Origin of the sequence: Algoriphagus sp. AK58, assembly GCF_014324365.1 — a bacterium.
Classification (GTDB): Bacteria; Bacteroidota; Bacteroidia; order Cytophagales; family Cyclobacteriaceae; genus Algoriphagus.
Map to the genome: position 1 here is coordinate 1 of NZ_QEIG01000013.1, position 56,957 is coordinate 56,957.

Consider the following 56,957-nt stretch of genomic DNA (forward strand, 5'->3'; position numbering starts at 1 on the left):
GTCTCCATAATGTGACTCATATCATTCTTTATCACTAATCTCGTACTTATAAAATTCTCACTTTTTTTTGTTTAATCAGATCTTGCAAAATAAATCGATAGAAGTTAAAGTTTAACAACATATTATAATTAAAATCCTAAATCAAATTTGAAAATTTATAGAAAAAAATATTCATGTTTTTTGGATGTAAAAAAAATTTAAACTGTAGAGGTTTCTTCAACTAATAAAACTGATAGTCAAGGGATTCAAATCACCAAGGACTCCTTGGAGAAATCATAAAAATACCAAACAACTTAAATGATGGTTCAAAAAAAACATTGAATTAAAAATCAGAATCAATTCAACATTTATATAAAAACATCTTTACTCATTTACGCAAAACCCCGAACATGTGTGGAGTAAACTCGTAAAAAAGTATATTGACTAATAAAGTATTTTAACATGTGGCCAACCATCAAATTTTTAGGAACCCTTTTCATTAGCTTCATTGCAATGATTGGAGCATTGGGAGCAGAAAATCCTTTTCCGCTTTTTGCGGTTGCTTGGGGGATTTGGATACTTTATATCCTAAGCCTACGGACAAAAAGGAAAAAGCAACTGGACAGGGAGCGGCTGATTAGGGAAATTTTGGATAAGCTTTAAAAGCAGCCGAAATTTCAAATATTTATCCCCTTTTCTCTTAACTCCCTCATACAAGCCGCTAACGTGATTTCATCTCCATTGTCTATTGAAGCAATCGCCAACAAGCACAATTCCTTTAAGTGCCGACCCGCTGAGAGTCGCTCATAAGGCAATTTCAAATTGGTTGCACAGATCCTTCGAATCTTCATTCTGATACGCTCCTCCAAGGTCACAAATTCTTCCCGAAGACGTTCTTCTTCGAGTGTTAATTTTTTCGACAAATTCATGTCGACATTTTAAACACTCGAAATAAATCTTGCAAGGTCCATTCTCTTTTTATAGTTCATAGTTTTTCAAGATTGGAAGAATAGGAATTTCAGACAAAATCCGAAAGCCTGTCAGTTTTCCAGATTCCACATCCATCTGTCGGCTGCTTTCGTCCAATCTCCAATTAGATCCCCGGACTGCGAACGCCAATAAGTTGTCCGGTGAAAGAAAAAGAAAAGCTCCCCTTCTTCTGTTCCGAACCTGTTCGTTAGAAAATAATCCCTGACTAGATCCAAAGTAGGTATTCTGAAATCTGATTTCTTCCATTTTTTAGCTCCATCCTTCATAGTCTTTTTGATTTAGTGGAGCGATAAACTTCCTGCAAGGATTTCTCTGTTACTCAGAAGTACCACCGAAGGGGGTCATTTTTTTTGGCGGGAGGCAAGAAAAAATTGACAAAAAAAGGGGGATTATTCCTCCCCCTCCTGGTCAATTCCAAGAATATAATTCGCTGCTTGATGTGCCTTTTGGGCAGCATAGATCAACATTTTTGGATCTTCCTCTAATGGCTTAAACCATCCTTTCAGATAGGCCAAGGAGTTTTTGAAATTGGCATCCTTAATTCCGGCAAGAGCATTCAAAAAACTGGCTCCCATTTCGGCGATCAATTCCTCTTTTGAATATTCTACTGAACCAAAACCAACCAAAGCCGGTCTTTCTGCAAATCTTCCTAATCTGATCGTATGGCCTGTGCTATGGATCATTTCATGAAAAAGCACAGAATAATATTGCTCGTCACCTTTGAAGGATTCTTTATTCGGCATATTGATGAAATCTCTGGAAGGGCTGTAAAATGCCTCGTCTCCTTTATGAACAATATTCGGACAAGTGGTGTAGCCTGCAATGATGGATTCGCAATTTTCGATTGGGGAAAAAACCCTTTCATCGGCACCTTCAATGGAAAAATCGATTCCTTCTATCTGATCGATGTTGAAAACAGTCCAGATAAAGGGGGTAAACTTTCTTCCAAAAAGATCCTCGTTTTCTCCTTCTTCATTGGTAGCCTTTCCTTTTACAAACTTGGAAATCTTCCAGAATACGACTTTAGAACCTTTTTCATCCTTTTTGACATTTCCGCCAAGGTGTTTTGCCTGATTGTAGGTCAGAAAATAAGGACTTTTGAATTTCTTGGAGATGGTAACCCAAGCCAGCCAAAGTGCATTGAATCCCAAATAAGGACGGTTCGAAGCATAATTCTTCGGAGAGTTTTTAGGACTCCATACTTGTTCCCAAGTAAGGTTTTCATTTTGGATACCTTCGATGATTTCGTTGGTAACGGTTTCCGCTAATTGGTTGAAATTTTCCCAAGTCTTCATGGTTGCAGAGTTTTAGAGTGTGACAGAAAAGGATTGATAAAGAGATTATTTAGTTGTTCATCAGTCACATAAAGCCCGGTTATATCCAAGGATATTAGGAAGATCGACCCGACGCTTAAACTGAGATTTTTCCCGAGTACAAGGGGTAATTTTTTGGGAGTGAAGGGCGATATGTGGGCGTGAAGTGACATTTTTTTTATCCACTGGTATTGAGGTTCTGACCGACATGCAACCCATAGAGTGTGGTTCTGCATAGGGCAAAAGCCTGGGATAAAAAACTGGGAGGCAGTCCGTAGGAGACCCTGTTTTTTTAGATCAGGGCGGAGCGCACTTTTGACTGTTGCAGGTTCGCACTCAACCTTTGCATCGTCGTGTCATACACCGAAGACCGGGGGATTGAGAAGAAAAAAATGGAACGGAGCGCTCACCGACCGAAACGGACAAAAATCTCGATGTACTCGGAAGAAAAATCGGAAACAGGCTTGCCCCCTAAAGGAGGCTCGGGCTACGGCTTCACGAAACGGCCTTTCCGAGTCCCAGGCTTGCCAGGACTTAGAGAAGGGTAAGTGGAGTGAAGCGGTAGCCGTGGGGAGTGAAAGCCCTTTCCTAGAGTGGAGAGAAAGGAGCTGTCATTTGAAAAATGGCGCGAATGAATCGGAACGAAAGGAGTGGGCGAAACGGGGGAAATGACTTAGGGATGTTATTGGAAATCCATTTGAAAAGGAGTCTTTAACTTCAACCGATTGAAGGTAACCCAACCTTAGGAATGCTTATCTTCATCTAAAGAAAATAGAGGATCGTATCTACACCTGATTGAACTTTGAGTTAAGAGCGCTGTATCCTTACCGCATTCAAAATTGCCAGCAATGCCACTCCCACATCAGCAAAGACTGCTTCCCACATGGTGGCAAGGCCTCCGGCACCCAGTGCCAGTACAATGACCTTCACTCCAAAAGCCAGGCTGATATTTTGCCATACGATCCGTTTTGTCTGTTTGCCCAACTGAATGGCAGTTGCAATTTTTGAGGGCTGGTCAGTCTGAATGACAACATCAGCTGTCTCAATGGCTGCATCACTACCCAAACCACCCATTGCAATTCCCACATCGGCCAGAGCAAGGACAGGAGCATCGTTGATACCGTCCCCCACAAAAGCAATGACCCGGCTGGTATCCTTTTTCAATTCTTCTACTTTTTCCACCTTCTGCTCCGGTAACAAATCACCAAAGGCTTTATCTATTCCGAGAGATTTTGCCACTTGTTGAGTCACTGCATTCTTGTCTCCTGACAGCATGATCAGTTCCCGAACTCCTAATTTGTGTAGTTCATTGATGGCCTGAACAGCATCTTCTTTGAGTTCATCCGCGATCACTAGATATCCCGCATATTTTTGGTCTACTGCTACATGGATAACGGTATTGACCTCCCCGGCTGCATCAGTATGGGTAACAATCCCTTCCTTATCCAGCAGTTTTTGATTGCCTACCAGCACATGCTTGCCATTTACAATACCTTTAAGTCCGTGCCCGGCAATTTCCTCCTGTTGTTCGGGTTCTGAAATTTCTCCTCCTTGCTTTTTAGCATACTCTGTAATGGCTTTTGCGATGGGATGGGTGGATTTGCTTTCCATTGCTGCTGTCAGACTAAGCCAATCTAGTGTACTTCCCTCCATGGTCACGGCTTTCTGAACTTCAAACACACCCTTGGTAAGTGTGCCTGTTTTGTCCATCACCACGGTATTTACGCTGGTCATGAGGTCAAGAAAGTTGGAACCTTTGAACAGTATGCCTTTTCGGGAGGCTGCACCAATACCTCCGAAATAACCAAGTGGGATAGAAACAACCAACGCACAGGGGCATGAGATCACCAAAAAGATCAAGGCCCGGTAAAGCCATGCTTCAAACACATAGTCTTCCACAAAGAAATAAGGCAGGAAGGCAAGGCCGATGGCCAGAAAGGTGACAATGGGTGTATAGACCCGTGCAAACTTACGGATGAACTGTTCAGTTTTTGCCTTGCGTGAGGTGGCGTTCTGGACTAGTTCAAGGATTCGTGCAATTGAACTTTCATTGAACCGCCTGATAACTTTCAATTCAATCAGCCTATCGAGGTTCACCATTCCAGCCAGTACATTTTCTCCTTTGTTGTAGGTCGCAGGTTTGCTTTCGCCGGTCAAGGCGGAGGTATTGAAACTTCCTTTTTCACTGATCATTTCCCCATCGAGGGGTACTTTTTCTCCGGGTTTCACCTGTATGGTTTCCCCAATCTGTACTTCCTCCGGGTGTACGGACACCGTTTGTCCACCTCTAAAAACCGAAGCCGAATCGGGGCGGATGTCTAACAGGGCTTTGATGTTTCGCTTGGCCCGGTTCACAGCCGCATCCTGAAACAACTCACCGATGGCATAGAAAAGCATCACCGCCACCGCCTCGGGATATTCCCCTATGGCAAACGCCCCCAATGTGGCTATGCCCATGAGGAAAAATTCAGTGAACACATCACCTTTTACGATGGACTTCCAGCCTTTGACCAATACCGGCCATCCCACGGGCAAATAGGCCAGCACATACCAGCCAATGCGGATCCATCCCTGGAAAATTGAAGGCTGTCCCAACTGGTCAGCGGCAATTCCAGTAAGTAGTATGACAAAGCTCACCATACCACTTCCCCAAGTTTGCAGGAAAGTTGGAGAGGTTTTTTCCTCTTCCTTTTTTGGTTTGCCTGGATGCTGGTCAGTGCTGCAGCAGGCTTTATCGTCTAAGTGATTTGTATTAGTCATCGTCTAATCTGTTTTAATCAGTGAAAAAGGAAATGATGCCAGTGAGAATAAGTATGCCACCGGAAATCAGTCCTGCATTATGTTCCAATTTGTGCCAGTTGAATCGGTGTAGTCCTTTTTGGGCCAGGTAAACCCAAAAAGTAATCCCTAACACGGAAACGATAGTGTAGAGCAGTCCCACAGCTAGGATCATTGGAAAGCCATGAGTTCCTGCCATAAGGAAGTAGGCTTCAATTTCCAGGCAGGGCGAAAGAAACATGGTGAATACCAGCAAAGTCACAACCTGCGCTGCACCTGCTTTTTCCAGCTTTTGTTTTTCAGCAATGTGAAAGTGGTGGTGACGGTGGTGTTGAATGACAAAATATAAGCCGATGGCTATAAGCAATCCAGGAATGACCCAACGGGTGTAAGTGTGTAGGTTTTCAGAAAGTGACAAGCTGAACAAACCCAAAAACACTCCTAACAAAAAGGTACTCAGCGAGTGGGCCAAAGCTGCCATCGCCGCAATGCGAACCGTCTTGATTCCCTCCCAACCAAATTTTTCTTTCAGGGCCAGCACCGGCAGCCAATGGCTGGGAATCAGTCCATGAAGGAGACTGAGCATAATGGTACCGGTGAGTAGAGCGGTCATTGTTTAGGACTATTTTATTTTTTGAACTGATTTATTATTGCCTTCAAATCTGCTGGTATTTCCATAGGCAAGAGAGGCGGAACATTGGCGCCCCCAGTATTCCCTACAGGTATTTTCCCTACAAAGGATTTTACTCCACCTACAAAGAGCCTGAGAATCTGACCCCGTATTTCCTTCCAGTCTTTGATTTTAAAGCCAAACCGAAGCATGAACCAATGTACTTCAGAATGCTGGTAAGGATAGGGCTGACCAAGGATGTGGGCCCTTTCCAGATGCTGCCAAGCTTCCTTTAAAAACCACTTCCCCAGTTTATCCCGATATGCATCCAGTTCTTTTTGATAATGTGGCTTTAAGCCTTCTGGCATGGTGGTATTAAATTTCATATGCTCCTATTCATCCTAAGTTGTGAGGGTTTCCATGTTGCATGGTTTCATTTCATTGGATGTTTGACTTAAAATTACTAGTAAACCCAATGCATAGTACTTGCAATATTCATCCTGCACATTTCCCGCAAATCCCCTTAACTACCAAGTTGGCTTCTTCTCCTTTGAACATGCTTGGCAGTTCAATTTCGGGGATTTTATACTTTGGCAAGCAGAAGGTTTCGCTACATACCCGACAATGAAAATGCACATGCAGGTCCCTTTCGATATTACACTCGCATCCCTCTTCGCATAGGGCGTATTTAGGCGCTCCGGTACCGTCATCGATACTGTGTACCAGTCCATTTTCCTGAAAGGTTTTCAGGGTACGGAATAGCGTCACCCGGTCTGACTTTTCAAATGCCTTTTCCAAGTCGGAAAGGCTGATGGCCGTCTCTTGACCTGCCAGTGCTTCCAACACCAACAGCCTCATGGCTGTTGGTCGGATGTCTTTCTGATTGAGTCTATCTTCGAGTTCTTTGATCATAAGGATGATTCATTTTAATGTCCGTGTCCTTCTCCTTCTTCTTCGGTATTTTTGGCTTTAGCCAACAAGGTGAAAGCACCTTTGGTGACCACTTGAAGGGTACTTAGGTCCTTTTCTGCATCGGCCAAAGAAATCTGGGTATAGCCATCTTCGGTATATCCTTTGATGACTTCCATCATTTCAAAATCATGAACGGTTGCACCGTTTTCTGTTTTTTCTCCTGTATAGGCAAAGACATATTGTTTTCCACCAAACCGAACGATTCCTTCCTCTTGGATAGCCAATACTTCGTTGCTGTCGGTTTCGATCCTTGCAGCTATATACATTCCCGGTTTCAGATCTTCGTGCATCTTTTCTAAGTGGCCATGTACAGTCACCGACCGGTCTTCCCGCACTCCGCTACCTATCAGAAATACTTCTGCTTCCCGCCATTCTTCAGGAGAATTCGCCAATGCAAAGCGGATCCGTTGTCCTTCCTGCACTCTGGGGATGTCGTTTTCATACACGGTAAGTTCCACATGCAGGTCTTCGGCATTGGTAATGTCCATGATCACATCTTGTGGGTTGATGTATTTGCCCACATTGGTATAAATCTCCCGAACGGCTCCATTGACCGGAGCGAAAATATTTACTGAAGCCGAGATAGTACCCTCACGGATTTTTGCGGGATTGAAGCCAATGAGCTTCAATCGTTCTTCCATAGTTTTAATCCGGGCTTCATTAGCCAGAAAGTCACTTTTGGCTTGCTGAAATGTTTTACCAGAAGCTACTTTTTCATCAAAAAGCTCCTTCTGACGGTCAAATTCGGCTTTCAGAAATTCCTGTTTGGCCAGACTCTCCAGGTATTCCTGTTGAAACTGGATGAACTCCGGATTTTCAATTACCACCAATAGCTGACCTTTTTTAACCTTGGTGCCAGGCAGCATTTCAGTGTATTTCACAAAGCCTCCATAGGGCATATGGATGGAAATATTGCTTTGCGGGGGCACGTCAATCACACCGTTGACCCGGAGTTCCGAACCAATCACCCGCTTCTCAAGGCTTCCGAATTTGATACCTGCCTGCTCAAACTGCGCTTTGGTAAGTTCCACTGTATTCTCACTTTCTGTATGATTCACCTCAATGACTTCCTCATCTTGTGGTCCGCAGGAGGAAATGGTCAATCCCAGGAGAAGAGCCATTGAAGTTTTGCTGATGTATTTGAATATATTTTTCATTGTTGAATGTCTTTTTATTGAACGCCTGAAATGAACTCGATCTGGATAACAGTCTGATTGTACTGGTTGAGAATGTCCAGGTAATTAAACCGGACAGCCAATGCCCGGTTAAGTCCCTGAATGTATTCCACGTAGCCGATTTCCCCGTTTTCAAATCCTTTTTGAGCCTGTTTGAGAATTAGCTCTGCCTGAGGCAGGGCGTTTTGCTCGTAATATTCAAGGCTGGTCTGAAATTTTTGGTACTGCTGAATAAGTGAGTTTAGCCTGCCTTGCAGTTGGTTAGTCACTGCTTGCAGCCGTGCTTCGCTTTCCTGCTTTTTCAATTCGGCTGCTTTGATGGCCGATGCTTGGGACTTTGCCCCAAAAATGGGGATGGCCATACCCACCTGAAAACCGGTAAACCGGTCGCTGGAGTTGAAATTGACCGGGTTGCCATCCAAATCCTGATTGGGTCCATTGAGGGACTGGTTGAAATACCCTGCCGAAAGATCGGGCAAGAACTTTGCCTTCTCCACCGATTTCTCTTTTTCGGCTACCTCCATTTGTTGGCGAAACCAGGCAAGTGTAGGGTTGTTGGCGATTCCTTGTGTATCGAGAAGTACATTGCTCTCCCTTGCTTCCAGATAGCCCATAGCGATATCCCCAATACTATCCAGATTAAGCAAGGTTTGCAGCTGTGTCCGGTGGATTTCGATATCCGACTGGTTTTGCTGAAGCATGGCTTTGAGTTCTGCTACTTGGGACTCCGCAGTTGCTTTTTCCAGCAAGTTGGTTTCCCCGGTTTGATAGCGGAGGCTGGCCACTTGGACAAATCTGCTGTAAATTTCATCCTGCTCCTGCAGTAATTGTTGTTTGCTTTTTTCGAGCCACAACAAATACCAAGAAACCTTTACTTGCTGAACCAGTTCGTTTTGGGTAGCCGTACGCATCCATTCACTCGCTTCAATCCGTGCTTTGGCCAATTTCTTTTGATTGGCATAAACCGTGGGAAACTCCATGGATTGGGAGATGTTGAACTGATTGTCATTGTTGTAAATGCTGTTGTACTGTCCGTGAGTGAGGCTAAAATTGGTTTTAGCCATATTCCAGCTGGCCCCTTTCAGCTCCCTTTCCTGCTGGGTTTGCAAGTCTGCTGCTTTCAGGGTTGGATTGTTTTGGATCGCAACTTGTATGGCTTCATCCAATGACTGATAGCTGACCAGAGAGTCCTGCGCCTTGGCTTTAGGTATCTGAACACAAAGCAAGCCGATAGCCAAAAGAGGAACCACTGCCGCGGGTTTAATCTTTATCCCTCTTTCAAAATAATAGTACAGGATAGGCAGTACAACCAAGGTCAGGAAGGTAGCCGTAATCAAACCGCCGATCACCACTGTGGCCAGCGGACGCTGAACTTCTGCGCCACCGGACTGGGAAAGCGCCATTGGCAGAAAGCCCATGGAAGCCACGGCAGCCGTCATGATTACCGGGCGCAGACGTACACTCGTGCCTCTGTAGATCCGTTCGAAAATATCGGAGACACCTTCTTTTTTCAGGTGATTGAATTCGCCAATAAGGACAATGCCATTCAGCACTGCTACCCCAAATAAGGCAATGAAACCGACGCCTGCAGAAATACTGAATGGCATATCCCTGAGCCATAAAGCGAGGATTCCCCCGATGGCAGAAAGTGGGATGGCTGTAAAAATCAGGATGCCCTGCTTAATGGAACCGAAAGTGAAATAGAGTAAGACAAAGATCAATAGCAGGGCTAGAGGCACAGCTAAGGAGAGTCGTTCACGGGCTTCAACGAGGTTTTCAAACTGGCCTCCGTAAGACACAGTGTAACCGGGTGCAAATACGACCGTCTCCTCAATTTTCTGCTGAAGCTCTGTTACTATGCTTTCGACGTCCCTGTTACGCACATTGAATGCTACGATGATCCGTCTGCGGGTGTCGTCTCGCTGGATTTGGTAAGGACCTTCCTGGATTTCCACTTCAGCCACCTGATAGAGCGGTATTTGGTGTCCGTCCTTCCGGGCGATGTAAAGGTTCTGAACGGACTCTACATCCTCCCGATTGGTTTTATCCAATCGGACCACCAGATCAAAGCGCCTTTCGTTTTCGTAAACCAGCCCTGCAGACGCTCCGGCAAAGGCAGCCTGTACCGAGCGGTTTACGTCCCGGATGGTCAGGCCGTATTTAGCCAATTGATCCCGTTTGTAATTAATGACAATTTGCGGAACACCGGTTACCTCTTCAATGTACAAATCCTGAGCACCTTCCACGCCGGAAGCCAGCCGTCCTATCTGTTCGGCATATTCCGAAAGCTCATCGAGATCCTCTCCGTATATCTTAACCGCTACATCCTGTCGCACCCCCGTCATGAGTTCGTTAAAACGCATCTGGATGGGTTGCTGAAATCCGAAAGTAACTCCCGGAATGACCTCCAGAGCTTCGGCCATTTTGTTGGCCAGGTCTTCCCTGTTAGAGGCCGAGACCCATTCATCTTTGTTTTCCAGAATCACCATCATGTCAGCAGCTTCTACCGGCATGGGATCAGTTGGGATTTCTCCTGCACCAATTTTAGATACTACCTGCTTTACTTCCGGGAACTGTTCGAGTAGAATTTTTTCTGCCTGAGTCGTTGCCTGGATGGTGTTTTCAAGCGAGCTTCCCGTCATTACCCTCGTCTCTACAGCAAAGTCTCCTTCCTCAAGGGTTGGAATAAATTCCCCACCCATATTGGAAAAGACCCAAAAGGAAACCAGAAACAAGCCCGCAGTCAGGATTAAGATCAGCGGCCTTTTGTGCATTGACCAACGGATAGCAGGATCATACAATCTGTGAAAGAAAGCCATGAGCTTGTCCGAAATATTAGGCTTGTAATCAGTGTTCTTGCTCAGAACCAGTGCTGACATCATCGGCACATAGGTTAGCGAAAGGATAAATGCTCCCAAAATGGCAAAGCTCACCGTCTGTGCCATAGGGCCAAACATTTTCCCCTCAACACCCACAAGTGCCAGAATAGGTAGGTAAACAATAAGAATAATGATCTCCCCGAAGGCTGCTGAATTACGGATTTTGCTGGCCGATTGAAAAACCTCCTCGTCCATTTCATTCTGGGTCAGCTTCCTTCCCAGTTTCAATAAACCCAGGTGATGCAGCGTGGCCTCAACAATGATCACGGCCCCATCCACAATCAACCCAAAATCAATTGCTCCCAAGCTCATCAGGTTGCCCGACACGCCAAAGAAGTTCATCATTCCAAAGGCAAAAAGGAGCGCAAGGGGAATGACCGAGGCGACAATTAACCCTGCACGGAGATTTCCCAAGAGCAGCAACAGAACAAAGATCACGATCAAGGCACCTTCAGCCAGGTTTTTGCTCACCGTACCAATGGCAGTGTTTACCAATTTTGTTCTGTCCAGGAAGGGCTCTATGGTAACGCCCTCCGGCAATGTTTTTTGTATCTCTGCAATTCGACTCTTTACATTCTCAATTACTTCCGCGGAGTTTTCTCCCTTTAGCATCATCACAATGGCACTCACCACCTCACCCTCACCGTCTCGGGTAGTGGCTCCATACCGCACTGAATTACCAAGCTGTACCTCGGCCACATCCTTTATGAGAACCGGAATTCCATCCGGATTATTTTTGATGAGCATGTTTCGGATGTCGTCCATGTCGCTTACCAGGCCTTCACTTCGGATAAAATAAGCGCTGAGGTTTTTTTCAATATAAGCTCCTCCGGTATTCTCGTTGTTTTCTTCCAGTGACTGGAAAATATCGGCAATGGAAACATTCATGGCCTTGAGTCTATCCGGGTCTATGGCGATTTCATATTGTTTAAGGTAACCGCCAAAGCTGCTCACATCCGCAACCCCGGGAGTACCGAGCAACTGCCTTCGGACAATCCAGTCCTGAATCGTCCGAAGTTCACGGGCATCGTATTGATCTTCATAACCCTTCTCGGTTCCCACCACATATTGATAGATTTCTCCAAGTCCGGTAGAGATGGGAGACATGCCCGGCTGGCCTACTCCCGGAGGTATTTGTGTTTGTACATCGGTCAGCCGTTCACTTACCTGCTGACGAGCCCAATACACATCCACATCTTCTTTAAATACGATGGTCACTACAGACAACCCAAAGCGGGAAAAAGAACGAATCTCCTCCAACTCCGGGATGGTGGCCATGGTGATTTCGATGGGGAATGTAATTAAACGCTCTACCTCCTCAGCTGCCAGAGATGGGGAGGTGGTGATGACCTGAACCTGATTGTTAGTGATATCCGGTACGGCATCAATGGGAAGTCTCGAAAGGGAGTAGCCTCCCCAAATGACCAAACCAAGCGTAAGCAGGCCTATGATCAGTTTGTTTTTGACTGAAAATTGAATGATTTTATCCAGCATGTTTTAGGATTTATTAATCTGATTTTTGGATAGACAGGGCAGAAAATGCCCTTGGATTTGGAGCTGGGGAGTAAATTGAAAATGCAGAATCACCTCCAAGCAACAGCTTGGAAATAAAAACTACTTCAATTTAAGTGTCCGGAAAATCAGGCCTTAGGCGGCTGGAATGGAGATTCGGGGTGTTCAGAACAGAGCGAGAAGCTGTAAAAACCTGTCTGAGTAAGAGTGAAAAAGGATTGGGTGGGTATTTCCACTTTTTCCATTAAAGGAGTAATAAAAATGGAGCCATGGGAACACTGATGGTGGTCATGGAAGGGTAAATTCTTGTCGTGCTCGTCATCATGGTGGTGGTCTTCTTCTTTTTGACCGTCTCCATAATGGAAATCAAGAAATTCCAGAAATGAAGTTCCATCGTGTTCAGACTGCTCCTCGTAGTGTTCAAAAAGTACTGGAAGCTTTGGCAACTCACAGCATAAATCCATAGTTGGCCCCAATGCCTGCATCAGGAACAGAAAACCTAACGATATGGAAAGAATGAATTTCATTTGCCTACAAAGGAACACAAAAATAGGACGCAAGGGTATTGCAAATCGAACAAGATTTTAGCAGCAGCTACCGCCATTTTCCTGTACTGGCGGACATTTGACCGTTCCATAACTGCAATACACGCAACAATCTCCTTCTTTTGGTTTTAGAACCTTGTGGCAGTTTTCACATTCATAGAAATACTGACAGGCGTCAGTGGGCATGGTTTCTTCCTTTTGATGGCCACAATTAGGGCAGGCGATGGTTGATTCTAATTGTATTTCCATTTATTTCTCTGTTTTATTGGTCACGGAATATCCCGTTGAGTTGATGGCTTGTTGTATTTCCTGAATACCTGTTTTTGTATTGTCAAATTCTACAACGGCATTGCCCAATTCATAAGAAGCAGCTACTCTAAGGATACCATCTAGCTTATTTACTTCGTGCTCCACATGAGTTGCACAGCCCTGACATGTCATTCCTTTGATTTCAAAATTTACGGTCTGTATATCGGACTTCTCTACGATGACCAGTTGCTTGTCAGCTTTCGGGTAGAAAATGTGAGCAAAGAGCGGAAACGTCAACATCAGGGCTGCAAGAACCGTGATTATTGATAAGAACTTTTTTGTCTGCCAAAAGCTTGGTTTCTCATCATCTTCACATGCACATTCGATATCTTCTTCTTTCCTGGTTTTAAGCTTCTGGTACCAGGCAAACCCCAACACAATCACGGTGATACTGACAAAAAAAGGCCGTGCTGGATCCAGCCAGGAGAAAGTGGACGCAATCCCGCTCGCACCGGCCACTAAAGCAAGCACAGGGGTGATGCAGCAAAGGGAACTCACTAAAGCGGCTAAAAGGCCGCTGGTTAAAAGGGATTTTTTCATAACGCGGCAATTGAATTTGGGAGGTTAAACAAATCGAGCACCGACGAAATGATTGGCTGACTTTGCGCTTCTACTGAATAAAAAATGGTTTGTCCCGATTTTTTAGTAGTCACGACTCCTGCATCCTTCAGCTTTTTCAGATGCTGGGAGACGGCAGGAACGGTCATACCTAGGATGTCTGACAAGTCGCACGGACAAAGTTCATTTTCCTGATTCAGAAGGTACAGGATTTTGAGGCGAACCGCATTACCGGCAAGATTCAGTACCTCTGCCAGTTCTAAAAAACCTTCCCCCTTGCTTTTCAAGTCTTCCCTGCACCTATTGATCTGGTCGCTATCGGCAAAGACACGGATACATGTATTCATAACTTTGTATTTAAGCATTTGCTTAACAAAGGTATGGAGTGCAACTTATTTAAGCAATCTCTTAAATACTGAAATTGCCACTTTGGAATACAACGCGGTTAAAAGTAGCTTGACAACCCAATTTGTATTCCCCCGATTTTAGATGGTGGATTTCCCAAAATATCCTGTTGTTGCATGTACCGGTAGTTAAGTCGGATGACGGTTTGAGAAACCGGTCTGAAACTGATTGCCGGAACTACAGCCCACAAATCATCAGAAATATTTCCTCCGGTTTCCTCGAAATTTCCCACGTTCCAGTCCACATATTCCAGTCGGAAGGCCAGGCTGAAAACTGCTTTGTCAAAACCTGCCAGTTTTCCTCTCAGGATAGGTTGTACAATGTCTACGAACCCTCCCTTTTGCTGTTCCCCAAATTGCTGGCTGTAAGTCTCCGGTACATCAACCATTACCCAGGCCCATTCACCAACCAAATAGGTTTTTGTTGCCGAAATGGTAGTGTTGAAATCCACGGCTAATACATCCAGGCGTCTTTTGGCATCCAGAACGAGACCATCTGTCTCAAATCGGTTATAAATCCCGCCCATGTAGGAAAGTCCTAATTCTCCCACCTTGTTGTTTCTGACTGCTATTTTGCCCGTGAACAGGGGTTGTCCATTGCTGCTTTTTTCAAAGCGCAGGGCATTTTCTTTTGCTGCCGGAAGGAAAGTTTTGTTTTGATTATTACTGATGATGCTGTCGTCAAAGCCATTGGTCAGGTAGGCTTCATACCCAAAAGCCCAGGCCTTTGAATAATATTTGCCATACAGACCAAAACCTACATTGCTCCAGGTGGCAGGCAGCATTTCTGTCATGGCAATTGGCCGATCCACAAATTCCCATTTTGGGCCGTCATGATTTTGGTTGAATGCCCCGATGGGATTCATTACTACCCCACCTCGGAGGTTAAATAGTGGATGGAAGGTCAAATCCAACGCAGCAAATTCGATGGATATTTGTTTTCCGCCTTCTTCCAACTCAATCTCAGAGAGGAACTTGATTTTCCTGTGAATCGAAGAAGCTACAAAGAGCGTAAAGCGGGGGATACGAAAACTGTGGCCCTCAGTGATCCCATCTTGGCCCATGTATTGATAATCGGCCTCTACGTACCCGCCAATGGAAGCTGGCAAATTTCCTAATTGAAGAAAAGGACGGTTGTACACTGCATCCATGTTCATGGCTTTGGTATATGAAGTATCGACCGGCACTCTTTTTAACAGCGTACTGTCAATCTGGGCATTTGCAACCAGGGCAAACAAGAAAACTGGAAGGAATAAATATTTTTTCATTTCAAGTCGATCTTTAAGGTGTTTGCTTCAATCCGAACCGGAAAGGTTCGCAAGGGGTCGTCTGCCGGGCCGTTTTGCACCATACCGGTATTGGTGAATTCACTACCATGGGCAGGGCATTGGAGCCTGTCGCCAAAAACCTGAAGTTCTGTGCCTTGATGGGTGCACCGCATCCATAAGGCTTGGTATGTTGTCTCAGACAGCCGGAAAACCGCAATCGGGTATTGAAGGGATTCGTGATGCGCTATCACACTTGGCCGGAAGCTGGATTGATCATCCTTGGAATTCACGAATGCATCCAGTGGAACAATCATAAAATCTCCATCCAAGCTTGCCTGAAAGTATTTGGTGCCAGCACAGGAGGATAAGCCGGAAATTCCCGCCATTATGCCAAAACACCCCCATCCACAGCTTTTGATAAACTCATTTCTATTCATGGATTTTGAAGGTTATAGTGACTTAAGAAAACGGATCAAAGCAGTTTTATCTTCTGCGGATAGCGACTCAAACTTGGTACGGCTTGTACCAGCCTCTCCACCGTGCAGTAAAATTGCCTCCTCAATGCTGCTGGCCCGGCCATCGTGCATGAGAAAGTAGCTGCCGCCCTGAGAGTTTGGCGAAAGACCCAAACCCCAAAGGGGGGGTGTTCGCCATTCGAAAGTTTCAGCAGAGCCTTCGGTTACACCGTCGTCCAGTCCCGGCCCCATATCATGCAGCAACAGGTCTGTGTATGGGAAAAAGGTTTTATTGGACAATGCTACAATATCAGAGCTTAGGGTGGTCCATTCAGGAGTGTGACAATCCCCACATTGGATTTGGGAAAACAAAGTCTTACCCTGAATTATTTGTTGATCATTTTGCGAGCGCTGGATGGGAGCTTTAAGTGTCCTGAGGTAAAAAACCACATCCCTGATGGTCTGGTCGCTCACTTCCGGATCCACTTCCAATCCTGAAAAAGGGTCAACTGGTTCAAATGTGGAAGTGATGCCCATGTCCTGGTTGTACGCTGATACGGTCTGCTGGAGCAGGTCGATGGTAGCTGCCTTTTTACCAAAGCGCCCGATATAGCGCCCATTTGCATCTTGATGAAACCATTGAGGAACAAAATAAGACGGAGGATTTACATAGTTGGGCACCCCGGAAATTCCGTCTCCATCAAGATCGTAAGGGTCTGCATTAGTCAGGATCTGATCATCTGTAAGGGCTGACAGCAAACCCAAGCCAGTGACAGCAGGTGGGGTCAGCTTCATAAATGGTGTTCCTTCCGGAAGTATTTCCGGTGTGTATCCTGGTATAGCTCTGTTTTGCAGTTGAGGGCCTCCAATATGGAGGTTGGGAGGAGTATTTGGAGCCGTCTGACCAAAGCGTGTCAGTGTAGTAAACGGATGGCCTTTTCCATCACCGGCATGGCAGCTACCACAGGAAGTAGCCACAAATGTAGGCCCCAGACCTGTTCCGGAGGAAAATACCTCCTCATTGAAGGCAAAATCCCCGGCCAGAAATCGGGCTTGCTCGCTTGAGTTTAGCCCCTGCATTGGTCCGTCCAGAATTTCATCCTCTGCCGGTGGCTCGGGAATGATATTTTCACAGGCGAAAGCCAGACAGCCTAGTAGTATCAGAATCAGCTTCTTCACATTCTTATTATTAGAATGGTAAAAGTAATAAGTTAGACTGATCTAACACATATCTTTTACGATAAAAACTTTATTTTCTGAGTAGAATTTTTCGGGGGCTCTTGTGTGAGACCGTTAGTTGTTTTGAAGATGCGATGTTATCTGTCCGATAACTTGACGGCTTTTTTTGGTGATGTCTATGATAGTTTTTGGGATGGGGAAATTTCTTGGCAATCTTTCTCCTTAGACCTACCATCCACACAAAAACATCTTAAAAAACGAGATAATTAAGATTTTCAGACTATTTTGAACTTCTAATTTTATGCGGATATGAACCGAATAAAGGAAGTACTTGAGGAGAAAGGAATTAAGCAGGTCTGGCTGGCTGAGAAGCTTGGGAAGAGCTACAACATGGTCAATAGCTATGTCCAAAATCGTCAGCAGCCCAGATTGGAAGTACTTTTTGAAATCGCCCGAATTTTGGAAGTGAAACCCAAAGATTTATTGAAGGAGGATCTGAATGACTAAAGAAAATCAAATAGAGTTAGATCTGATCAGGCAGCTGACCGATCTAAAATACGTCCACCGACCAGACATCATCGACCGGAAAAGCCTGGAAAGGAACTTCAAAATCAAGTTTGAAGCACTCAATCGAATCCAACTTACCGACAGTGAATTTTTAAGATTACGAGAGGAAATTATCCAGCCGGATGTGTTTTCGGCTTCCAAACTGCTTCGCGAGAGACAGTATTTCCAACGGGAAGATGGTACCGGTCTGCACTACACCTTGGTCAATATCAAAGACTGGTGCAAAAATGATTTTGAAGTCGTCAGTCAGTTGCGGATGAATACTGAAAACAGCCAGCATCGCTATGATGTGATTTTGCTGATCAATGGCCTGCCGATTGTCCAGATTGAATTGAAGAAGCTGGACATATCTCCACGCAAAGCGATGCAGCAAATCGTCGAGTACAAAACTGAGCCGGGAAGTGGCTACAGCAATTCATTGATGTGCTTTATGCAGCTGTTCATCGTCAGCAACCGCAGCAACACCTATTACTTTGCCAACAACAAAAATCAACATTTCGCATTTAATGCAGACGAACAGTTTTTGCCGATCTATCAGCTAGCCGACGAAAACAACAAAAAAATCACCCACCTTCAGGATTTCACGGCAAAGTTTCTGACCAAATGCACCTTAGCAGAAATGATCAGCAAGTACATGGTTTTGGTAGAGAGCGAAAAGAAAATGCTGGTCATGCGACCCTACCAGATTTATGCCGTCAAAGCCATCATGGATTGTATTCAGCAAAATCGCGGAAATGGCTATGTCTGGCATACCACTGGTAGTGGTAAAACCCTGACTTCTTTCAAAACTTCTACACTTCTTAAAGACAATCCGGATATTGAAAAGTGCCTGTTTGTGGTGGATCGAAAGGATCTTGATCGTCAGACAAGGGAGGAGTTCAATAAATTCCAGGAAGGCAGCGTAGAAGAAAACACCAACACTGAAACCTTGGTGACAAGGTTGCTTTCCACCAGCTATTCTGATAAAGTTATCGTAACGACGATTCAGAAACTTGGTCTAGCACTAGACGGGACCTACAAACGAAACTACAAGGAACGACTGGAACCCCTCAGGGATAAACGGATCGCATTCATTTTTGATGAGTGCCATCGCTCCCAGTTCGGAGAAAATCACAAAGCCATCAAGGATTTCTTTCCTAATTCTCAGCTTTTCGGATTTACGGGAACCCCAATTTTTGATCAAAATGCGACTTATAAAGTCCGGGAAGATCAATACGAATCCTACAAAACCACCGAGTCAATCTTTGAAAAGCAACTTCACGCCTATACCATTACCCATGCGATAGACGATAGGAATGTCCTGCGTTTTCATATCGATTATTTCAAGGGAAAAGGCGATCAAAATCCCAAGCCAGGGGAAGCGATATCTCAACAGAAAATTGTCGAAGCCATCCTTGACAAACACGATGCAGCTACCAATCAGCGGAAATTCAATGCGGTTTTTGCCACTGCATCCATCAATAACGCCATCGAATACCGTCAGTTATTCAAAGAGATTCAGAAAAAAAGGACTGCTGCAGATCCGAATTTTGTCCCGCTGAATATTGCATGTGTTTTCTCTCCTCCTGCCCAGCTTTTAGCTCAAAACGGAGATCAAAAAAATGCCGCTGATATCCGACAGCTCCAAGAAGATCTGGCACAGGAAAAGGAAGACAATCAGCAGAATCCAGAGGAGAAAAAAGCTGCTCTGATGGAAATCATTGCCGACTACAATAAGCAGTTTGGCACAAATCATAAGATCACCGAGTTTGATTTGTACTATCAGGATGTACAGAGCCGAATCAAAAACCAGAAATACAGCAACAAGGATTTCCCGCACAAAAACAAGATTGATATCACCATTGTGGTGGATATGTTGCTCACAGGATTTGACTCCAAGTACCTCAATACGCTGTATGTGGACAAAAACCTGAAACACCATGGCTTGATTCAGGCTTTTTCCCGAACCAACCGCGTGTTGAATGACACCAAGCCGTATGGGAATGTGCTGGATTTTCGGTCCCAGCAGGAAGCAGTCAACCAAGCCATTACCCTTTTCTGCGGTGAAGACGTAGGCAAAGCCAAAGAAATCTGGATGGTGGATCCTGCCCCGGTTGTCATTGATCATTACCAAAAAGCAGTGGAAGCCTTGGGTGATTTTATGCAAGAGCATAATCTGGTCAATGAGCCCAAGGAAGTGTATAACCTCCGGGGGGATGCGGCAAAGATTGCCTTTGTCAAAAACTTCAAAGAGGTACAGCGACTTAAAACCCAACTAGATCAATACACAGATCTGGATGAGGAACAAAAAGCAACCATAGAGGCCATTCTTCCCAAGGATTACTTGCAGGAATTCAGAAGTTCCTACCTGGAGACTGCCAAGCAGCTCCGGGAAATCCAGCAAAAAGAAGGAGAGGATGCACCGGAGGATATCCAGCAACTGGATTTTGAATTTGTGCTGTTTGCCTCGGCCGTGATCGATTACGATTACATCATGGGACTGATCGCAGAAAGCACCCAGCAGAAGCCTTCCAAGCAGAAAATGACCAAGTCCCAGGTGATCAGCCTACTCCGATCCAATTCCAACTTGATGGATGAGGAGGAAGACTTAACAGACTATATCGAAAATCAGGTGGATTGGAGTACCGGACAAACTACGGATGAGCTCAAGCAAAACTTTGAGAAATTCAAAGTAGAAAAGTACCACAAGGAGTTGGCTGCCATAGCTCAAACTCACGGTTTGCAGACTGCTGACCTGAAAGCCTTTGTGGAACAGATCATGAACCGAATGATTTTTGACGGGGAAAAACTCACAGATTTACTGGAACCGCTGGAACTGGGCTGGAAACAGCGTAGCAAAGCTGAGGCTGCTTTGATGAACGACTTGGTGCCCCAATTAAAAAAACTGGCCGAAGGCCGTGAAATATCAGGACTTGCCGCTTATGAGTAAAGAAATTTCTAACCCCCAAGGAAACTCTGACCTTCTTTTTGGCGAAATCAAACTGCTCATTGATCAGAGCCGAAGACAGGTGGCCCAAACGGTCAATTCAGCTATCAGTGTACTTTACTGGCAGGTAGGTAAGCGACTTCAAAAAGAGGTTCTTCAGCACCAACGGGCAGAATACGGAAAAGAAATCATCACCTCCTTGTCTAAGCAACTGGAACAAGAATATGGAAAAGGATGGAGCAAGCGACAAATCCACTATTGCCTACGCTTTGCTGAAGTTTTCCCGGAGGAGGAGATTGTGCACACAGTGTGTGCACAATTGAGTTGGTCACATATCCGGCAGATCATTCCCATGGACACCGAGGTGAAACGCATGTTTTACATCGAAATCTGCAAACTGGAACGATGGAGCGTGCGCGACCTACAGGAAAAGATAGACTCCATGCTCTATGAGCGAACAGCCATCAGTAAAAAACCGGAGGAAACAATCAAATCCTCTTTGGAAAAACTGAAAAATCAGAACCCGATCAATCCGGATTTAGTCTTTCGGGATCCATACTTTCTTGACTTTCTGGGATTGAGTGATACTTATTCCGAAAAAGACCTGGAAGACTCTATCCTAAATGAACTTCAAAAATTCATCGGAGAGCTGGGTTCAGACTTTGCGTTTCTAGCCCGGCAAAAGCGAATCAGCATCGATCAAGTCGATTATTACATTGATCTGCTGTTTTACCATCGCAGGCTAAAAAGCCTCGTGGTCATAGATCTAAAGCTTGGTCACTTCAAAGCCGAATACAAAGGCCAAATGGAGCTATACCTTCGCTGGCTGGAAAAACATGAAACTCTGGAAGGCGAAAATCCACCCATAGGTCTGATTCTCTGCGCCTCCAAAAATCAGGAACATATCGAGCTCCTCCAACTGGACAGGGGAAATATCAAAGTAGCAGAATACCTGGTTCATCTACCCCCTATCAAAGTCCTCGAACAGAAACTGCACCGAGCCATAGAAATCGCCCAGAATAAACTAAATAAAGGAGATGAGTGATCGCATGATTGATTCTGTGGAAAACAAACCGAAGCTAATCCCAGAGCTTCGATTCCCTGAGTTTGAAATGGATGGAGAATGGGAAGAAAAGCCGTTAATTTCAATCGCAAATAAAAATGTGAAGTGGAGTTTTACTGGAGGCCCTTTCGGATCGAATCTAAAGGCCAGTGACTATATGAGCAGTGGAATTAGAATCCTACAATTGCAAAATATTGGTGATGGAGAATTTCTGGATGAGTATAAAATTTACACATCACTTGAAAAAGCTGATGAACTACTAAGCTGTAACATTTATGCAGGCGACATAATTCTATCCAAAATGGGTGACCCAGTTGGGAGAGCATGCATAATACCTGATCACTTAGAAAGGTGTGTAATGGCCTCAGACGGGATAAGATTTGTCGTGAATGAGATTAAGTACTCAAAATACTTCATCTACTCCCTTCTAAATTCAAAACAAATTAGAAAGGTAATTGAAAAAAAATCTACAGGGTCAACGAGAAAAAGGATTGGACTAAATGAGTTAAAAGAGGTTCAATTGCCATTGCCAAGGAATCTACAAGAACAACAAAAAATCGCCTCTTGTCTTTCTTCCTTGGATGAATTGATTACTGCCAATAGAGCAAAGTTGGAAGCCCTCCAAGCCCACAAAAAAGGGTTGATGCAAAATCTTTTTCCTCAAGAAGGTCAAACAGTACCGAACTTTCGCTTTCCGGAATTTGAGGATGATGGGGAGTGGGAGGAAAAAAAATTGAGGGAAATAGCAACTTTATTATCAGGAGGCACTCCTTCAAAATCTGAGGAATCTTATTGGAATGGAACAATTCCATGGATAAGCGCTTCCTCAATGCATAAATTAGAGATTTGGGATTCAGAATTAAAAATTACAGAGCATGCAATAAACGCGGGAACTCGTCTAGTTGAAGAAGGTACAATACTTATACTCGTTAGAGGAAGTATGCTGTTTAATAAAGTACCTATTTGTGTAACGATGAAACCTGTTTCGTTTAATCAAGATGTTAAAGCCTTGATTTTGAAACAACACTATGATAAACAATTCATATTATATAATCTCCTTGCCCATGAGAATAATATCCCTATTGACAAAACAGGAATTGGAGCTGGGAAAATTGGATCAGAAGAACTAAAAGGATTAACTCTTTTCATTCCAAAAAGCGAAAAAGAACAACAAAAAATCGCGGCATGCCTTTCTGAAGTTGATAAACTTATAACCGCCCAAACCGAAAAAATAGATCGTTTGCTACAGCACAAAAAAGGACTGATACAGGGTTTATTTCCAAAAAATTTAGATTAATGACACAAAAAGAACAACAGCAACTGGGGCAAACCCTTTGGAAAATTGCTGACGACTTGAGAGGCTCCATGAATGCGGATGACTTCCGGGATTACATGCTATCTTTTCTGTTTTTGAGATACCTTTCCCATAACTATACCGAATCAGCCAAAAAAGAACTCGGTTCGGATTATCCCATTTTGGAGGAGGATGACAAGCGAACTCCCCTATCCGTCTGGTACGAATCCAATGAGGAGGACATTCCCGACTTTGAAAAACAGATGCGGAAAAAAATCCACTATGTGATCAAGCCCGAGCACCTTTGGAGCAACATCACCGAACTCGCCCGTACCCATTCAGGAGATTTGTTAGTAACCCTTGAGAATGGTTTCCGCTATATCGAAAATGAATCCTTTGACAATTCATTCCAGGGATTGTTTTCAGAGATCAACCTGAATTCTGAAAAGCTGGGAAAAACTCCGACAGAGCGAAATAAAAAGCTGTGCAGCATCATCCAAAAAATATCCGAGGGAATCGCTGACTTTTCTACCGATTCAGATACACTGGGAGATGCCTATGAATACCTGATTGGTCAGTTTGCAGCAGGTTCAGGTAAAAAGGCCGGAGAGTTCTATACCCCTCAGCAGATCTCCACGGTTCTTTCCGAAATCGTAGCTCTCGATAGCCAAGATCCCGCGACCGGCAAGAAAGGTAAATTGGATAAGGTGCTGGATTTTGCCTGCGGATCGGGCTCGCTCCTACTGAATGTCAGAAAACGAATCAAAGAAAATGGCGGAACTGTAGGCAAAATCTACGGGCAGGAAAACAATATCACCACCTACAACCTAGCCCGAATGAACATGCTTCTGCATGGCATGAAGGATACCGAGTTTGAGATTTTTCATGGGGACACCCTTATCAATCAATGGGATGTCCTAAATGAGGTAAATCCAGCTAAAAAGACGGAATTCGATGCCATCGTAGCCAATCCTCCGTTTAGCTTGCGATGGGAACCCAATGATACCTTGGCAGAGGATTTCAGATTTAAAAGTCACGGCTTGGCTCCCAAGTCAGCAGCAGATTTTTCTTTTTTGTTGCACGGTTTTCATTTTCTTTCCAAAGAAGGGACCATGGCCATCATCCTACCTCACGGGGTACTATTCCGCGGAGGAGCTGAAGAGCGGATCCGAACCAAACTATTACAGGATAATTATATCGATGCCGTCATTGGTCTGCCTTCCAATCTCTTTTACTCTACCGGAATTCCGGTTTGTATCCTCGTCCTGAAAAAATGCAAGAAGCAGGATGATGTATTGTTTATCAATGCAGCGGAGCATTTTGACAAAGGAAAACGCCAAAACTCCCTGAATGAAAAGCATATTCAAGACATTATTGAAACATACAAATTCAGAAAAGAGAAGGATCGCTATTCCAGAAAAGTTTCCATGGAGGAGATCGAGCAAAACGGATTTAATCTCAATATTTCCAGGTATGTAAGCACCTCTCAGGAAGAGGAGCAGATTGATCTGCGGGCCGTTCACGCCAAATTGGCCCAACTCGACAAGAAAATCGAAGCCGCACAAAAAGCCCACAATGAGTTTTTGAGGGAATTGGGGTTGGCGGGGATATGATTTTTCACCTGACTATAATCACGGTATTTTAAAAAAGATTAAAACCAATAAAAATCCAGGATCTAATTCAATCCTTTCTAAATATATTAAGATCAATATCTTGCCTAAGAAAAAAGGACCTTATGAAACCACTAATACTAAAATTTGCTGAAAACAATGGTGAAGCAGATCTTGATTACTCTATTATCGAGTATTCAAAAACCCAAAATCTTTCTGTATTAACTGGCACTAATATTCCCGCTATTTCTCAAGTAGCACTGGGAACCCAAACTCACACAAGAGTTTCAAGTGAAGGTACTGACAATGACTATGATGGTCACCGGGGATTAAATTCCTTGCTCGAAACAAGTACTAAAAGCCTGTCAAACTCTGAAACCACTGACAGTGATTTTGACTTGGGCAACCTTAGGAACCTATTGGACACTAACACCCTAACAAAAATGTCTGAATCCAGCGACTCAGACAGATGATCCTCATAATTACACATAAGGAAGACTACACAGCTGACTTTTTAATTGAAAAGCTCAATAGAAAGAAAATTGAGTACTACAGATTAAATTGTGAAGACATTTTTTCTACACTATACTCCATAAATCCTCTTTCAAGCAATCCCTTGAATATTGTTGGGAATTCGAAATTTGATTCAGTGTGGTTCAGACGATTTAAGCTTCCTGCATTTGACGAGATCAACTCACAAGAACGATTATACTTACTTAAAGATTTTGAAACACTATTCAGTAATATTTTTGAAATTCTTTCTCCTAAAGTTTGGATTAGTAAACCAGAAAAAATTTATAGGGCAGAAAACAAATTACTTCAATTAACTGAAGCTCGAAATACCGGGTTTCATATTCCTGAGACACTAGTCACCAACAATCATCTCGAATTTCTAAATTTTTACAACAATCACGAAAAAAAGCTAATAATAAAGCCAATACGTCAAGGCAGAATAGAAATGACCGATGGATTTAAAAACATTTTCACAAATATTATCCAACCCGAAATAATTGAAAATATTCATGATTTTGACCTAACCCCGTGCATATTCCAAAAGCAAATCAAAAAACAGTATGAATTAAGAATTACAGTAGTAAAAAATAAACTATTTACGGTAAAAATAGACTCTCAGTCTAATCAAAACACTTCAATTGACTGGAGAAAAGAAAAGGTTCCGCTAATCCCGTTTACACTACCAACTGAAATAGGACTAAAATGTATCGAGCTTGTTGAAAAATTAGGACTTTCGTTTGGTGCTATTGATATGATTTACGATATAGATGGCAGATACGTCTTTTTAGAAGTTAATCCAAACGGTCAATGGGCTTGGATTGAATTGGAAACTGGTTTACCAATTTCAGACGCCATAATTTCACTTCTTTCTGGTAATGAAAATGATTAAAGACTATTTAAAGTATATAGGGTTTTGGAAAGTGCCTCAGGAATCTCCTCCAACTAAAGAGGAGTTCAAAAAGGAGAAAAAAATATCAATTGCTGAAAGGAAACTGGCGTATCTTAAGGAAATGGAGGCCAATCACATTGAGAGAAGAAATACAATTGAAACAAAAAATTCACAACTGATTGGACAAGCCAGTATTGTATCATCAGTTTTTTTCTTATTCATATCTCTACTTATAGACAGTTTCTCAGAAGTAAACTTGCTGGGTAGGATTATTCTATCTGTCATTTTCCTCGTAGTACTGATACACTATTTATATGCTGTGATTCAAGCTACAAAGACCCTTGAAATAAACAGATATCAGTACCCAAACAGAAGCACTTCTACAATATCAAACAATAAAAAAGAAATAGATTTCATCAATGAAGAAATTCAGGACCTAATATATATTGTAAATAAATCATCAGAACTCGACAACCAAAAAGGAGACAATTTACTATTTGCAGCAAGATGCTTTCAGATAGCAAATATCGGATTTGGAATTTTGACGATCAGTATAATTATTATGACGTTTTTCATTCCGAATTCCTCAAAACAATCCAACGAAAACCCAAAAGTGGATGATCAAGTTTGTACCACAACCACTAAACAAAAAGCACTGGATCCTTCCTAATAGCGAATGCAAAATGGTGCTAAAGGAAAGCCTAAATCAAAAGTGTCCCTCTCGAAAACAATCCGGGTAGAGGGGTTTAATCTGCTCTAGATTTCCCACCGTCTAGCGATCATAAAAAAAGCCCTTTCGGGCTTTTCTCAGGACCCTTCCGAATCTGGGTCTTTGACGGAAACATAAACCGTGTGGGTTTTGCCGTACTGATCAGGTTCTTTTAGCTTGGCCACATTGAACTTGACGAAGGTTTCTCCTTCATATTCGAAGGTGTGGTTTTGAAGCTCTGCCATATTCAGGCTCACTTCCACAATGTTCCTATTTTCAACTTGCTTTCCTTTACCGATGTACTTTTTTGAGAATGCCATAGTATTTTGGTTTTAGTTAAAATTTATGCAGGTCATTTAGGATGGCCGGGAAAGTGAGAAAAAATTAGAATTTAAAAACTGGGAGGCAGTCCGTTGGAGACCCTGTTTTTAGCAAATTCTGCTGTAAGCCTCAATTTTTTGAAACTAACAGGCCTTCCGACCTTTGTGCATACAATTGAATAAAACCGGAATGGGGCATGTAAATACTTCGAGGATAAGGCAAGATGAAAAAGACGCAATTAGCCACAATCAATTAAGAGTAATCCCTTCTGCAAGTGGTACAGAAACCTCTCCGGGACGCATAGCCTCATATTCAAATTGTCGATAGACCTCACCATCAGCCAAAACATTGACGGTCGCCGAAAGTGGCAGGAAAGAATTATCGGCTTCACCTCCCAAGTGAACGGCATTGAAAACTAAGCCTAAGCTATGGATCGGGGCTGAGGAAGTAGCCAAAATAGTCGGGACTTCAGGCTCAAAAGAAAGCGTGTAGGTATTGCCTTGTTCGATCACTTGAGTCCAGTTGAGTTCGGTCGGCTGATCCAACACCGGAGCGACAAAAGTGGATGTTCCGCTTAACATGCTGTGAACCGAAAATGTCACCAAATAGTCCTCGTAATTACCACCCATCTCAATTTCGATGGTGACGTTTTTCTCCACCAATTTGGGCTCCTCATCCTCAGAGGAACAGCTAAAAGAAAAAACAGCTACAGCTATGACTAACAGGTATTTTAAATTTCTCATGGTATAAAATGGTTTAGTTTAAAGATTAGGGATTTATAAATTCAAAAGATCATTAATCAAAAAGGGTTTGAGTTTGGATGGACCTCTCACCTACCCATTTCCTGAGTCTGAATAGGTAAAACGTTCAATTTCTTGAAATCCATGTCATAAAACTGGATTTTCTTAAACTGAGGATCGGCCTCAATCAATACCGGCTGCCCAGTTTCCAAAGTAGCCATTTGGGTATTTCCCCGGCCTAAACTGGAAATAAGCACTTCCTTTTCCTGAGCATTTACCAGCTCTTTGATGGGGAATCCGCCCAGTTCAGATTCCAGATTGAAGCCATAATTCTGGTAGAATTTTTTGAAGGCATAATTTCCATCCTCGGTCTTTTGGTCAAAATCCAGCTTGATCCAAATGTTCTCATTTCTCTTTGGGGCTTCTACCGACACTTCACTGCCTTCCCGATTAAACTCAAAAATTGTAAGCGATTTGGATTCATGCAGAATTTTGAAGCCTTTGATATCCTGCTCAAGATTGGGATTTTTTAGAATGGCATCTTTGGCATCCAAAGCCAAGCTTAGGTTGTCATACAGATTATGACTGGCTTCGTGCTGATTGGTTGATCTATCAAAGTAGGAATAGGACATATATACGTTGCCTTCAGGCATAGAGGAAAAATCCTTGCCGGTTGCCCCATCATAGGATCTCAACAGGTAGCCCTTTGCATAGAGGTCGTATGAACCGTGGACATTGATCTTATTCTTTACATTCTCGGCGATGATCTTGGAAGCCTCTTCTGTACTGGATACAAGTACTTCCTGTCTCCTTATTCCCCCATCGTCAATAAAGCTCAAAGTAAACTTGTCGGTCAGGATGGCCTTCTTCAAAACAGAAGCTCCTCTGAGCAAATTATAAGCTTCCTTTGCCGTCACGTCATTTCCCTTGCCATACGAAAAAGTGTTCTGGATCTGATCGTTAAGGTTGACTTTTACGCTATCCAAAAAATAATGGTAGGGCTTCGAAGATCTAGAGAAATTCAGTTCATAATTAACCTTGTCCTTCCCCAGGATGCCATCTTTTTGCCTGGCATTAAAATCGGCTGAAACTCCGATTTTAAAGAACTCCTGTCGCTCAGAAACTTTAGCTTCCAAGGCGGCATTTAACGAAGTGCCAAAGCCAAGGAATTTCAGGTTCTTTTTGAGGAATTCAAGATTATTATTCTCCATAATTTTGAGTGGCCAGCGTTTAAATATAGCAAAACCGTATTAATTGAAATTTTCCCAACTCATCTGATTAAGCTGATAAAAGGACTCTACTCCCTTTTGCTTAGGTTTAAAAGTTCGGATAGTTTGCTTCACCCCAAGGGAGATGCAATAGGTTCGCAGAGAAAGGGTGAATAAGGATTCGACCGAACGCTTTGCCTTTTTCGGATTTTCAACGTGAACCAAATCGCTGGACAGGAAATATGCACAGTTATTCTCTTGAATTAGATCTTGAATTTTACAATCCATCACCCGACCCAAAATCGAAGCACTAAAAACCGTATTGATCTTGGCCTTTTTTGAAACCTTTTTGAATGCTTGGGTCAGCAAGCTCAAGTCAAACTCAGCCCCGATGATCAAAAAGCCTGCTTCATCAAAGGAGATTCTGCCTTTGAATTGATTAGCAAAACAAATCAGGGAAGAATAGGAATCGGAGACAAAAATTGTCCGCGAATCTTCTGAAAGATTAAGAACAGAAATCCCTCTCGAAGCCTGTTTATTCCGGTAAAGGCTTAAGATTTCAGCATCCACTTTCTCGCCTTGCTCATCAAAGAAGTCAAAAATGATCTGGCCCTTTTGATCCTGATGGGCAAACTTGGAAAACAGACTTTGGATAGCCTTATCCACTCCTTTGTAGCTCAAAATATCAAAGGTCTCGGTCAAAGCCATTGTCTTGTTCGGAGCGTTTTCTTGGGTTCTTTCCTTCTTCCGTATCGATGCTGTTTAGCCGCTTGATGTCATTGATATCAAAGTCGTCCCTAACCGATTTTGGGAGTGAGGAATCAGCTGAAATTTTGGAATATTCCTCCTTGATGTTGTTCAAATCACGAATTGCATCTCTGTCTTTTGGGTTTCTAGCGATTCGGCGCTCTACTTGTTTTTGAACCTCCTTGATGGCTTGAAGGTATCCTTCGCTATACGCTTTTTCCTCCTGGCCTTCCTTTCCGAGCAATTTCTGAACACTGGTGATCAATAAGTAGGACAAGCCTCCATCCAGCAAAACCGAAAGGACTAAGCCGGATTTATTTGATCTGAGGCCTTTTGGAGCAGATGGCGAAAGTTGAAATGCTGTTCCATCTGCCAACAGTACCGTTTCCCCTTCCTTGTATTTCTTCTTTTGCTGTGGATCGAGTTCTTGCCCATTGACGGATTGAGGAGCTTTGATGTCTCGTGGGTTGTAGGAGAGAAATTGTTTGGTTCGCTGATCGTACTCGATGATTTCGGTCTGAATGTTCCCTTCTTTGTCCACATAGTTTTTCTTGATGTTGGCCAATTCCTTTCGGACAAGCTGATTCCGCTCAGCTTCATTCAAATCTGGATGTAGATTCGGTTCCCTATAAACCGGATCAATCCTCAAGGCGGGATTCCCATCTTCTCCCCTAACTATCGAGAGTCTAGCCGGTAATTTATCGATGTAAATATCCTTCCCTTTCAGGTCGGTTAATTCCACGATATCGGTCATTCCGCCATTTTTCAGGGCATTGACTTCTTTCTCTGGGATGGTAAATTTTCCGTTTTTGAATACTCCAAAAATCTCCAAATCCTTCATCGGTAATCCATTTTGGCTTTTCATATTGCTTGCTTTATGGTTTTGTTAAATAAGTGATTGCCTCATCTTTGGTCGATAGTCTTGAGATCAATTGAATGAATAAGACTGGATTGACATATTCCTTTCCCTTTTTGATGCTCAGGTGCAGATGATCGCCGGTAGCTCTTCCCGTACTTCCGGAAATCCCCAAGATGGTGCCCGGTAAGACGCGCTCGCCCTTTGCTACGAGAGACTGAGAAAGGTGACCGTAGATCGATTCATAATTGCCGTGTTGAACCTTGACAAAAATTCCCAAAAGAGGATCATTGCCCACCGACACAACCATTCCATGGAGCATGGAAAGCACCCTTGAACGATTGGTTTTTAGATCGATTCCCCGATGAAATTTCGCTTCTCCGGAAAATGGATCGGAGCGGTAGCCAAACTCCGAAGTCAGTGAAAAATCCTCCAAGGGAAGTGAAGCGAGGACAAGTTCTTCCTTCTTTTCTATCGTTAGGTCTGGTTGGGACAAAGGCTGAATTTCGAATCTCTTCGCGTCTTGCCTGTTTTCAGCGGAATTGATCACGTTCACCGAGGCCAATTCCTTTCGGTATTCAATGGAATTGAACTGTGGAAATGCCTGGTGAGCGACAAAAAGAAGAGATATGATCGATAGGTTCCTTAGCATGATTTCAATGATTTAATCTATCACTGCCATTTCCCTGTGCTTTTCAATAATCTCAGTAACCTGACGGTGGATTTTCTCAAAGTGCTTGGTCAGGATCTCTTCTTTCTTGCCTTGGAAATCATAGAATTTCGGAGTAGTTCGATAGGAATTTTCCTCCTGCTTGATCTCTCTCATGTCCAAATTGACTCTACAATGAACATTGGAGGTTTTGTATTTCCCGTCAAACTGAGTCCCTTCCGTTGCAATAATTCCTGCAATCTCCCCGGTGTGCATGGACGCTATTTTTCCTGCAGGAATCAGTGGATCATATCGCTCACTATACGAAATCGAGGTTTTGTCCCGATCAATAGAAACACTCTGCCCCAGCTGCTTTCGCTTACCAAACATCATTTCCAACCAAGACAGCGTATCCTTATGGCGAACTGAGCCACAAAGGACATTTCCGATCACCGAGGTCATAGTCGATGCTGTATCTTTTCCCTGAAGCTGGTTTAACTGGGGCAGTTCCTGTAAGCCAAGCAAAACCGCTACTTTATTACTCCGGGCAGTAGAAATCAGATTTTCGATTTTATGGATGTAAAAGGTCGGCGCCTCATCCGCTATCAAAGCGGTTGGCAAATTCCCTTTGGTATTGATCAATCGGGTCAGTCGATTGATGATCACCGAATAGCAGGTACCGGTGATACTCTGCGTTTCGGTACTGTTGGCAAGAACCAGAATAGATGGACTATTTGGATCCGAGATTTTAAGGTCGAAATCATCCCCGCTGAAGACCCAAGCTGTTTCTTTGGTATTCAGTCTGGAAAGAAAAATCTTCAGGGTACCGACCTGCCCTTCCAGCTGTTTGTAAACCTTCTTTTCAAAGGCACTTCGGAAGGGAGACACCATGGATCTGAGTTCGGGATATTTGGTCAGACAGTTAAAAATATCCTCGTAGTCCCTGTTGAGAAAATCCAGCACATGGGCGAATGTGGAATATTTGCCTTCCTCATATCGAGAAACAAAAAATATACAGGCGGAGAGAAAGTTGATTGCCGATTGCTCGAAAAACTTATCTGCTCCTCCGGATGAATCGGACTTTTGAAGGGATTGAAAAATAGCTTCTGCGGTTTCCGAAGCATTGGCCACAGTCTTCAAATACCTTCTGTTGATCGGGTTGATCCTCCTGGAATATTCTACCTCGTCCAGATTGATCACATGGAATTTGAAATTTGGATTTTTCTTTTTGTCCTGAGCTTTGAGATAGTGGAAATAGGCAATCTGAGCCAAGTCAGGAAACTTAAAATCGTAGAGACACATGGTGAATCCCTTCCCAATCATCTGTCGAATAAAGGGATTGATCACCCCAAATGACTTTCCCGAACCTGGGGTTCCGATCACGAAAGTCCCTCTGAAAGGATTGACCAAGTTGATCCAGCCTTTTCGGACTTTTCCCCTGAAATAGAACTTCATGGGGATGTTGACGGAATAGGGATTTTCGATTTTTTTGGTGTCTTGCATGAAGGATTCCCCTTCGATATTCCATTCATCTTTTCCGAGTCCCGATTTGATCAATTTCGACACATTGTCCAATGAGGTATGGATCAAAACCGCCCCTAAAAATAAAGACAGGCTGTACCCGAGGTCTTGGATGGAAGTGAGGTCCAACACCAAAAATGAATCTTCCAGCGAGAAGAGATAGATCGAACCAAAGAATAGCATCAACCCAATGGCCAAAGGAAAAATGATCTGATTTCTCGGGTTTAAATCCAGGTTCTTTCTGGCAACTGTACCAATGGCTGAAAGGCAAATCGCTATCAAAATGGCAACTTTTCCAAGAAGAACATTGCTGTAAATCTTCAGGTTTTGGAGCTTTTCGAAAAGGGGAGAAAGAAACCTTTCCATCCCATCCATGGCCAACAACTGTGGGGCATAGACAAACATCAGAATGTCCAAAAACACCATCAGGTAAACAATGAATTGAAAGGTCGCATGAAGGCTTTTTAATTCTCTTTTCTCATTCATGGCAAAGGCTCAGTTGAAGGGAAAAATCATTTTTAAAGTGTGTCTGCCGCCAAAAGGTCCGCGTACTTGATCTCCAAGGAGAGCGTTCTTCCACTGATTTGGGATTCGGAAAGCTCGATGGTGAACACCTTGGAATTGGGGAAGGTGAACTTTTTGAACACGTAGATATTGCGGTATTTCTTCTCAAAGCTCTCCGGAGTAAAAAGCTGGTATTCCGGCTCTATCTCAATGGACTGGACATTGGTTGCTTTGGTAATTCGCTTATCCTCGATCTTAAACCTCAACTGGTCCAGGTCAAATTTGAGATTGGTCTTGTTGATAAAGGAGATGTCCAAAAAGATGTAATCGTCCACCGTGTAGATACTGTTCACCTGACCGGAAACCCCATACTGACTGCTTCTGGCGATGTTGTCCTTCTCCTTCCTTTTAAATGCCTCTATTGAAAAATACCGAAGCTCTTGGTCACTCATGGGAATTTTACCGACCTCCAAGGGATTGGTATGGATAGGAAGAATTTCGATTTGAGTCTTCAGCTGTCGCTCATCATGGGCATACCATAAATCGTACTGTGCGATGAATTTCTGCCCGATAATGGTAACCACTCCCAAAGACTTATTGTATCCATTGAGATTGGAAACACTGTCCCGTATTGCTTTTACCCGAAACACATTCTCCAATGGAATATCCCCGATCATATTATCGGTCGAGATATCCACATATTGAATGGGTTCGGGAGAAAGAAAGTGTAACGAGATTTCCTCGTCGATATAGATCTTGGGAAGTTGGCTTTTCAGCAGCGTTCCGTTTTGCTGGGCATAGCCCGAAATGGATATCGCCCAAAGGATTAAGGTTATAATCTTTTGTCTCATGGTAAGTCAGTTTTGATTTTGGATCATTTTTCCGTTTTCCTGCAATTCGTGGGTATCGATCAGATAGACAGAGGTTCCATACTTGATATTGGCCTTGTTCTTTTTGATGGATTTGGAAACGGCTTGGGATGTTGAGGTGAACATTCGTTGGAGCGCAGACATATACAGTTGACTCAATTCGTCTGAGTTTGGCTGCATGGTCAGATTCATTCCCCCGGTGGTATTTCCTCCGAGTTCTTTGGAGAATTCCCGAAAGGCACTGGCCGGGACATACAGACCCTCCATCCCATCAACGTCATAGATGGAGAGTTTAATCGGGAAGATTCGATCATTGATCATGACCGAAGAAATGGTCAGTTTCACCCGCTGAGCTTCATATCCGGAAATCAAGGCATAGAGGTAAGTTCCTCTGCCCACAATGGCATTTCCGATCAGGATATCATCTAAAAGTCGGATTCTCAATCTAGCTCCTAGGGTACCACTCTTGATATCCTGGTCAATGATTGCCTCGATGAACTTTCCTTTTTTTTCTCTAGTGACGGTATTGAATAAGGTTGCGGCCCCCTCTGACTTCTGGACTCGATAAACCACGTTTTCGGTCTCATTTGCTACGGGTTGACTCTCCTTTTCTTTTTGCTGTAGCTCTTGATAAGCCGGATCATTCGCTTTGGAAATGGAGTCTATCACAGCCATTTGAGCTTTGAATAGATCCATGGGATCTTCGTATCTGTTGGCGGGAACTTGGGTCTTTTTTCCTTCCAGCTGATTGATGGCATTCAGCAATTCTTCATCTTCCTTGGAAAAGCTTTGCTGTCTGGAAGGTGTTGGTATAACAGAAGGAAAAGCATTTGGCACATCGGGTTTTCCCGAATAGAGACCTGCACCTTTTAAAGCGTTGTCTATGGAATCCAGCAGCCTTTTTTCTTCCTCGTTATACAGCGTTTTGATTTGGCTGGATTCTTCCACCTCGAGTTCCAAGCCTTTGATTGCCGTGTATCCATCATTTGCCCTTTTATAGGTTTCTCTGGAAGCATCCAATTTGGAATCAAGCGGTTTTTTCTGGATCTGTTCCGACACTTTGCCAATCTCGGATTGGATTCCACTGAGCCCCTGAACAGGCTCATCCGAACTGTCTTTACTGAAGGATTTGTACCCGTAAAACAGCAAGCACAAAAACGGGAGCATGATTATTGGCAGGATGTATTTGGGTTGTTTGAAGTCAATTTTCATTAGAGTGGTTGTTAAAGTATTGCAGTTGCTCAATTGCTTTTTCCAGATAGGCGGAATCCGTTTTTGATATGGAATCCTGAGTGATAATCCGTTCGATCTCAGTCTTTAACTCCGCCATTTTCGCAGCCCTTAGGGTCAAATCCTGCAAGGCTGAAAATTCATTTGAAAGCTCTCTTGGGATAGCTTTTAGCTCTTTTTTGAAATTGTTAGCCTGATTCTCCGAGTCAGGCTTCAGCACAAAAAAGGTCAGGATGAAAGACGTTACGATGAGAAGGAGCATGCCACAAAAAATGATATTGGCATATCGATCCATCAGCCCTTTCAAATGGCCATTTACTCCCGCCAAGTGAGGATAAAGCTCATTTTTCAGTTCTTGGAAAATGCTAGTCTCCCGATTCTTAGAAGGTGTTTTTCGAAACATTGCTCAGATCTTTATTTTCAATGGTTTTCCAATTCGTGATCAATACCCCATGGCTGTTATTTTCACTTCTTGGGATATCTACCAATTCACCTTCAGTGATGATCGATCTGGTGATCGTGGCACTTCTTCGATCTATCTTTTGCTTGCCGTAATACCGGAACCTGTTTTGATCTAGGACAATCGAATCTGTCTGGATAGAAAGCACCGAACTTGACGAGAGAATGGAATTGAAGTAGCCCTTTTCTTTCAGGTTATTGTATTGACCGACTCCTGTTTCATCCACGAAGTACATGGCCCGGCTTATTTGGTATTCGATGTGCTTGTCGTCTGGAGTCAGGTTGAAAAAAAGGCTATGAAATAAGTCCACTGCTGCTTTGTACTCAGCTGGCCTATTCATTTGCATATTGGTCTGCTTGGCCAAAATGGGTATATCATTGTCCAGGATATAAATGGACTGCCTAGCATTGGCTACCTGTTTATAAGCGTAAACCGAAACAAATCCACAGATAATGATTGAGGAAAGCAGACTTCCCAAGGAAAGAACCGTTGCCAATCTGATTTTGGATTCAATGTTTTGGATGATCATGGTTAGATTAGTTTAGCTCTTGAAATTGATTTTGAAGCAGAAGATCCCATCCTTCCGGCGGTGGTTGCTGCCGAGGAGATTCCTGAAGTGGAAATGATCCAAGTGGAAATCGAGGGCACGGTAGTAATGGCAATGGCACTTACAAAAAATGCTACAATCACCAGCCCGAAACTCAAAAAACCATTGGATGCCAGCCAAGCCATTTTTTCAAGCCGATCCGCTCCACCCCCGGTTGAAAGCAAGTATTCATACTTGTCTATCTCAACCTCCAAAGCATATTGCTGAAGCCTTCCTGTGATGTAGAGAATCAAATAAGCCACTCCTACATAAAGGTTTACGGAGACAAACCTGGCTATCCAAGTCGTGAACGCATCCCGAAAGGCTGGAAGAATACTCACCACCACTGAAAATGGGCCAAGGATCACCAAGACAGTTGAATAGATGATCTGCAACATGAAAATGATATAGACACACACTCTCAGAATCCAGATGGCCACCAATTCGATAATTTGGGTAGCGAGCAGTTGAAGGCTGGTTTGCATCCTAATCCGCATTTGGACAATAGGGGCTAAAATCTGATCGGAGAAAAATCCCTTTACCCCATCCACAATCACCGTCCCCAAGTCCTTATCGGATTCCTGCGCCTGTTCAGATGCCATCTCGGTCACTGCCTGATATTCTACCAGCTGATCGGCCATCTCGATCATGTAGGCCGCCCGGTCAAGTCGCAACCCATTATTGATATCGTTTTGGGTTCCGAACAGGGCTTCTGTTTTGGCGGCGATCAAATCAGTAGGAAAAGCGATGATCTGGCAGAAAATTGGCCACCACATCAAAAGAATTACCAAGGCAAACGGTCTCAGGAGGGGCATAATTTCAAGCTTTTTGTCCCCAGCCATCATTTCATAGCATTTCAGACTGAAAAAAATCAGCATGAAAATACAGGCCAAGGTCTGAGCATCCCTCATGAAAGGGTCGGAGTGAGCAAAGCCATAATCCCTCATTTCTTCAAAAAAGGTCATCACTCCTCTGTCATAAATGCTGTTTCCCTGCAAATAGCTTATGGTCTCCTTGTACTGGTCATGGTTGGCCGATTGTGCAAATCCGAAGATGGATACCCCAAGGAAAATTGATAGTCCTGTGATCAGCTTCTTCATTTCAGCATTTGGGTTTGGTTAGCAATTTTCTTGGCTCTATCCTCCTCGCATTTTGGATCTGAAAGGATAATCCCTCCGCTGATTTTCCGCTGGTTCAGCTTTCGGAAGGCAAGCATATTGGAAGACATATCCAGCTTGTATTGCCACTTTTTAAGGACATCCCTCATTTCAAGCATGATTCTGTGATACATCAGAATCCGTTGCCCCCTTTCCATATCCAGGCTCTTGGCAAACTCATATCGTTCTGAAAGCGACGCCATGTTGTTTAAATACCATTGGTATGCCCCATGATCAGTCATATACTGTATTACTTCTGGCGAAACGCCCTGAAAAGCTGAAGCTTCAGGATTTTCCAAAGGCTTCAGCTCTCGCTTATAATAGAATTGGTATAGCGGATCTGTTGATGAAAAAGCACCTGAAATGCGGGCCATCTCCGCTGCTGCCAAGTTTTTGACCGTATCTGAGTGCTGCTTGTAGTAGTTGGATGAAATCTGCATGGCTGCCGCCAACCCCAGCCTTTGAGTCTGTTCTCCTCTTGGAGATAAAGGCCTTCTGTCCAGATCCGGGTAATTGGGATGCAAGCCCCAGGTGATATACCAAAGCGGATTCGTTGGAATTCCAAGCAATCTGTTAGGTTCGGGATAGAATTTATCTTCATCCCACTGCTTAAAGACCATTCGCTCCTGCTGAGCGACAATCGCTCTATCATGGATGGGAGTCTGTCCGTAGCTGTGAATACAAACAGAAAAAAAGATCAAAAATGAGAGAGTAGGCTTCATCGGGTAAGTATTTTCTGTTTGATATTGATTTCATTGATCAATCCTAAATCACGATTGATATAGGCTTGGTAGGGATTGAGGGATCGGATTATCCCATTGGTCTTGGCCCAGTAGATGCTGTTTTTTGCAGCGATTACCAAGGCAAGAATTACCTGTAATTCCTTCTGAACTGAATCGAGAAGCTCATCTCGGACATTGTAATTCATCAGGAGGTTATCGCCCTCTTTGAGAATCAGGGATGAAACTTCCGTGGCCAGGTTGAGACTTCTGTTTTTCGCCTGGACAGTATATTCTTCCACAAAAAGAAAAAGGATGGGATTATCGGCCGCCAACCGGAAAGCTTCTGCAGAAATGGAACTGATATCCAAGACCGTTTCAGCGATCATCCTCACCTGAATCGCATCCTTGAATCCTTCATTAATTTGGGTCAGGGAATTGACAATCATGGTTTGAACCAGTGCCAGGCTGGATGAATTGAGAATGATATCATCGGTGTTTTGCCTGATGATATTCAAGGTTTGGTGATACCCTATTTCACTTGCATTTCGTACCGCAGCATTGGCATTGACTGTCGAAAAATGCTCTCTGTCAAATATTACGGTCTGCCCATAGGATTCAACCACCACGAAACAGCTGAAAAGTAAAAGGAGATACTTCATCGGTTTAGGGTTTTGGCGTTTTGAATAATTTCTTCTACCAAAGACATTTCCGTTGCCACATACTGTAGGTAGGGATTGATCCCTCGCTTCCTTTCCAGATAGTGTTGAAGTGATTTGGAAACAGTGTAGGAAAGCCCGTTGATCTCCCTCAGCTCATCCAAAATGTGTTGGAAAAGGATTCTTCTTTCGGAAACTTTCATCTGATTGACCACTCCGATACTTGCCGATAGGCCAAAGAGGTAATTCAAAAGTGAATAGGATCTTTCGACGAAAACTTTTTCAGACTCTACCGCAAAAAATACTAACTCAGGATTTTGGCTACAGTAGAAAACGATTTGCTGTTGGTTATCAATAATGGAGTTGACCAAGGGCTCAGCCGCAGCACCAATTCCAAAAGCATCGATAACTATCGAGAGTTTGGCGAATCTGTCTTGAACGGCTCGGTATTTCTCCTTTACAGACTTGACCAAATTGGTATTGACCTCCTCGTTGACCGCGTTCCTTCCCTGATTTTCTTTCGCCTCTTTTTGAAGGTTGTATTCAGACTTAGACTCCTCGACTAGCTGATGGAGAAGAGCCACATTGGTTTGGGCAAAACTTATCCCAAGGCTTGCCAACAAAAGGAAAGGTAAAAGCCAAAATAATTTCATCGTTGCAGAGTTTTGGCTTTTCTGGCTATATCCTGCGCAAGCTGGATATCCACGTTGATGTACCCTTGAAAAGGATTTAAGGCCCTCACAAATCCTTTCATCTGGGCGAAATACATGGCTCGATACATTCCATAAGAGTAGGATCTCAGGATGACCATCTCAGTCAAAATCTGATTGATCAGCTTGGACCGTTCTCCTGCGTCCATGAGGTTATTTTCTCCTCCTTTTAGCACAAAAGAACTGACCTCCAATGCCAGAGAAGTGGCCCTTTGTTGAAAGAGCGAAGCATTCCGTTCGGCAAACAGGAGTAAAGCTGGATTCTCTCCGGCCAAGTCCATCACCTGACTGAGGTCACTCGAAATCCCGGTGGCTATTCGTGCGATTTCCTGCACATTGGAAAGATTGGTCAAAATCGAACTGACCTCAGAAAGTCCCTTATAGATTTTGTCCTGCATCGTGTTGACAATCGTCAGATTTCCGGTAATCGCCAGCTGTCCCCGCTCAATCAAAGTCAATCGTTCATTGGTGGCATTCAACTGGGAATTGATCACCGCAGAATGTGCCGCAGTTGCTCCCGCTACCGCAGGATCTACATAGACAGTCTGCCCAAAAGCAGATCCCGAGAGGATCAGAAATACCAGTATGTTCAAGCTCTTCATCATGGTCTTGGTTAAAAAGTGGCAGTTAGTGTTTCTCTAACCGGAGCCCCTTGCTTGTTGACCTCACCAAAAAACTCATGGAGGGATAGCTCAGAAACTTTGAAATCCTCAACAAAAGCGTCCAATCCCATTTGGTATCCTCCAAATGCTTGGATATAGATTTCGATGGCTGATTTTTCGGGCTTTTCCGTGGTATAGGTCAGGTATTGGTAAAGGGAAACTTCTACCCCATACACCTCACCGGCAGATCCTCTTCGGATATAGACTTCCTTAAATCTTCCCCTACCCTCATGATTATCCAGCTGATTGATCGTGAAAATCTTTTTCCTTTCATTTTCATTGATGGACAGCAGGGAGGCGATTTGAGAATAATTGTCTTTGAATTTGGTCTGATCCAAGAGACAGATGGTATCCGAGTTATTGATGATACTGTCTTTGACCACCGCGTTTCCGATGATATCTCCCAGCTCTTGAGTTACCACTATGGCTTCTCCCCAGAATTTCCGGACGGTCTTATAGAGGTATAAAATATAGCCTGCCATGAGCGGGGAGGCGATGGCCTTCCAAGCTTCTTCGATGATGAGTGCTTTCCGGTATTTGGTTCGGAACCTCATTTTCTGAATGAAAACATCCATGATTATGAGTGTGACAATGGGGAAAAGCACCTTGTGCTCCTTGATGCTATCAATCTCGAAAACCACGAAGGATTCGGTAAACAAGGACTGGTCAACTTCCTCATTGAGAAGGTTTTCAAACTCACCTCCTTTGTAAAACTTCTTAAGTACAAAGCGGAACTCTTCAAGTTCAAAACCAATGCTTTCACGCTCTTTGATTTCGGGGATTTTCTCCAAAGCGAATTCATAAAAGCTGTTGAAGCAAAGCCTTTGGATCGTCCTTTCCTTGGAGAAAAAAGATGAATAGTAAGCCGAGATCGTACTGGAAATAACATCCGCTTCGACCTGAGAGACTGTTCCTTCCGCTGTCTTCCACAAAAGGGAAATCAGGGTCAGGAGATAGTCTTTCTTCTCGATGTTGTACTCTTCCTCGGTAATGGAAAAAGGGTTGGTGGTGATTGGCTTTTCCTCGGTATATGTGATGTATTTCCCTTGATAGTATTGGCAAAGTCCAGAATACGAGTGTCCCGTATCGACAATGACCACATCCATCAGCCATTTCGGATTGGGCCGCTTATTCCACATGCAGTACTGTTCGATCAGGGCATTCATAAAAAATGATTTCCCCGAACCGGAAGGCCCAAGCACAAACTTGTTTCGATTGTTGATCCTATTGGTTTGCATCGGCAAATCAGCCGGATCAATCTTCAAAGGGATTCCCTGTCGATCTGTAAATCGGATCTGGAAACCACTTTTCTCATCCTTGTTCAGTGACTCCTTCAGGAAAAAACATAATGCAGCATCCGAGGTGGTCAGGAAGTAATCGTAAACTTTCAACTCAGCGGTATTGCAGGGAAGTAGTGTCCTGAATAGCTCCAGTTGGTTATAGGAATTCTTGTTGGCAACAATCCCCTGTTGGAAAAGGGAGGATTCCACATAATTACAAGCTCCTTGGATATGCTCCTTTTTGGCAGAAACCACCACATTGAAGTGGCAATTGACCAGAAGTTGGTTATGTCTGGCCACGTCCTCCAATAGCCTGTCGATATCTTCCACACAGATATTATTGGCTGGATCGGGTATCCCGGAATGTCGTTTTCGCTTCAATTCCAGCTTGTTGAGCGTTGATATCTGCTCAATGATTTCAATGACCTGGTTATAAACTAGGGTTTGGAAATTGGGGACATCGAAAAGGAAGGCCATATTATCCACCGGAAACCCTTTCAGGCTATCCTTGTCGTTACGCTCCAAATGGGTGGTCACTTTTTCCGGAAGTTCTACCTTGTCGGTATCCACCAAGGTGATCGACCGAAAAGCTCTTTCTCCGCTTTCTACCTGGCTTTCTTCAGAAAGCAGGTTGTCCAGTACAATCTTTTCCTCATGGAAATTCATACTGAGAATCCGTTTCACATATCGGTCAGTCTCAATTTTTGAGAGTGCTTTTGTCTTGATTCCCGCTCGTTCAAAAAGGTCGGTCACTTTACCAAGTGTCTGGATAAAGTCCATCACTGACTTTTGGCTGTATCTGCCTTTTGCCCGTTTGGTAATCACCAAAAATGTCTTGAGTGAAGTATAGGGACGACCCTGGAAATGGTCATCATACTTTTGCTGTAGGTATTCTGTTGAGAATTTTTCGCTGTAGGTCTTTCTGGAAAAAATGTCCTGTTTTTGGATCAGATGCCCTTCACCAAGTATTTTGATCAGGTTGGTGTATAGCTGGTGAAAGGAATCGTACTTGGAAGAATCCGCTGAATATTGCAATACAGGATTGTCCAATCCAAGGATGACACCAAAGTCACCCTTCAGATTGAATAGACAATGAAACCCATGGATCTGATCTTCAATTCCTAGATAGGGAAGCTTAAATTCATTCCGTTTTTTCCCAAACATGTTTACTTCGATTTTAAGGATGTAGCGATCTGAAATACCCCTTTATACCTTGTTTTGCTATGCAAGCCTTTTTTCTGCTGCTGAGAAGTGATGAAAAGTCCGGTTGTCATGACGGACAGGGTAATCACCCCACCTAAAACCATACTGGTTAAGCTTCCAATTAATCCTCCCGAGACGACTGCGATGACTAAGGAAGCTACTCCCCATCCGATGAATTTTCCCTGAAAGCCCCGATATATAAGAGGCTTTTGAAGCCCCTTATATATCGGAAATTGCTTAGCCATCAGACACCGAAAAACGCTTTGATGATCACACTGACCAAGACTAAAAACAGGCAGGAACCGCCCCATCCCATCAATTCTTTATTGATGTCCTGATCTCCGGAATTCCATTTGATGTAAACCCTTACTCCCCCGATCAGCCCGACTACCGCTCCAATTACCAGGCAAAGACTGGCCACAGGATCCACATAGGCGAGTAGTGAAGATTCTGCTGCGGTAATTCCCTGAACACCTTGGGCTCTGGCGGTTGTGGTTGCAAGCGTCACAAACAATGCGCTTGAGATCATTTTTTTGGTTTTGTTGAACATGGTTTTAATAGTTTTAGTAAGAAATTATTGATTTTGATTTTGCTTTTTTGGCGGTATCAAGTCAGTGGAACAGCATATAATCCGCTGAGGAAAAAGCCCATCGTGGCCAAGAATAGACAGGCTCCGAACCAACTGATTACCTGAACATCGACCTGATGCCTTCCCATTTGCCAGTTGTTGTACACCCGAAGACCGCCAAGCAATCCTGAGACCGCCCCCACGACAAATGAGAGTCGGGAAAGAGCCACATAGAAACTTTTCATATCAGTCTCTACCTCCTGAAATTTTGAGACTCCTGGAGGGGATTGGCCAAAAGTTTCCGTTGCCGACAAAAAGAAAAAGAGGGAAAGGATAGCGCATAGAATTATGCGATGTGAAAGATTCATGAGAACACGACTTTCTTTTTCATTTCAATACTGCCTTCCTTGGCAAGGACAAAAAGGGAATTGAGTGTAGTCACCCCTCCTGTAGATTTGACCGGGCTGGGATCATTGATTTCAAATTCGATTTCCTCAGAATCCTCCTCGCTGTTGACCCATACTTCTGAAACCGATTCTGTTTTGGGCTTTACAGGTTCAAGCAATAGGTCATTATCCTCTATTACCGTTGGACTTTCGTCAAACTCATTGAGGTCCGTTTGAAAGGTGTAGGCATTCCCTGCCGACACTTCTGAAAGTTGTGGTTTGCGCAAAACATCGATGACGACATTTACCGCATAGTACACCACATAGAAAAGGGATAGGTATAGAAAGAAGTCTGTCCAGCTCATAGCTATAGTTTTTGTATGGATTGTTTGATTTCATGGACCAGTTCCGGATTGTTTTCCAGAAAGTCCCAACACAGGAAATTCACGAAGGAGGTCACGTCCACTCCAAAAGTGGGATTGATCCGTTTCAGGACTTCTTCGGTTCGAGCGTCCATCCGAATCAACCTTTTGGAATCTCCGTTTACTTCAAAATTCCTGATGGCCTCTATCAGCTCATGGATTCCTTGGCTTCCAATTTTGGCGGTCTCTTTACTTTCGGACTCTATCAAAGGCTTTACCTCAAGTTCAGGCAATACCAATTCTGCCCTTACTCCTTGGACAAGTTTGCTTATGTAGTCTCCGTTTCCCATGGCAGGTCTGCTTCTATGTGGTCATCAAATAATTTGTTGAAAATGGGATCCAGGATAGGCACGAGGGATTCCGGAGTGTAAGAGGTAGTTAGTCTTTGGAAGTCTATCCGATCCGATACCGGGGAGGTCAACTCACCAAATTGGCCAAGTGCCTGATTGACACTTTCCATGGTTTCGTACTTGACCGATGTTTTGACTCGGTTGGGGATCAGGATGATCCGGCTTTCAGGATTCACCTTTTTGACCACGTAGCAAAACTCAAAGGTGCTCGTGACACTGTATTCATCGTAGCAAAATGGGCAGATGATCAATTCTGATTCCTTGAGAACCGGTACCAGGTTGTCGTCATCCATTCTCCCGGCAAGGTCAATGACGGTGAGAATTTTGGGGTCTTGGGAGGCTCTTTTTCGAACAGACTTGAACCCCGGAATACTCGATAGCTCGACTTCATACAGCTTCTCATTTTCCAAGAGGTCTGAGTTGAGATACTTGTTGTAAAGCGACTGCTGAAAGTCCATATCAAAGACTTTCACCTTTCTTTTCCTTTTCTGGACGGCAAAATTTGAAAACAGCACCGCTAGGGTACTTTTTCCCACTCCGCCTTTTTGGTTTGCGAATAGAATGATCATGGCCTTCTCTTTATCTGGTGATTTCATTTTCTCCCTTGCGCTTTTTGCTTCTTCTCCTGCCGTGAACCGACTCATCATCGATGTCATCGGCGATATTGAGTACCGGGGCCAGGTCAAAAATCCCTTGGCTCTGTCCCTCCCCATTGGCTTCTCTTTCTTGGAAATAATGCCGTAATACCAATTGCTGCTCGGTGGAAAGAATGTCGCTGGCCGCGATATCTCCTTGTAATGTTCTCAGGAAAGAATTCCCATCCCGATTCTCCAGCTTCAAAGCGTGGTGCTCCAAGCCTTGCCGAACAGTCGAAAAATCATTGAGGGCAGATTGCAGCTTCACTTTTGCCTCGATCAAATCGATCTGCTTATCTTTTGCTGACTTCTGGGATTGATAGGTTTTACTTTCGCCTTCCTGCTCAAAAAATCGCTGAATCGGAAATACCTCACTTCCTTTAAAAATGATCTTGTTGGCATGATCAATCAGGGAATAGCCATAGGGCCTTTTCCCATCTTTGCCATGGAATACGAGCTGAAGCCCAAATTTGTCCCGGATAAAATCACCGAGATCTGAGCGATACCCGGTTTGGTTTCCTTTTTTGCCGCCTGGTTTAGGTTCAAAAAGACAAGTGGGTTGGCTCTGGTAAACCTTGGAATACCGATCCAAAATCGCCTTTAGCTGTTTGGCTCTATCCTTATCCAACTGATAGGACTGGATCTTTTGGTTGAATTCTGAAACTGGAATTTGACCTTGCACCGAACCATATTTGATCAATTCGATCTGCTCACCTTTTTCCCGCACTTTAAATCCCAAATTTTCCAGAATTAGGAATCCTTGGGCTTTGGTGCTGAATCGAAACTCCTTCAAACTATCCGCAGCCTTCACTGCTTCGCGCTTGGGATTGAGTCTCATGATCTCATTGATTACTTCTTGTGCTCTCAGCTTTTCAAATGAATCATTGATCTTTTTGCCTTCCCTGTTGATCCTCGATGACACAATATGGACGTGGTTATTGGCGGTGTCCTTGTGAAAAACGATCAAAAAAGGATTATCTCCATAGCCCATTTTATCAATCCACTCATGGGCTATATCCGTCAGCTCCTCTTTGGAATACTCCCTGCCCTTGCAGCTGATCATAGCATGAAACTGTTTTTCCTTGACCAGTGTATTTCTGTTCGAATGAGCTATCAGGAAATTTTTCACCTCATTCGGGCCCTTATCCTTGGTATCCTGCAAATACCCAAAATTTCGGAGCCTGGTCAGCTCCCCCTTTTCATTTTGGGTTTTGTTTGTGTTGTAGGTTACCCCATTGAATGAACTAGTGCTGGAAAGGATTTTAACTCTCATTTGATTGCCTGATAAATCTGTTTCAAAAACTTGTTCATGAAATCCCGATGCTCAAGATGCTTGGCCATCTGAATGGTATGATTCAAAAAAATCTCCGGGGAAATTTTGTCTCGATAGGTATTGGCATGCTTGGCCAGCTGATTGATATTATTATTCACCCTGGCCTGTTCGGCAACCACCTTATCGATTGCATTTAGGATTCCCTTGGTGTCAATGATCTTGATCGTGTCAGCGCTAAGCTTCATTCTGATCAAGTGACTCAGAGACACTCCAAGGGATCTGCTTTCCTCTTTCAATCGGGCAAAAACATCCGGCTTTAACCGGACCGATACCCAAGAGAGATTTTCTCTTTTCTCCATCATGACTACATGTTGATGGGGGTAAAGGATTGGATTTCGCAGGCGAAAAAAAATACCTAAAACTGCGTAAATGCGATAAATAGGCATATCTGCGTATAGAGAAATCCCTATACGCAGATATACTTATTCAATGGGTAAATACCCGAAAATCAGGATGATGAATAGGAATTCAGGGCGTTGATGAGCTCAACTCGGTTTTTACTGTCAGCTTTTTTAAAAATTGTCTGAAGGTGTTTGTTTACAGTTCTTTCTGAAATAAAAAGTTCCTCAGCGATTTCTTTGCTGGTTAGGCCTTGGGCTACCTTCTCAGCCACTTCACATTCTCTCTTTGTCAAGCCCAATTCGGTACATCGTTGGCCAAAAATAGTACTGGAATCGACCGATGGCCTCTGGTCGGAATCATTGAGTTTTGCAAAAACCTTTCTGTTTTGAAAAATCATCTTTCGGATAAACAAAAAAGTAATGACCACAAATCCCATGTTAGTGACCATTACTTCTACAAACTGGGAGGTATCGAAATAGCTGAAAATCGGAAGGAAAACCCAAGGGCACATGGCAGCATAGCTCAAGATAGCATCCAAGCTGAGTTGACTTTCTCTGTATTTCTTACGGATGAACAAAAAAATCAAAACATCTAGGTAAATGGCATACAGAACAGGAATGGCCATACCGTACCAAATGACATTAGGAAGATCATTGGAAAAGGGAAGCAGAATACCAAATGCAAGAATGAATGGCGCGACAAAGAAAATCCACACTCCTTTTTTTGCATGCCACCCCAAATCATGCAAACCGAATACTTTGAAAAAGTAAAACGGAAAATATGAGCCCATGATGAACCCTGTTCCATAGGCAAGATTGATCTGCAAATTGAGATCCATCGCAAGGTTTGGGTCAGGAAACAATCCTCCGGCAATGTTATAGAAGATCAACAATCCCAAGAGGATTAGGTAGTACCTACGGTTTTTATCTGCCGGGTTTTGGAGATAAAAAACCAACTGAGGGATAAAAAAGAATATCTCGCAAACGACAAAAATCAATGTCGCCAGGTGCATTTCGGTGCCAAAAACTGTCATTACAAATCTTTTCTGTAGAAGAAAAACGGGAATCCAAATTGAGAAGAAGATGCATATACTGAGAACCCAAAATTCTCATACCACTTGAAATTGCGGGGAGTTGAAGTCTCCAAACAAATCGGAAGTTTCTTGTCCTGAGCCAGATTTAGTATTGACTTGAGTAGCTTAGATCCCTCACCTTTCCCTTGGTGTTCTGGCTGTACGCCGATAAACCAAACATAGAGAAATGGCTCTTTGGGCTGCACAGCTTCGATGCTGGACTCCCTTTTGACCACCTTCGAAATTCTCGAAATTCCAATCCCTTTAAAGGCCAGTTTCAAGTCCCAAATCCAAAGATTAAATGGCTTTCGCTTTCGGTCAGAATACTTGATCAAGACACAGGATTTTCCATTATCGGATAGATACACTTCGCCGTTTTCCAAACAGTTTTCCAAACTGTACTCCATCAAAATCCTCCTTCTGGCTTCCGATTTGCCGACTACAAAATCAACAGACTTATTTCCTTCAAAAGAATTGACCAAAATGCTTAGAATTTTTTTCCGATCTCGTTGGACGAACTTTTTCATATTTCAATCACTTAAAAATATACCGAGTTGCGAGGTTGAATTCCTCCCTATAGGATGATTCTGACAAGAATTATCCTATAGGGCAAGTGCGTGTTTGTGAAAAAAATTCGGCAGAATTTGTGTCACAAATACACAACTTGCAAGGAACACGCATAAGGTTCCTCAACACATTTTCAGATGCCGGAAAAGCAAATATATTATCAGCTTTCCTCAAGCCCGGTGCTTTCCTGCAAATGGAAAAAGGTTCTAAAATCGATAGCCTGTGGTAAAATCAAGCACATCATCTAAACTGAAAAGACGATTTAATCACCTGAGAAAAACATCAAATATATCTTAATCCAGTATATCCCTATATTTAGATATACAAATAGTTAGAATGTCATTGTTCTCATTTCAGAAGACATTTTTAAGAAATAATTAATCCCAGACTATCTCGGGAATCTCCTAAATGGGAGGGAGGATCAAATTCACCCTACTTTTTTGGAGTTACAGTAAGCTTGGGGAAAAGAAGTTAAAGAATTATCAGGCCCAAATAATTACCCTACCTGTGATGGTAGAAAGGTTTAGAGGTATGTTCCATCTGAATATATCCAAGTATAAAAATATATGGTTTTGCTATATTATAAACAAAATTTATCCATTTAAAACGAGTATGATTCAGATATGACTGAAAATCAACGCCTAAAAATCATCAGGAAATTCTTAAAAGAAACCCAAGAAGATTTCGGGGCTTCTTTGGGTTTGACTCAGGCGGGGTATTCCGACATTGAAAGAGGCAAGAACAATGTGTCGGGAAAAATCAAGATCCTTCTTAAAAGAGAACACAACATCAACCTCAGCTGGCTAGAGACGGGAGAAGGTGAAATGTTCGCGGCTATCATTGAAGATAGTGAAATGGATTCGGACAAACTGGGTAGCGAACAGTACTTCTTTGACCGACTCCAATCCGAAATCGAGAGACTTCAAAATGAGGTAAAACGCCTCACTGCTGAGAATAGCTTATACAGCGAATTGGTGAGATCCAAGAACCTGATCATCGAGAACTTGGAAACCAGAGTAAATCAAAAGTAAATACATATTTATATAAATACTTTTTTATAGAAACACATTTTCATATCTTTAGTTAAACCAACTGAGTTATGAAGACTATCTCTATCATGAACCATAAGGGAGGAACAGGTAAAACCACCTCCTCCATCAACATCGGTGCAGGGCTTGCCAAAAAAGGTCTCAAAGTTTTGTTATTGGATATCGATTCTCAGGCCAACCTAACTGAGGGCTTGGGAAAAGGCGATCCGGAATTATCTGTTTATGATTCCATACGAGAGAATAAAAAGTTACCGATCCTAAATATCTCCGAAAACCTGGACTTGGTTCCTTCCTCCATTGATCTGTTGGGTGCTGAAATGGAGATCGTATCCAAAATTGGACGGGAGCAAATCCTCCATAAACTCCTAAAACCAATCCGATCAGAATACGACTACATCATAATTGACTGTCCTCCATCAGTTGGGCTGTTGACCGTCAATGCTATGGTCGCTAGTGACACTATTCTGCTACCATTGCAAGGGGAATATTTTGCCTACAAAGGAGTGGATCGGCTTCTTGGGATTGTTAAGGAAGTCCGGGACAACTTAAACGACAAATTAGAAATCGGAGGAGTGTTCATTACCCAAATCAACCCAAACCGAATCCTGACCAAAACCATTGTGGAGAAACTCACTGAGGATCTCCAGGAAAAAGTGTTCGACACCAAAATCCGGATCAATGTTGCCTTGGCTGAAGCACAACTCCAAGGCCAAACCATTTTCGACTATGCGCCTGAATCTAATGGGGCCAAGGATTATGAAATGCTAGTCGAAGAAATTCTAAACAGATTAACCTGAGCAAACCATGGCTAAGAAGCTAAATGACCCAAGCAAGGGCAATAAAAACCTCGGCACAAAACAGCGAGGAATCGGAGTACTGATCAATCCCGAACCAGAAATCCTGCAAAAAGAAAAAGTATCAAGCAAGGAATTTGACACCGAAGACGTGAAAATCTACTCCCTCCGGATTCCTACTGCCATGTTCGACAAGCTCAAGTACGAAATCGGCCGAGAGACCAAAGCTTCCATGCGGGATATGATTTTGAAGGCGGTTGCGGAGTATTATGGGATTTAGGAAAAAGCAATATCCATTTCCAGATGGAAAAGCCACACACTCGGGATAAGCGCAAAGCAACAAAGGTTACATTTGGGTAGCCTAACAGGGTTTTTATTTTCCAATTCGAGTGCTATGAAATCTTAGTGGCTAAAAGGTCGTTTTTCTTCTTTCAGGGGTCAAAACCTTTTTAATCATTCACTTTTTTCTTTTTAAAAATCAATGAAAAAAGCAGTCCAATCCCTGCACCAAAAACAATCCCTGAAAAAAAACCTATTAAATCCTTATCTAATCCAGTATTAGAATTATCTATCAATGTCTTAATCACTACGCCAGAAATAATCAGGATAATTGATATGAAAATCGTTTTACCATTAGTCATTTTGTGTTTTTTTATGTTTTGTTTGGAAGCTAAGATCTATTTGGAAAGTATCAAAAATTAACTGTAAGGATTTGATATCCATACAATTTTACCTTATTCATCTGGTCGAAAAGAAAAAAAGGAGTCTAAAGCTCCCCTTCATCTGCAAAGGAAAAGTAACCTTCTGAACTTAGAATTAAATGATCCACAATGGGCAGATCCAATGAACGACCGATTTCAACCAGTCTTCGAGTGAGTCTTCTATCCTGTTCGGAAGGTTGAAGATTTCCACTGGGATGGTTATGACTTAGGATTATAGATGATGCGTTCGCTTTCAATCCAGCAGCAAAGACCACTTTAGGATCTACAACTGTTCCTGCAGTTCCGCCGGTGCTGATGGTGCAGATACCCAAGACACGGTTTCCTCTGCTCAGTAGCATCACTTGAAATTGCTCAATGTATTCTAGCGCGTCAGAATTCCAGAATTTCAACAAGACATCATAAACTTGCCTGGAACAAGTAACTTTTGGACGTAGGCTTGCTTTGATTTTTGGTCGATAAGCAAGTGTAATTTCTGCGACTTCATTAAAGTGGAATGATTGAGTTAAAGCTTCCATAATTTTTTTGAGTTTTGATGAAACATGAATTATGGAATGACCTCTGCCCTGTTCCGAGCAAGGCCAAGAGGAAAAGGAATAAACAAGCGGAGATTCGCGGGCGAGCTTTATGCCGGAAGCTCTTGGCAGCCCCGAGGATAAAGGGCTAACTTATTCCGGAATTCAGGTTCAACTACCTCGACCTATTTTAAAAATTGAAAAGTGTAATTGTCTTAGAATCATTTTCCGGATAATGCATTCTTGAATATGCCACTAAAATTGGTTAAAAATATGAAATGCGTTTTAATGAGATTTTAACCAAATCGAAAATAGGATAGCGAATTCCAATTAATATTCAGGCTACTTCAACCAAGTGATTTCCATGCATCGTTAATGGAATGTATCTCTCCTCTCAACATATGATTATGAAAATTTAATACAATCTGGCTAACCAAGTCTTGTTTATTGAAGGTTTCAAGAATGTTAGGAAATAGCTTAATATAGTCAGCAACAAAAATACTTAAAAGGGCAATGCAATATTTCATACTTGTTAACGTCAAGCGTTTATACGCCTCATTTTCTTTCGAAAACATCATTTCAAATTGAAAGACTGAAACATTGGAAGGGTGTGCATAAAGTGAAAAGTAGGAATAAATATCCGCGAAAAGATCATTTTCAAGGCCCATAGTTCCTGAAACTTCCTGCCAAGATAAAAAATTAATATCAAGTCCCGTAAATGAAATTTTGTAATCCTTTTCTTTCAGCTTAACAAAGATTTTACTCTTGTTTTTTTCAGTTAGAGATTTGAATAAATCTGAATTTTCTATGTCCTCCTTAATCCGCTCAATAAATATTCGCTCCTGTTCAAGCTTTTCTAGTGAATCTGGTAACCTGACATTAAATCTCTGTCTATACTTTAATCCAGAAGAAACCCAAAGGTTATAGACTAAATCTTTTTTTTGTTGAGAATCCGGAAGAATGTAAATAAGGTGAAAAACACAAACAATTTCGTAAAGCGTCCTAATCAAAGGTGCAATTGAGGTCGGGTCAATAATTGGATTAAGTTTGCCCCCATTTTTGGAATTGAAACCTACCCCCCCAAGAAGTTTGTTAATATGAGTTACCTTGGTAAAAATCATCTGAAAAATCATCTTAGCATCTGCAAGAGCTTGAGAGGTCAATTTATCTTCATGGTGCTTATTTATAACTAAAAAAAAGAAATCTAAAAAGACATATATTAACTCACGAGAGCTCTCTAATGAATCAACTGACCAAAGCCACTGACAATATTCGCGAAGTTTATGAATATTCATTAAATAATATTTTTTTACCGAAATAATATTTTATCTAATCAATAATTAAAGGAAAAAAGGTTTCAAGACAATTCTCATAAACAAACACAATATAGTCTAAAGAGTGAAAAACTATTATGGAACGTAGGCTTTTGGATGTGATACAATTCAAGATCAATATATCCTCATATTACTTTATTATTTTTTAAAGAAATGGGTGGAGAGCACCAAGGACAATCACCTCCTGTTGTCATTCTTTGGAATTTCGGCCAACAGGTATCGCAATAGTCTTTTCCACAGGTATTACAATGGCCATCATTAAAGGTGGCCAAAGAAATTCCACTATTTATTAATTTACTACAATTAGCACAAGTTCGAGCATTAGTAATGGGATTTTGGAGATCAAAAAAGCTGCCTAATCGACTGCCAAATGGGATAAATCCAGAAGGATCCGAATTCAACCAATCTTTTGAAATTCTAATATTGCCATCATCAGATTTGGTTATTTTTAGGGAATTAATATCACTTGAATTTATTTTTTCCTTGAGATTTTCAATTTGTTCTTTTAACTCAGAAACAATATGCTCTTTCTCTTCCTTTTCTTTTTTCCTTCCCTTTTTAACAGATTCCAACTCCTTTAAGGCTATAGACAACTCTTTTTCTTTAGCCTCCAAATTCTCTTTTATTTCTGTTAAATCTTTTACTGCATTTATTTTCTTTAGGATTTCATTTTGCTTTTCTGGAGAAAGCTCTGCCATAGTCTGATTAAAAACCTTAATAATGGTCTCCAACTTTTTCTCTTTAAGCATAAAAAGCTCTGCTAATTCATTCAGCATTTTTTTCTGAACCTCTCCCTTTATTTCTGTAACATCCTTGAATGCTCTTATCCATGGAATAGGCCTTGACGTTTTGACCTCATTCACAAATTTTAGGGTTTCAAAATCTATTCCTTTTGGCAAAACTTTTTCTAAAGCCTCTTTCGCGGCCTCCTCCGTTTCCAAGTTCTTTAATGCGGTTCTATAAGTTTGATAATGAGTCAAAACCTCCTCTCTTATAAAAACCAACATTCTTTTATTAAACTTATGTGAATAAATGTACTCGGCATGAGTTGGTGAAATTTTCCTACTACCTAAAACTCTTTCAAAATTACGCCATTCTAACGGGCTGCCATACCTGCCATCAATAACTAAAATCATAACAAAACAAGTATTCAACACTTGCAAACACGATTCCCACGGCTCCAATTCTGGAGAATTATCATGAAAACCTTCTGCAGAACTCAAAACCGGCCTGTAACCAAGTTCTGTTAGATAACGAGCTAATTCAGCACGGAGGTCTTTAAGATTATAGTCCGTGGAACTAACAAAAATTGGAAATGGATACTCACTTGTTGAAATCATGCTGCGGAAATTGACATTTTAACTTGACTATAGGCAATAAAGTCTAGGGCCTTAAATCATCTCTGGACAATTTAGAAAAAACCTAGAATTAAACCCTTAGAATTAATCACCTATTCATGTCTGTCCGACCAAAAACAAATTCAAATCCACATAATCAAAATAGCTCTCCCTATGATCAATAACATCGACCTCCATTTCCCAAACATCCTCCTCAATACCCAGATCGATATTAAGGGATTTGAGCAGCCTCCCGATTTTATCTTTCCCTCCTCTTAAAACCTGCAAATCCCAATCAGTTGCCAATCCATTTTGGATGCAGTATTGGTACAGTTTAGCAACCTTGATAAAGCTATTGGTGTAGGTCTCCCCGGTAGCATCATTGTCCAGGTAGAGCTCTAGTTTCTGCCTTTCCTTCAAAATATCAAGCATTAGTCGCAGACTAAGATTTGCTGTACTGTTTAAAATGATGGCTTTGAAATCTGTAGCACCGGAAAGTTTCAGATAGCTCAAAAAGTCAAACCAACCCTCAAAAACCTTAATGCTTTTTACAGTCCCAAGGACCTGAATCGAAATACCTCCTCCAAGAATGTTCCCCTTGAAAATGGAGGATCGGAGTACCCATCCGCCCGATTGGTTCGGAAAACCCACTGCGAAATATCGCTTGCCTTTGTTCTGCCAATGCACCTCTTTACCGAAAGGTGCAATATCCTGAAGATCAATTCCCCTTCCTTGGATGTATTGTATCAATGCATCGTGGCTGATCTCGGAAACTTTCCCCACCACTATTTTCTGGGGGATTTCTGGTTTTTGTCTTGGAAGAAACTCTCTTACCGGAACAGTACCGGAAAGGCTTTCCACTGACTCGAAGAAGGTTTTGTTTTCAAATTCCTGCACTGCTGCGATAATGTCTCCTCCCTTTCCAGCAGCATGGTCGTACCACACATTGGCTTTGTCATCCACCGCAATTGAGCCAGTTCGCTGTTCCAGGAAACCGAAAAAATATTCTTTTCCGTGGATGCCTTCATATTTCAAAAATCCTGATCTGACTAAGCTATGGAAATAATCCAGCACAGGGAATTCCTGTTTGATCTTGGTAGCGGCTTGTTTTACTTCTGAGTAGTTCATGTTATTTACATTTTTATATAATTACATCTATACATAAATAATGCATCTTATTGATTTAAAGGAGTCTTATCTTTCCTTTTGTCGTGAATTGTCGGATTACCTGCAAAAAGAAAAAGAGGGGTAGTGGTAAGTGGAAATCGTACGATTCGCACACCTCGTACCCCTCGTACAGTTCGATTTTTACGATTGAGCTTACTCGTCTAACTCAAGTTGCTTGAGCCATTTCCTTACAGCACCTTCTGACACTCCGAGTTCCTGAGCTATCTTCACATTGGTATGGCCTTCATTTTTGAGTTCCAAGGCCTTAGTCTTCAGTTGAGATTTATCGACCGGATTCAACTGCTTTAAATGATCTGACTCTTTCCCAAACTGGAGGAAGCGAAACGAACTGAAATTGGAGTCTTTACCGATTTTACAGACCAGGACATTTTCGGAGGGATATTTAAAAGCACCATACCTGACTTTTATCTGCTTCAAGTATTTAATGGAGGGGTCTTTTTGACTTTCACCTACGGCGAAACAAGAATCAATTAGGTTAATGAAGCTCTTGCTGCCTTGGATATCGTTTCTACTGATCGGTGCAAACAGGTTCCTTTTTGGAGTATGGGCAATGAGCAAAATCGACCAGCCATGAATTTTCTTCAGATTGTTAAGCCTAATTAAAAAAGGAGTGGTATTCCTTGCCTTCTCATTATCTGAAATCACACAAGACAGATTATCGATTACCAAGATTTTTGCACCGGACTTGGAGGCCTGAACCTCTATCTCTTTAAATAGAAAGCTTTCATATTCTTCAAAAGCCTCATCAAATCCGTAAGGATTGATTTCTGCTCTCAGGAAAAGGTCACTGAATTCGAAATGATCAAAAAGTATATCCTTTTCCTTATCGTATTGAGCATATCTCATTTCAAATTGCTTGGCCGTCAGTTCCAGGTCAAAGTAGATGACTTTGGAGGCTTTCAGCTCCATCTCCAACCCAAGGGTTGGTACTCCTTTGGATACACTGTCGATGATTTGGACAGCAAGTAAAGACTTACCTTGATTGGTATCAGCGAAGAGAATGCATAGCTCTTCCTCATACCAAAACGGACCAAAGATCTTTTTGGGAATAGGTTTGGTCTTCGCTTCATCCATCCATTCATTGGCGGATTTGATGATTAGAAAGTCACCGGAATTCGAATCGTTCGATTCTGTAAATTGATTTATTGAGGTCATATTTTTTAGGCAATAAGGTTTCTATTAGCATTTTGGAGTAAATGCTATTTTTAAATTTTTAGTAAACTTTTAGGATTTATTCGACTAGAAATAAGGACTAGCCGCGAGAGATATCAGGGTATGAAAAGTTCATTAAACCACCTTGCCTAGGTTGATTTTGATCAAAAGAATGTTCAACTTGGAGCATGTTTTTAATTTTGAGACGGTTAAAAGCAAACCAAGGAACTGCCTATTGAGCATTTTCAATGAAAGGAAAGGATGGTCATCCTTTCCTTTTTTAATTCTCAAACTCCCCGGCAAAAAACCTATCCACCTCTCTCTGGTGAATAAACCGTCGTTTCCCTCGATACATAGAGCGAAACTCCTGGCCTTTGGATTCGGAAACTGATTCCATTTTTGAAATGGAATAATGAGATTTCACTCCCGTTGCCTCCATGAATTCTTGAAGGGACAACCATTCATCTTTGACGGATTTACTGGCTGGATGAATGCTTGAGATTTTCTCTTCTAGATTCTTGAATTTCTCTTCCAGCCATTTTTGGCTAACAGCCGCAAACGGAATAAAAGTGTCTTGATTCATATTGATTTGAGTTTGATTTACTCAAATATATAG

Annotated in this window: 61 protein-coding genes; 11 read left to right on the forward strand and 50 right to left on the reverse strand. The window is 42.6% G+C overall.

Annotation, left to right across the window (positions count from 1 at the left end):
• Window positions 1-656: 656 nt before the first annotated feature.
• From DDT91_RS11995 to DDT91_RS12065, 16 genes are all read right to left on the reverse strand, one after another.
• Window positions 657-908, reverse strand: a complete 252-nt coding sequence (locus DDT91_RS11995; RefSeq protein WP_187176433.1) for a hypothetical protein — start codon at window positions 906-908, stop codon at window positions 657-659.
• Window positions 909-957: 49 nt separating this feature from the next.
• Window positions 958-1,215 carry a hypothetical protein gene (locus DDT91_RS12000; RefSeq protein WP_187176434.1) on the reverse strand — a complete coding sequence of 86 codons (258 nt, stop codon included), beginning with the start codon at window positions 1,213-1,215 and terminating at the stop codon, window positions 958-960.
• Window positions 1,216-1,358: 143 nt separating this feature from the next.
• A complete protein-coding gene (locus DDT91_RS12005) occupies window positions 1,359-2,264 on the reverse strand; it encodes an ArdC family protein (RefSeq protein ID WP_187176435.1) in 906 nt (301 codons plus the stop codon).
• An 825-nt stretch (window positions 2,265-3,089) separates the two neighbouring features.
• The gene (locus DDT91_RS12010; RefSeq protein WP_187176436.1) at window positions 3,090-5,042 is read right to left on the reverse strand and encodes a heavy metal translocating P-type ATPase; all 1,953 of its coding nucleotides are present in this window, start codon (window positions 5,040-5,042) and stop codon (window positions 3,090-3,092) included.
• A 13-nt stretch (window positions 5,043-5,055) separates the two neighbouring features.
• Window positions 5,056-5,673 carry a hypothetical protein gene (locus DDT91_RS12015; protein WP_077353380.1) on the reverse strand — a complete coding sequence of 206 codons (618 nt, stop codon included), beginning with the start codon at window positions 5,671-5,673 and terminating at the stop codon, window positions 5,056-5,058.
• A gap of 14 nt (window positions 5,674-5,687) precedes the next feature.
• On the reverse strand, window positions 5,688-6,056 hold the full coding sequence (locus DDT91_RS12020) for a DUF3703 domain-containing protein (RefSeq protein ID WP_187176437.1): 369 nt from the start codon (window positions 6,054-6,056) through the stop codon (window positions 5,688-5,690).
• 109 nt (window positions 6,057-6,165) lie between these two features.
• Entirely contained in the window at window positions 6,166-6,582 is a 417-nt protein-coding gene (locus DDT91_RS12025; RefSeq protein ID WP_187176438.1) for a Fur family transcriptional regulator, read from the reverse strand.
• A gap of 14 nt (window positions 6,583-6,596) precedes the next feature.
• Window positions 6,597-7,799 carry an efflux RND transporter periplasmic adaptor subunit gene (locus tag DDT91_RS12030; RefSeq protein WP_187176439.1) on the reverse strand — a complete coding sequence of 401 codons (1,203 nt, stop codon included), beginning with the start codon at window positions 7,797-7,799 and terminating at the stop codon, window positions 6,597-6,599.
• 14 nt (window positions 7,800-7,813) lie between these two features.
• Window positions 7,814-12,190, reverse strand: a complete 4,377-nt coding sequence (locus tag DDT91_RS12035; protein WP_187176440.1) for a CusA/CzcA family heavy metal efflux RND transporter — start codon at window positions 12,188-12,190, stop codon at window positions 7,814-7,816.
• Between the two features lie 146 nt (window positions 12,191-12,336).
• Window positions 12,337-12,735 (reverse strand): hypothetical protein, encoded by a 399-nt coding sequence (locus DDT91_RS12040; RefSeq protein WP_187176441.1) that lies wholly within the window; start codon window positions 12,733-12,735, stop codon window positions 12,337-12,339.
• A gap of 57 nt (window positions 12,736-12,792) precedes the next feature.
• On the reverse strand, window positions 12,793-13,002 hold the full coding sequence (locus DDT91_RS20670) for a GDCCVxC domain-containing (seleno)protein (RefSeq protein WP_255502101.1): 210 nt from the start codon (window positions 13,000-13,002) through the stop codon (window positions 12,793-12,795).
• Window positions 13,003-13,602 (reverse strand): mercuric transport protein MerTP, encoded by a 600-nt coding sequence (gene merTP / locus DDT91_RS12045; protein WP_187176442.1) that lies wholly within the window; start codon window positions 13,600-13,602, stop codon window positions 13,003-13,005.
• Window positions 13,599-13,967, reverse strand: a complete 369-nt coding sequence (locus tag DDT91_RS12050) for a metalloregulator ArsR/SmtB family transcription factor (protein ID WP_222718639.1) — start codon at window positions 13,965-13,967, stop codon at window positions 13,599-13,601. Before DDT91_RS12050 ends, merTP begins: the two co-directional genes overlap by 4 nt.
• A gap of 98 nt (window positions 13,968-14,065) precedes the next feature.
• Window positions 14,066-15,292, reverse strand: coding sequence for a hypothetical protein (locus tag DDT91_RS12055; protein ID WP_187176444.1), 1,227 nt, complete (start codon window positions 15,290-15,292; stop codon window positions 14,066-14,068).
• Window positions 15,289-15,729, reverse strand: coding sequence for a Rieske (2Fe-2S) protein (locus DDT91_RS12060; protein ID WP_187176445.1), 441 nt, complete (start codon window positions 15,727-15,729; stop codon window positions 15,289-15,291). Before DDT91_RS12060 ends, DDT91_RS12055 begins: the two co-directional genes overlap by 4 nt.
• 12 nt (window positions 15,730-15,741) lie before the next feature.
• Window positions 15,742-16,926: a di-heme oxidoredictase family protein gene (locus DDT91_RS12065; RefSeq protein WP_370539318.1), complete on the reverse strand. Its 1,185-nt coding sequence runs from the start codon at window positions 16,924-16,926 to the stop codon at window positions 15,742-15,744.
• 309 nt (window positions 16,927-17,235) lie between these two features.
• Here DDT91_RS12065 and DDT91_RS12070 point away from each other — a divergent pair, with 309 nt between their 5' ends.
• From DDT91_RS12070 to DDT91_RS12105, 8 genes are all read left to right on the forward strand, one after another.
• On the forward strand, window positions 17,236-17,433 hold the full coding sequence (locus tag DDT91_RS12070; protein ID WP_077353368.1) for a helix-turn-helix transcriptional regulator: 198 nt from the start codon (window positions 17,236-17,238) through the stop codon (window positions 17,431-17,433).
• Entirely contained in the window at window positions 17,426-20,422 is a 2,997-nt protein-coding gene (locus DDT91_RS12075) for a type I restriction endonuclease subunit R (protein WP_187176446.1), read from the forward strand. Before DDT91_RS12070 ends, DDT91_RS12075 begins: the two co-directional genes overlap by 8 nt.
• On the forward strand, window positions 20,415-21,464 hold the full coding sequence (locus DDT91_RS12080) for a YhcG family protein (RefSeq protein WP_187176447.1): 1,050 nt from the start codon (window positions 20,415-20,417) through the stop codon (window positions 21,462-21,464). The genes DDT91_RS12075 and DDT91_RS12080 overlap by 8 nt, the downstream gene beginning before the upstream one ends.
• Window positions 21,457-22,779: a restriction endonuclease subunit S gene (locus DDT91_RS12085; RefSeq protein WP_187176448.1), complete on the forward strand. Its 1,323-nt coding sequence runs from the start codon at window positions 21,457-21,459 to the stop codon at window positions 22,777-22,779. Before DDT91_RS12080 ends, DDT91_RS12085 begins: the two co-directional genes overlap by 8 nt.
• A complete protein-coding gene (locus DDT91_RS12090; RefSeq protein ID WP_187176449.1) occupies window positions 22,779-24,389 on the forward strand; it encodes a type I restriction-modification system subunit M in 1,611 nt (536 codons plus the stop codon). The genes DDT91_RS12085 and DDT91_RS12090 overlap by 1 nt, the downstream gene beginning before the upstream one ends.
• A gap of 122 nt (window positions 24,390-24,511) precedes the next feature.
• Window positions 24,512-24,859 (forward strand): hypothetical protein, encoded by a 348-nt coding sequence (locus tag DDT91_RS12095; RefSeq protein WP_077353363.1) that lies wholly within the window; start codon window positions 24,512-24,514, stop codon window positions 24,857-24,859.
• Entirely contained in the window at window positions 24,856-25,788 is a 933-nt protein-coding gene (locus DDT91_RS12100; protein WP_077353362.1) for a hypothetical protein, read from the forward strand. Before DDT91_RS12095 ends, DDT91_RS12100 begins: the two co-directional genes overlap by 4 nt.
• Window positions 25,775-26,458: a hypothetical protein gene (locus DDT91_RS12105; protein ID WP_187176450.1), complete on the forward strand. Its 684-nt coding sequence runs from the start codon at window positions 25,775-25,777 to the stop codon at window positions 26,456-26,458. The genes DDT91_RS12100 and DDT91_RS12105 overlap by 14 nt, the downstream gene beginning before the upstream one ends.
• 137 nt (window positions 26,459-26,595) lie before the next feature.
• Here the strand turns inward: DDT91_RS12105 and DDT91_RS12110 are convergent, their stop codons facing one another.
• The 27 genes from DDT91_RS12110 to DDT91_RS12240 form a co-directional block, all read right to left on the reverse strand.
• Window positions 26,596-26,817 (reverse strand): hypothetical protein, encoded by a 222-nt coding sequence (locus tag DDT91_RS12110; RefSeq protein ID WP_187176451.1) that lies wholly within the window; start codon window positions 26,815-26,817, stop codon window positions 26,596-26,598.
• A 249-nt stretch (window positions 26,818-27,066) separates the two neighbouring features.
• A complete protein-coding gene (locus DDT91_RS12115; RefSeq protein WP_187176452.1) occupies window positions 27,067-27,561 on the reverse strand; it encodes a hypothetical protein in 495 nt (164 codons plus the stop codon).
• 86 nt (window positions 27,562-27,647) lie between these two features.
• Complete coding sequence (locus DDT91_RS12120) at window positions 27,648-28,769, reverse strand: hypothetical protein (RefSeq protein ID WP_187176453.1); 1,122 nt, start codon at window positions 28,767-28,769, stop codon at window positions 27,648-27,650.
• Between the two features lie 39 nt (window positions 28,770-28,808).
• The gene (locus DDT91_RS12125; RefSeq protein ID WP_187176454.1) at window positions 28,809-29,474 is read right to left on the reverse strand and encodes a hypothetical protein; all 666 of its coding nucleotides are present in this window, start codon (window positions 29,472-29,474) and stop codon (window positions 28,809-28,811) included.
• Window positions 29,452-30,378: a DUF4099 domain-containing protein gene (locus tag DDT91_RS12130; RefSeq protein ID WP_187176455.1), complete on the reverse strand. Its 927-nt coding sequence runs from the start codon at window positions 30,376-30,378 to the stop codon at window positions 29,452-29,454. The genes DDT91_RS12125 and DDT91_RS12130 overlap by 23 nt, the downstream gene beginning before the upstream one ends.
• Before the next feature lie 10 nt (window positions 30,379-30,388).
• Window positions 30,389-31,021, reverse strand: a complete 633-nt coding sequence (locus DDT91_RS12135; protein ID WP_187176456.1) for a M23 family metallopeptidase — start codon at window positions 31,019-31,021, stop codon at window positions 30,389-30,391.
• 12 nt (window positions 31,022-31,033) lie between these two features.
• Complete coding sequence (locus DDT91_RS12140) at window positions 31,034-33,025, reverse strand: type IV secretory system conjugative DNA transfer family protein (protein ID WP_187176457.1); 1,992 nt, start codon at window positions 33,023-33,025, stop codon at window positions 31,034-31,036.
• A gap of 32 nt (window positions 33,026-33,057) precedes the next feature.
• Entirely contained in the window at window positions 33,058-33,894 is an 837-nt protein-coding gene (gene traN / locus DDT91_RS12145) for a conjugative transposon protein TraN (RefSeq protein ID WP_187176458.1), read from the reverse strand.
• Window positions 33,895-33,900: 6 nt separating this feature from the next.
• Window positions 33,901-35,124, reverse strand: a complete 1,224-nt coding sequence (gene traM / locus DDT91_RS12150; RefSeq protein WP_187176459.1) for a conjugative transposon protein TraM — start codon at window positions 35,122-35,124, stop codon at window positions 33,901-33,903.
• The gene (locus tag DDT91_RS12155; protein ID WP_187176460.1) at window positions 35,114-35,545 is read right to left on the reverse strand and encodes a hypothetical protein; all 432 of its coding nucleotides are present in this window, start codon (window positions 35,543-35,545) and stop codon (window positions 35,114-35,116) included. Before DDT91_RS12155 ends, traM begins: the two co-directional genes overlap by 11 nt.
• A complete protein-coding gene (traK, locus tag DDT91_RS12160) occupies window positions 35,523-36,131 on the reverse strand; it encodes a conjugative transposon protein TraK (RefSeq protein ID WP_187176461.1) in 609 nt (202 codons plus the stop codon). The genes DDT91_RS12155 and traK overlap by 23 nt, the downstream gene beginning before the upstream one ends.
• A 2-nt stretch (window positions 36,132-36,133) precedes the next feature.
• Window positions 36,134-37,288: a plasmid transfer protein gene (locus DDT91_RS12165; protein ID WP_187176462.1), complete on the reverse strand. Its 1,155-nt coding sequence runs from the start codon at window positions 37,286-37,288 to the stop codon at window positions 36,134-36,136.
• Window positions 37,285-38,067: a hypothetical protein gene (locus DDT91_RS12170; protein ID WP_187176463.1), complete on the reverse strand. Its 783-nt coding sequence runs from the start codon at window positions 38,065-38,067 to the stop codon at window positions 37,285-37,287. The genes DDT91_RS12165 and DDT91_RS12170 overlap by 4 nt, the downstream gene beginning before the upstream one ends.
• Window positions 38,064-38,726, reverse strand: coding sequence for a hypothetical protein (locus DDT91_RS12175; RefSeq protein ID WP_187176464.1), 663 nt, complete (start codon window positions 38,724-38,726; stop codon window positions 38,064-38,066). The genes DDT91_RS12170 and DDT91_RS12175 overlap by 4 nt, the downstream gene beginning before the upstream one ends.
• Window positions 38,723-39,376, reverse strand: coding sequence for a hypothetical protein (locus tag DDT91_RS12180; protein ID WP_187176465.1), 654 nt, complete (start codon window positions 39,374-39,376; stop codon window positions 38,723-38,725). The genes DDT91_RS12175 and DDT91_RS12180 overlap by 4 nt, the downstream gene beginning before the upstream one ends.
• Complete coding sequence (locus DDT91_RS12185) at window positions 39,373-40,038, reverse strand: hypothetical protein (RefSeq protein ID WP_255502102.1); 666 nt, start codon at window positions 40,036-40,038, stop codon at window positions 39,373-39,375. Before DDT91_RS12185 ends, DDT91_RS12180 begins: the two co-directional genes overlap by 4 nt.
• A gap of 8 nt (window positions 40,039-40,046) precedes the next feature.
• On the reverse strand, window positions 40,047-42,539 hold the full coding sequence (locus tag DDT91_RS12190) for a TraG family conjugative transposon ATPase (protein ID WP_187176466.1): 2,493 nt from the start codon (window positions 42,537-42,539) through the stop codon (window positions 40,047-40,049).
• Between the two features lie 2 nt (window positions 42,540-42,541).
• A complete protein-coding gene (locus tag DDT91_RS12195) occupies window positions 42,542-42,823 on the reverse strand; it encodes a DUF4133 domain-containing protein (protein ID WP_187176467.1) in 282 nt (93 codons plus the stop codon).
• On the reverse strand, window positions 42,823-43,107 hold the full coding sequence (locus DDT91_RS12200; protein WP_255502103.1) for a DUF4134 domain-containing protein: 285 nt from the start codon (window positions 43,105-43,107) through the stop codon (window positions 42,823-42,825). The genes DDT91_RS12195 and DDT91_RS12200 overlap by 1 nt, the downstream gene beginning before the upstream one ends.
• A gap of 77 nt (window positions 43,108-43,184) precedes the next feature.
• Complete coding sequence (locus tag DDT91_RS12205) at window positions 43,185-43,514, reverse strand: DUF4134 family protein (RefSeq protein ID WP_187176469.1); 330 nt, start codon at window positions 43,512-43,514, stop codon at window positions 43,185-43,187.
• A complete protein-coding gene (locus tag DDT91_RS12210) occupies window positions 43,511-43,897 on the reverse strand; it encodes a hypothetical protein (protein ID WP_187176470.1) in 387 nt (128 codons plus the stop codon). Before DDT91_RS12210 ends, DDT91_RS12205 begins: the two co-directional genes overlap by 4 nt.
• A gap of 2 nt (window positions 43,898-43,899) precedes the next feature.
• A complete protein-coding gene (locus tag DDT91_RS12215) occupies window positions 43,900-44,244 on the reverse strand; it encodes a hypothetical protein (RefSeq protein ID WP_187176471.1) in 345 nt (114 codons plus the stop codon).
• Entirely contained in the window at window positions 44,223-44,900 is a 678-nt protein-coding gene (locus tag DDT91_RS12220; protein WP_255502104.1) for a ParA family protein, read from the reverse strand. The genes DDT91_RS12215 and DDT91_RS12220 overlap by 22 nt, the downstream gene beginning before the upstream one ends.
• Window positions 44,884-46,212 carry a relaxase/mobilization nuclease domain-containing protein gene (locus DDT91_RS12225; RefSeq protein ID WP_187176472.1) on the reverse strand — a complete coding sequence of 443 codons (1,329 nt, stop codon included), beginning with the start codon at window positions 46,210-46,212 and terminating at the stop codon, window positions 44,884-44,886. Before DDT91_RS12225 ends, DDT91_RS12220 begins: the two co-directional genes overlap by 17 nt.
• Window positions 46,209-46,574: a hypothetical protein gene (locus DDT91_RS12230; RefSeq protein WP_187176473.1), complete on the reverse strand. Its 366-nt coding sequence runs from the start codon at window positions 46,572-46,574 to the stop codon at window positions 46,209-46,211. Before DDT91_RS12230 ends, DDT91_RS12225 begins: the two co-directional genes overlap by 4 nt.
• 146 nt (window positions 46,575-46,720) lie before the next feature.
• On the reverse strand, window positions 46,721-47,647 hold the full coding sequence (locus DDT91_RS20755; RefSeq protein WP_187176474.1) for a helix-turn-helix transcriptional regulator: 927 nt from the start codon (window positions 47,645-47,647) through the stop codon (window positions 46,721-46,723).
• The gene (locus tag DDT91_RS12240; RefSeq protein ID WP_187176475.1) at window positions 47,647-48,213 is read right to left on the reverse strand and encodes a GNAT family N-acetyltransferase; all 567 of its coding nucleotides are present in this window, start codon (window positions 48,211-48,213) and stop codon (window positions 47,647-47,649) included. The genes DDT91_RS20755 and DDT91_RS12240 overlap by 1 nt, the downstream gene beginning before the upstream one ends.
• Before the next feature lie 663 nt (window positions 48,214-48,876).
• Between DDT91_RS12240 and DDT91_RS12245 the strand changes: the two genes are divergently transcribed.
• The 3 genes from DDT91_RS12245 (at window position 48,877) to DDT91_RS12255 (ending at window position 50,376) form a co-directional block, all read left to right on the forward strand.
• Window positions 48,877-49,284, forward strand: a complete 408-nt coding sequence (locus DDT91_RS12245) for a helix-turn-helix domain-containing protein (protein WP_187176476.1) — start codon at window positions 48,877-48,879, stop codon at window positions 49,282-49,284.
• 68 nt (window positions 49,285-49,352) lie between these two features.
• On the forward strand, window positions 49,353-50,099 hold the full coding sequence (locus tag DDT91_RS12250) for a ParA family protein (RefSeq protein WP_187176477.1): 747 nt from the start codon (window positions 49,353-49,355) through the stop codon (window positions 50,097-50,099).
• A gap of 7 nt (window positions 50,100-50,106) precedes the next feature.
• On the forward strand, window positions 50,107-50,376 hold the full coding sequence (locus DDT91_RS12255) for a hypothetical protein (RefSeq protein ID WP_187176478.1): 270 nt from the start codon (window positions 50,107-50,109) through the stop codon (window positions 50,374-50,376).
• Window positions 50,377-50,545: 169 nt separating this feature from the next.
• Here the strand turns inward: DDT91_RS12255 and DDT91_RS12260 are convergent, their stop codons facing one another.
• From DDT91_RS12260 to DDT91_RS12290, 7 genes are all read right to left on the reverse strand, one after another.
• A complete protein-coding gene (locus tag DDT91_RS12260) occupies window positions 50,546-50,737 on the reverse strand; it encodes a hypothetical protein (RefSeq protein WP_187176479.1) in 192 nt (63 codons plus the stop codon).
• 125 nt (window positions 50,738-50,862) lie between these two features.
• Window positions 50,863-51,333: a JAB domain-containing protein gene (locus DDT91_RS12265; RefSeq protein ID WP_187176480.1), complete on the reverse strand. Its 471-nt coding sequence runs from the start codon at window positions 51,331-51,333 to the stop codon at window positions 50,863-50,865.
• A gap of 344 nt (window positions 51,334-51,677) precedes the next feature.
• Window positions 51,678-52,625, reverse strand: coding sequence for a DUF5677 domain-containing protein (locus tag DDT91_RS12270; RefSeq protein WP_187176481.1), 948 nt, complete (start codon window positions 52,623-52,625; stop codon window positions 51,678-51,680).
• 164 nt (window positions 52,626-52,789) lie between these two features.
• Window positions 52,790-54,004: a DUF4062 domain-containing protein gene (locus DDT91_RS12275; protein WP_187176482.1), complete on the reverse strand. Its 1,215-nt coding sequence runs from the start codon at window positions 54,002-54,004 to the stop codon at window positions 52,790-52,792.
• Between the two features lie 114 nt (window positions 54,005-54,118).
• Complete coding sequence (locus DDT91_RS12280; protein WP_187176483.1) at window positions 54,119-55,129, reverse strand: toprim domain-containing protein; 1,011 nt, start codon at window positions 55,127-55,129, stop codon at window positions 54,119-54,121.
• 192 nt (window positions 55,130-55,321) lie between these two features.
• On the reverse strand, window positions 55,322-56,344 hold the full coding sequence (locus DDT91_RS12285; protein WP_187176484.1) for an AAA family ATPase: 1,023 nt from the start codon (window positions 56,342-56,344) through the stop codon (window positions 55,322-55,324).
• 277 nt (window positions 56,345-56,621) lie between these two features.
• The gene (locus DDT91_RS12290) at window positions 56,622-56,924 is read right to left on the reverse strand and encodes a hypothetical protein (RefSeq protein ID WP_077353327.1); all 303 of its coding nucleotides are present in this window, start codon (window positions 56,922-56,924) and stop codon (window positions 56,622-56,624) included.
• Window positions 56,925-56,957: the final 33 nt, after the last annotated feature.

Bases quoted from the DNA above. Each gene is read 5' to 3' on its own strand.
- DDT91_RS11995 (WP_187176433.1), bottom strand. From the start codon at position 908: ATGAATTTGTCGAAAAAATTAACACTCGAAGAAGAACGTCTTCGGGAA.
- DDT91_RS12000 (WP_187176434.1), bottom strand. From the start codon at position 1,215: ATGGAAGAAATCAGATTTCAGAATACCTACTTTGGATCTAGTCAGGGA.
- DDT91_RS12005 (WP_187176435.1), bottom strand. From the start codon at position 2,264: ATGAAGACTTGGGAAAATTTCAACCAATTAGCGGAAACCGTTACCAAC.
- DDT91_RS12010 (WP_187176436.1), bottom strand. From the start codon at position 5,042: ATGACTAATACAAATCACTTAGACGATAAAGCCTGCTGCAGCACTGAC.
- DDT91_RS12015 (WP_077353380.1), bottom strand. From the start codon at position 5,673: ATGACCGCTCTACTCACCGGTACCATTATGCTCAGTCTCCTTCATGGA.
- DDT91_RS12020 (WP_187176437.1), bottom strand. From the start codon at position 6,056: ATGAAATTTAATACCACCATGCCAGAAGGCTTAAAGCCACATTATCAA.
- DDT91_RS12025 (WP_187176438.1), bottom strand. From the start codon at position 6,582: ATGATCAAAGAACTCGAAGATAGACTCAATCAGAAAGACATCCGACCA.
- DDT91_RS12030 (WP_187176439.1), bottom strand. From the start codon at position 7,799: ATGAAAAATATATTCAAATACATCAGCAAAACTTCAATGGCTCTTCTC.
- DDT91_RS12035 (WP_187176440.1), bottom strand. From the start codon at position 12,190: ATGCTGGATAAAATCATTCAATTTTCAGTCAAAAACAAACTGATCATA.
- DDT91_RS12040 (WP_187176441.1), bottom strand. From the start codon at position 12,735: ATGAAATTCATTCTTTCCATATCGTTAGGTTTTCTGTTCCTGATGCAG.
- DDT91_RS20670 (WP_255502101.1), bottom strand. From the start codon at position 13,002: ATGGAAATACAATTAGAATCAACCATCGCCTGCCCTAATTGTGGCCAT.
- merTP (WP_187176442.1), bottom strand. From the start codon at position 13,602: ATGAAAAAATCCCTTTTAACCAGCGGCCTTTTAGCCGCTTTAGTGAGT.
- DDT91_RS12050 (WP_222718639.1), bottom strand. From the start codon at position 13,967: ATGAATACATGTATCCGTGTCTTTGCCGATAGCGACCAGATCAATAGG.
- DDT91_RS12055 (WP_187176444.1), bottom strand. From the start codon at position 15,292: ATGAAAAAATATTTATTCCTTCCAGTTTTCTTGTTTGCCCTGGTTGCA.
- DDT91_RS12060 (WP_187176445.1), bottom strand. From the start codon at position 15,729: ATGAATAGAAATGAGTTTATCAAAAGCTGTGGATGGGGGTGTTTTGGC.
- DDT91_RS12070 (WP_077353368.1), top strand. From the start codon at position 17,236: ATGAACCGAATAAAGGAAGTACTTGAGGAGAAAGGAATTAAGCAGGTC.
- DDT91_RS12075 (WP_187176446.1), top strand. From the start codon at position 17,426: ATGACTAAAGAAAATCAAATAGAGTTAGATCTGATCAGGCAGCTGACC.
- DDT91_RS12080 (WP_187176447.1), top strand. From the start codon at position 20,415: ATGAGTAAAGAAATTTCTAACCCCCAAGGAAACTCTGACCTTCTTTTT.
- DDT91_RS12085 (WP_187176448.1), top strand. From the start codon at position 21,457: ATGAGTGATCGCATGATTGATTCTGTGGAAAACAAACCGAAGCTAATC.
- DDT91_RS12090 (WP_187176449.1), top strand. From the start codon at position 22,779: ATGACACAAAAAGAACAACAGCAACTGGGGCAAACCCTTTGGAAAATT.
- DDT91_RS12095 (WP_077353363.1), top strand. From the start codon at position 24,512: ATGAAACCACTAATACTAAAATTTGCTGAAAACAATGGTGAAGCAGAT.
- DDT91_RS12100 (WP_077353362.1), top strand. From the start codon at position 24,856: ATGATCCTCATAATTACACATAAGGAAGACTACACAGCTGACTTTTTA.
- DDT91_RS12105 (WP_187176450.1), top strand. From the start codon at position 25,775: ATGAAAATGATTAAAGACTATTTAAAGTATATAGGGTTTTGGAAAGTG.
- DDT91_RS12110 (WP_187176451.1), bottom strand. From the start codon at position 26,817: ATGGCATTCTCAAAAAAGTACATCGGTAAAGGAAAGCAAGTTGAAAAT.
- DDT91_RS12115 (WP_187176452.1), bottom strand. From the start codon at position 27,561: ATGAGAAATTTAAAATACCTGTTAGTCATAGCTGTAGCTGTTTTTTCT.
- DDT91_RS12120 (WP_187176453.1), bottom strand. From the start codon at position 28,769: ATGGAGAATAATAATCTTGAATTCCTCAAAAAGAACCTGAAATTCCTT.
- DDT91_RS12125 (WP_187176454.1), bottom strand. From the start codon at position 29,474: ATGGCTTTGACCGAGACCTTTGATATTTTGAGCTACAAAGGAGTGGAT.
- DDT91_RS12130 (WP_187176455.1), bottom strand. From the start codon at position 30,378: ATGAAAAGCCAAAATGGATTACCGATGAAGGATTTGGAGATTTTTGGA.
- DDT91_RS12135 (WP_187176456.1), bottom strand. From the start codon at position 31,021: ATGCTAAGGAACCTATCGATCATATCTCTTCTTTTTGTCGCTCACCAG.
- DDT91_RS12140 (WP_187176457.1), bottom strand. From the start codon at position 33,025: ATGAATGAGAAAAGAGAATTAAAAAGCCTTCATGCGACCTTTCAATTC.
- traN (WP_187176458.1), bottom strand. From the start codon at position 33,894: ATGAGACAAAAGATTATAACCTTAATCCTTTGGGCGATATCCATTTCG.
- traM (WP_187176459.1), bottom strand. From the start codon at position 35,124: ATGAAAATTGACTTCAAACAACCCAAATACATCCTGCCAATAATCATG.
- DDT91_RS12155 (WP_187176460.1), bottom strand. From the start codon at position 35,545: ATGTTTCGAAAAACACCTTCTAAGAATCGGGAGACTAGCATTTTCCAA.
- traK (WP_187176461.1), bottom strand. From the start codon at position 36,131: ATGATCATCCAAAACATTGAATCCAAAATCAGATTGGCAACGGTTCTT.
- DDT91_RS12165 (WP_187176462.1), bottom strand. From the start codon at position 37,288: ATGAAGAAGCTGATCACAGGACTATCAATTTTCCTTGGGGTATCCATC.
- DDT91_RS12170 (WP_187176463.1), bottom strand. From the start codon at position 38,067: ATGAAGCCTACTCTCTCATTTTTGATCTTTTTTTCTGTTTGTATTCAC.
- DDT91_RS12175 (WP_187176464.1), bottom strand. From the start codon at position 38,726: ATGAAGTATCTCCTTTTACTTTTCAGCTGTTTCGTGGTGGTTGAATCC.
- DDT91_RS12180 (WP_187176465.1), bottom strand. From the start codon at position 39,376: ATGAAATTATTTTGGCTTTTACCTTTCCTTTTGTTGGCAAGCCTTGGG.
- DDT91_RS12185 (WP_255502102.1), bottom strand. From the start codon at position 40,038: ATGATGAAGAGCTTGAACATACTGGTATTTCTGATCCTCTCGGGATCT.
- DDT91_RS12190 (WP_187176466.1), bottom strand. From the start codon at position 42,539: ATGTTTGGGAAAAAACGGAATGAATTTAAGCTTCCCTATCTAGGAATT.
- DDT91_RS12195 (WP_187176467.1), bottom strand. From the start codon at position 42,823: ATGGCTAAGCAATTTCCGATATATAAGGGGCTTCAAAAGCCTCTTATA.
- DDT91_RS12200 (WP_255502103.1), bottom strand. From the start codon at position 43,107: ATGATCTCAAGCGCATTGTTTGTGACGCTTGCAACCACAACCGCCAGA.
- DDT91_RS12205 (WP_187176469.1), bottom strand. From the start codon at position 43,514: ATGAATCTTTCACATCGCATAATTCTATGCGCTATCCTTTCCCTCTTT.
- DDT91_RS12210 (WP_187176470.1), bottom strand. From the start codon at position 43,897: ATGAGCTGGACAGACTTCTTTCTATACCTATCCCTTTTCTATGTGGTG.
- DDT91_RS12215 (WP_187176471.1), bottom strand. From the start codon at position 44,244: ATGGGAAACGGAGACTACATAAGCAAACTTGTCCAAGGAGTAAGGGCA.
- DDT91_RS12220 (WP_255502104.1), bottom strand. From the start codon at position 44,900: ATGAAATCACCAGATAAAGAGAAGGCCATGATCATTCTATTCGCAAAC.
- DDT91_RS12225 (WP_187176472.1), bottom strand. From the start codon at position 46,212: ATGAGAGTTAAAATCCTTTCCAGCACTAGTTCATTCAATGGGGTAACC.
- DDT91_RS12230 (WP_187176473.1), bottom strand. From the start codon at position 46,574: ATGATGGAGAAAAGAGAAAATCTCTCTTGGGTATCGGTCCGGTTAAAG.
- DDT91_RS20755 (WP_187176474.1), bottom strand. From the start codon at position 47,647: ATGACAGTTTTTGGCACCGAAATGCACCTGGCGACATTGATTTTTGTC.
- DDT91_RS12240 (WP_187176475.1), bottom strand. From the start codon at position 48,213: ATGAAAAAGTTCGTCCAACGAGATCGGAAAAAAATTCTAAGCATTTTG.
- DDT91_RS12245 (WP_187176476.1), top strand. From the start codon at position 48,877: ATGACTGAAAATCAACGCCTAAAAATCATCAGGAAATTCTTAAAAGAA.
- DDT91_RS12250 (WP_187176477.1), top strand. From the start codon at position 49,353: ATGAAGACTATCTCTATCATGAACCATAAGGGAGGAACAGGTAAAACC.
- DDT91_RS12255 (WP_187176478.1), top strand. From the start codon at position 50,107: ATGGCTAAGAAGCTAAATGACCCAAGCAAGGGCAATAAAAACCTCGGC.
- DDT91_RS12260 (WP_187176479.1), bottom strand. From the start codon at position 50,737: ATGACTAATGGTAAAACGATTTTCATATCAATTATCCTGATTATTTCT.
- DDT91_RS12265 (WP_187176480.1), bottom strand. From the start codon at position 51,333: ATGGAAGCTTTAACTCAATCATTCCACTTTAATGAAGTCGCAGAAATT.
- DDT91_RS12270 (WP_187176481.1), bottom strand. From the start codon at position 52,625: ATGAATATTCATAAACTTCGCGAATATTGTCAGTGGCTTTGGTCAGTT.
- DDT91_RS12275 (WP_187176482.1), bottom strand. From the start codon at position 54,004: ATGATTTCAACAAGTGAGTATCCATTTCCAATTTTTGTTAGTTCCACG.
- DDT91_RS12280 (WP_187176483.1), bottom strand. From the start codon at position 55,129: ATGAACTACTCAGAAGTAAAACAAGCCGCTACCAAGATCAAACAGGAA.
- DDT91_RS12285 (WP_187176484.1), bottom strand. From the start codon at position 56,344: ATGACCTCAATAAATCAATTTACAGAATCGAACGATTCGAATTCCGGT.
- DDT91_RS12290 (WP_077353327.1), bottom strand. From the start codon at position 56,924: ATGAATCAAGACACTTTTATTCCGTTTGCGGCTGTTAGCCAAAAATGG.